Annotated in this window: 52 protein-coding genes and 1 tRNA gene (1 of these 53 running past the window's edge); 27 read left to right on the top strand and 26 right to left on the bottom strand. The window is 57.7% G+C overall.

Annotation, left to right across the window (positions count from 1 at the left end):
• Window positions 1-392 precede the first annotated feature (392 nt).
• From BP758_RS07270 to BP758_RS07290, 5 genes are all read right to left on the bottom strand, one after another.
• A complete protein-coding gene (locus BP758_RS07270) occupies window positions 393-932 on the bottom strand; it encodes a flavodoxin family protein (RefSeq protein WP_292370205.1) in 540 nt (179 codons plus the stop codon).
• A gap of 17 nt (window positions 933-949) precedes the next feature.
• A complete protein-coding gene (locus tag BP758_RS07275; protein ID WP_292370206.1) occupies window positions 950-1,348 on the bottom strand; it encodes a (R)-mandelonitrile lyase in 399 nt (132 codons plus the stop codon).
• A 66-nt stretch (window positions 1,349-1,414) separates the two neighbouring features.
• Entirely contained in the window at window positions 1,415-2,053 is a 639-nt protein-coding gene (locus BP758_RS07280; RefSeq protein ID WP_292370207.1) for a flavodoxin family protein, read from the bottom strand.
• A complete protein-coding gene (locus BP758_RS07285) occupies window positions 2,050-3,534 on the bottom strand; it encodes an MFS transporter (protein ID WP_292370208.1) in 1,485 nt (494 codons plus the stop codon). The genes BP758_RS07280 and BP758_RS07285 overlap by 4 nt, the downstream gene beginning before the upstream one ends.
• Window positions 3,531-4,730 (bottom strand): aldo/keto reductase, encoded by a 1,200-nt coding sequence (locus BP758_RS07290; protein WP_292370209.1) that lies wholly within the window; start codon window positions 4,728-4,730, stop codon window positions 3,531-3,533. The genes BP758_RS07285 and BP758_RS07290 overlap by 4 nt, the downstream gene beginning before the upstream one ends.
• A gap of 121 nt (window positions 4,731-4,851) precedes the next feature.
• On the opposite strand from BP758_RS07290, the gene BP758_RS07295 reads away from it, so the two are divergent.
• Both BP758_RS07295 and BP758_RS07300 read left to right on the top strand, forming a co-directional pair.
• A complete protein-coding gene (locus BP758_RS07295) occupies window positions 4,852-5,205 on the top strand; it encodes a winged helix-turn-helix transcriptional regulator (protein ID WP_292370210.1) in 354 nt (117 codons plus the stop codon).
• A 178-nt stretch (window positions 5,206-5,383) separates the two neighbouring features.
• The gene (locus BP758_RS07300; protein WP_292370211.1) at window positions 5,384-5,722 is read left to right on the top strand and encodes a hypothetical protein; all 339 of its coding nucleotides are present in this window, start codon (window positions 5,384-5,386) and stop codon (window positions 5,720-5,722) included.
• 14 nt (window positions 5,723-5,736) lie between these two features.
• Here BP758_RS07300 and BP758_RS07305 read toward each other — a convergent pair whose 3' ends face one another.
• Complete coding sequence (locus BP758_RS07305) at window positions 5,737-6,318, bottom strand: carbonic anhydrase (protein WP_292370212.1); 582 nt, start codon at window positions 6,316-6,318, stop codon at window positions 5,737-5,739.
• Window positions 6,319-6,660: 342 nt separating this feature from the next.
• Between BP758_RS07305 and BP758_RS07310 the strand changes: the two genes are divergently transcribed.
• The 8 genes from BP758_RS07310 to BP758_RS07345 all read left to right on the top strand — a co-directional run bounded on the left by BP758_RS07310 (window position 6,661) and on the right by BP758_RS07345 (window position 15,548).
• A complete protein-coding gene (locus BP758_RS07310) occupies window positions 6,661-7,395 on the top strand; it encodes a GNAT family N-acetyltransferase (protein WP_292370213.1) in 735 nt (244 codons plus the stop codon).
• A gap of 116 nt (window positions 7,396-7,511) precedes the next feature.
• On the top strand, window positions 7,512-9,461 hold the full coding sequence (locus tag BP758_RS07315) for a proton-conducting transporter membrane subunit (RefSeq protein WP_292370214.1): 1,950 nt from the start codon (window positions 7,512-7,514) through the stop codon (window positions 9,459-9,461).
• On the top strand, window positions 9,458-10,399 hold the full coding sequence (locus BP758_RS07320) for a respiratory chain complex I subunit 1 family protein (RefSeq protein WP_292370215.1): 942 nt from the start codon (window positions 9,458-9,460) through the stop codon (window positions 10,397-10,399). Before BP758_RS07315 ends, BP758_RS07320 begins: the two co-directional genes overlap by 4 nt.
• Entirely contained in the window at window positions 10,396-11,088 is a 693-nt protein-coding gene (locus BP758_RS07325) for a hydrogenase subunit (RefSeq protein ID WP_292370216.1), read from the top strand. Before BP758_RS07320 ends, BP758_RS07325 begins: the two co-directional genes overlap by 4 nt.
• Complete coding sequence (locus BP758_RS07330) at window positions 11,085-12,569, top strand: proton-conducting transporter membrane subunit (protein ID WP_292370217.1); 1,485 nt, start codon at window positions 11,085-11,087, stop codon at window positions 12,567-12,569. Before BP758_RS07325 ends, BP758_RS07330 begins: the two co-directional genes overlap by 4 nt.
• Window positions 12,566-14,152 (top strand): NADH-quinone oxidoreductase subunit C, encoded by a 1,587-nt coding sequence (locus BP758_RS07335; RefSeq protein ID WP_292370218.1) that lies wholly within the window; start codon window positions 12,566-12,568, stop codon window positions 14,150-14,152. Before BP758_RS07330 ends, BP758_RS07335 begins: the two co-directional genes overlap by 4 nt.
• 9 nt (window positions 14,153-14,161) lie before the next feature.
• Window positions 14,162-14,671, top strand: coding sequence for an NADH-quinone oxidoreductase subunit B family protein (locus tag BP758_RS07340; RefSeq protein ID WP_292370219.1), 510 nt, complete (start codon window positions 14,162-14,164; stop codon window positions 14,669-14,671).
• Between the two features lie 82 nt (window positions 14,672-14,753).
• Window positions 14,754-15,548: an alpha/beta fold hydrolase gene (locus BP758_RS07345; protein WP_292370220.1), complete on the top strand. Its 795-nt coding sequence runs from the start codon at window positions 14,754-14,756 to the stop codon at window positions 15,546-15,548.
• Between the two features lie 411 nt (window positions 15,549-15,959).
• Here BP758_RS07345 and BP758_RS07350 read toward each other — a convergent pair whose 3' ends face one another.
• From BP758_RS07350 to BP758_RS07365, 4 genes are all read right to left on the bottom strand, one after another.
• On the bottom strand, window positions 15,960-17,294 hold the full coding sequence (locus BP758_RS07350; RefSeq protein ID WP_292370221.1) for an AIR synthase-related protein: 1,335 nt from the start codon (window positions 17,292-17,294) through the stop codon (window positions 15,960-15,962).
• A gap of 57 nt (window positions 17,295-17,351) precedes the next feature.
• Window positions 17,352-18,299, bottom strand: coding sequence for a tetratricopeptide repeat protein (locus tag BP758_RS07355; protein WP_292370222.1), 948 nt, complete (start codon window positions 18,297-18,299; stop codon window positions 17,352-17,354).
• Between the two features lie 154 nt (window positions 18,300-18,453).
• Window positions 18,454-18,888: a hypothetical protein gene (locus BP758_RS07360; RefSeq protein WP_292370223.1), complete on the bottom strand. Its 435-nt coding sequence runs from the start codon at window positions 18,886-18,888 to the stop codon at window positions 18,454-18,456.
• Between the two features lie 145 nt (window positions 18,889-19,033).
• Window positions 19,034-19,663, bottom strand: a complete 630-nt coding sequence (locus tag BP758_RS07365; RefSeq protein WP_292370224.1) for a hypothetical protein — start codon at window positions 19,661-19,663, stop codon at window positions 19,034-19,036.
• A gap of 147 nt (window positions 19,664-19,810) precedes the next feature.
• Here BP758_RS07365 and BP758_RS07370 point away from each other — a divergent pair, with 147 nt between their 5' ends.
• The 4 genes from BP758_RS07370 to BP758_RS07385 all read left to right on the top strand — a co-directional run bounded on the left by BP758_RS07370 (window position 19,811) and on the right by BP758_RS07385 (window position 25,085).
• A complete protein-coding gene (locus tag BP758_RS07370) occupies window positions 19,811-20,260 on the top strand; it encodes a hypothetical protein (protein WP_292370225.1) in 450 nt (149 codons plus the stop codon).
• Between the two features lie 97 nt (window positions 20,261-20,357).
• Window positions 20,358-21,935, top strand: coding sequence for a zinc ribbon domain-containing protein (locus BP758_RS07375; protein WP_292370226.1), 1,578 nt, complete (start codon window positions 20,358-20,360; stop codon window positions 21,933-21,935).
• A gap of 226 nt (window positions 21,936-22,161) precedes the next feature.
• Window positions 22,162-22,764 carry a HEAT repeat domain-containing protein gene (locus tag BP758_RS07380; RefSeq protein ID WP_292370227.1) on the top strand — a complete coding sequence of 201 codons (603 nt, stop codon included), beginning with the start codon at window positions 22,162-22,164 and terminating at the stop codon, window positions 22,762-22,764.
• Between the two features lie 230 nt (window positions 22,765-22,994).
• A complete protein-coding gene (locus BP758_RS07385) occupies window positions 22,995-25,085 on the top strand; it encodes a PAS domain-containing protein (RefSeq protein WP_292370228.1) in 2,091 nt (696 codons plus the stop codon).
• Between the two features lie 24 nt (window positions 25,086-25,109).
• On the opposite strand, the gene metG is transcribed toward BP758_RS07385, so the two are convergent.
• Window positions 25,110-27,098 carry a methionine--tRNA ligase gene (gene metG, locus BP758_RS07390; protein WP_292370229.1) on the bottom strand — a complete coding sequence of 663 codons (1,989 nt, stop codon included), beginning with the start codon at window positions 27,096-27,098 and terminating at the stop codon, window positions 25,110-25,112.
• A gap of 43 nt (window positions 27,099-27,141) precedes the next feature.
• On the opposite strand from metG, the gene BP758_RS07395 reads away from it, so the two are divergent.
• On the top strand, window positions 27,142-27,942 hold the full coding sequence (locus tag BP758_RS07395) for a hypothetical protein (protein WP_292370230.1): 801 nt from the start codon (window positions 27,142-27,144) through the stop codon (window positions 27,940-27,942).
• Between the two features lie 163 nt (window positions 27,943-28,105).
• Window positions 28,106-29,695: a PKD domain-containing protein gene (locus BP758_RS07400; RefSeq protein WP_292370231.1), complete on the top strand. Its 1,590-nt coding sequence runs from the start codon at window positions 28,106-28,108 to the stop codon at window positions 29,693-29,695.
• A gap of 66 nt (window positions 29,696-29,761) precedes the next feature.
• On the opposite strand, the gene BP758_RS07405 is transcribed toward BP758_RS07400, so the two are convergent.
• The 3 genes from BP758_RS07405 to BP758_RS07415 all read right to left on the bottom strand — a co-directional run bounded on the left by BP758_RS07405 (window position 29,762) and on the right by BP758_RS07415 (window position 32,862).
• On the bottom strand, window positions 29,762-31,294 hold the full coding sequence (locus tag BP758_RS07405) for an RNB domain-containing ribonuclease (protein ID WP_292370232.1): 1,533 nt from the start codon (window positions 31,292-31,294) through the stop codon (window positions 29,762-29,764).
• Window positions 31,295-31,474: 180 nt separating this feature from the next.
• Window positions 31,475-32,143 (bottom strand): metal-dependent hydrolase, encoded by a 669-nt coding sequence (locus BP758_RS07410; protein ID WP_292370233.1) that lies wholly within the window; start codon window positions 32,141-32,143, stop codon window positions 31,475-31,477.
• Window positions 32,144-32,253: 110 nt separating this feature from the next.
• Window positions 32,254-32,862: a response regulator receiver protein gene (locus BP758_RS07415; protein ID WP_292370234.1), complete on the bottom strand. Its 609-nt coding sequence runs from the start codon at window positions 32,860-32,862 to the stop codon at window positions 32,254-32,256.
• A 294-nt stretch (window positions 32,863-33,156) separates the two neighbouring features.
• Between BP758_RS07415 and glyS the strand changes: the two genes are divergently transcribed.
• The 3 genes from glyS (at window position 33,157) to BP758_RS07430 (ending at window position 37,947) form a co-directional block, all read left to right on the top strand.
• Complete coding sequence (gene glyS, locus BP758_RS07420; protein ID WP_292370235.1) at window positions 33,157-34,878, top strand: glycine--tRNA ligase; 1,722 nt, start codon at window positions 33,157-33,159, stop codon at window positions 34,876-34,878.
• Between the two features lie 292 nt (window positions 34,879-35,170).
• The gene (locus tag BP758_RS07425) at window positions 35,171-37,408 is read left to right on the top strand and encodes a DEAD/DEAH box helicase (protein ID WP_292370236.1); all 2,238 of its coding nucleotides are present in this window, start codon (window positions 35,171-35,173) and stop codon (window positions 37,406-37,408) included.
• Between the two features lie 107 nt (window positions 37,409-37,515).
• Window positions 37,516-37,947: a hypothetical protein gene (locus BP758_RS07430; RefSeq protein WP_292370237.1), complete on the top strand. Its 432-nt coding sequence runs from the start codon at window positions 37,516-37,518 to the stop codon at window positions 37,945-37,947.
• 155 nt (window positions 37,948-38,102) lie between these two features.
• On the opposite strand, the gene BP758_RS07435 is transcribed toward BP758_RS07430, so the two are convergent.
• Window positions 38,103-38,606: a hypothetical protein gene (locus BP758_RS07435; protein ID WP_292370238.1), complete on the bottom strand. Its 504-nt coding sequence runs from the start codon at window positions 38,604-38,606 to the stop codon at window positions 38,103-38,105.
• A gap of 502 nt (window positions 38,607-39,108) precedes the next feature.
• Window positions 39,109-39,519 carry an autoantigen p27 domain-containing protein gene (locus tag BP758_RS07440; protein WP_292370239.1) on the bottom strand — a complete coding sequence of 137 codons (411 nt, stop codon included), beginning with the start codon at window positions 39,517-39,519 and terminating at the stop codon, window positions 39,109-39,111.
• A gap of 76 nt (window positions 39,520-39,595) precedes the next feature.
• On the opposite strand from BP758_RS07440, the gene BP758_RS07445 reads away from it, so the two are divergent.
• On the top strand, window positions 39,596-39,859 hold the full coding sequence (locus tag BP758_RS07445; protein WP_292370240.1) for a UPF0147 family protein: 264 nt from the start codon (window positions 39,596-39,598) through the stop codon (window positions 39,857-39,859).
• A gap of 160 nt (window positions 39,860-40,019) precedes the next feature.
• Here BP758_RS07445 and BP758_RS07450 read toward each other — a convergent pair whose 3' ends face one another.
• The 4 genes from BP758_RS07450 to BP758_RS07465 form a co-directional block, all read right to left on the bottom strand.
• Window positions 40,020-40,577 carry an HdeD family acid-resistance protein gene (locus BP758_RS07450; RefSeq protein WP_292370241.1) on the bottom strand — a complete coding sequence of 186 codons (558 nt, stop codon included), beginning with the start codon at window positions 40,575-40,577 and terminating at the stop codon, window positions 40,020-40,022.
• Between the two features lie 119 nt (window positions 40,578-40,696).
• Complete coding sequence (locus tag BP758_RS07455; protein WP_292370242.1) at window positions 40,697-41,194, bottom strand: hypothetical protein; 498 nt, start codon at window positions 41,192-41,194, stop codon at window positions 40,697-40,699.
• Between the two features lie 135 nt (window positions 41,195-41,329).
• Window positions 41,330-42,559 (bottom strand): hypothetical protein, encoded by a 1,230-nt coding sequence (locus tag BP758_RS07460; protein ID WP_292370243.1) that lies wholly within the window; start codon window positions 42,557-42,559, stop codon window positions 41,330-41,332.
• 88 nt (window positions 42,560-42,647) lie between these two features.
• On the bottom strand, window positions 42,648-43,613 hold the full coding sequence (locus tag BP758_RS07465) for a DHH family phosphoesterase (protein ID WP_292370244.1): 966 nt from the start codon (window positions 43,611-43,613) through the stop codon (window positions 42,648-42,650).
• A gap of 113 nt (window positions 43,614-43,726) precedes the next feature.
• Here BP758_RS07465 and BP758_RS07470 point away from each other — a divergent pair.
• The 3 genes from BP758_RS07470 to BP758_RS07480 all read left to right on the top strand — a co-directional run bounded on the left by BP758_RS07470 (window position 43,727) and on the right by BP758_RS07480 (window position 48,170).
• Window positions 43,727-43,800: transfer RNA gene (locus BP758_RS07470), tRNA-Phe, on the top strand.
• A 236-nt stretch (window positions 43,801-44,036) separates the two neighbouring features.
• Window positions 44,037-46,067: a cation:proton antiporter gene (locus tag BP758_RS07475; RefSeq protein WP_292370245.1), complete on the top strand. Its 2,031-nt coding sequence runs from the start codon at window positions 44,037-44,039 to the stop codon at window positions 46,065-46,067.
• A 114-nt stretch (window positions 46,068-46,181) separates the two neighbouring features.
• Window positions 46,182-48,170 carry a monovalent cation:proton antiporter family protein gene (locus BP758_RS07480; protein ID WP_292370246.1) on the top strand — a complete coding sequence of 663 codons (1,989 nt, stop codon included), beginning with the start codon at window positions 46,182-46,184 and terminating at the stop codon, window positions 48,168-48,170.
• Window positions 48,171-48,202: 32 nt separating this feature from the next.
• Here the strand turns inward: BP758_RS07480 and BP758_RS07485 are convergent, their stop codons facing one another.
• Window positions 48,203-49,999, bottom strand: a complete 1,797-nt coding sequence (locus BP758_RS07485; protein ID WP_292370247.1) for a sensor histidine kinase — start codon at window positions 49,997-49,999, stop codon at window positions 48,203-48,205.
• Between the two features lie 128 nt (window positions 50,000-50,127).
• Between BP758_RS07485 and BP758_RS07490 the strand changes: the two genes are divergently transcribed.
• The 3 genes from BP758_RS07490 to BP758_RS07500 all read left to right on the top strand — a co-directional run bounded on the left by BP758_RS07490 (window position 50,128) and on the right by BP758_RS07500 (window position 53,164).
• Window positions 50,128-50,808, top strand: a complete 681-nt coding sequence (locus BP758_RS07490; protein WP_292370277.1) for a 2,5-diamino-6-(ribosylamino)-4(3H)-pyrimidinone 5'-phosphate reductase — start codon at window positions 50,128-50,130, stop codon at window positions 50,806-50,808.
• Between the two features lie 113 nt (window positions 50,809-50,921).
• Window positions 50,922-52,115 carry an SLC13 family permease gene (locus BP758_RS07495; RefSeq protein WP_292370248.1) on the top strand — a complete coding sequence of 398 codons (1,194 nt, stop codon included), beginning with the start codon at window positions 50,922-50,924 and terminating at the stop codon, window positions 52,113-52,115.
• A gap of 695 nt (window positions 52,116-52,810) precedes the next feature.
• Entirely contained in the window at window positions 52,811-53,164 is a 354-nt protein-coding gene (locus tag BP758_RS07500; RefSeq protein WP_292370249.1) for a nucleotidyltransferase domain-containing protein, read from the top strand.
• A 176-nt stretch (window positions 53,165-53,340) separates the two neighbouring features.
• Here the strand turns inward: BP758_RS07500 and BP758_RS07505 are convergent, their stop codons facing one another.
• From BP758_RS07505 to BP758_RS07525, 5 genes are read right to left on the bottom strand one after another with little or no spacing between them, the layout of a single operon-like run.
• Complete coding sequence (locus BP758_RS07505; protein WP_292370250.1) at window positions 53,341-54,237, bottom strand: thiamine pyrophosphate-dependent enzyme; 897 nt, start codon at window positions 54,235-54,237, stop codon at window positions 53,341-53,343.
• Between the two features lies 1 nt (window position 54,238).
• Entirely contained in the window at window positions 54,239-55,393 is a 1,155-nt protein-coding gene (porA, locus tag BP758_RS07510; protein WP_292370251.1) for a pyruvate synthase subunit PorA, read from the bottom strand.
• Window positions 55,394-55,654 carry a 4Fe-4S binding protein gene (locus tag BP758_RS07515; RefSeq protein WP_292370252.1) on the bottom strand — a complete coding sequence of 87 codons (261 nt, stop codon included), beginning with the start codon at window positions 55,652-55,654 and terminating at the stop codon, window positions 55,394-55,396. It lies immediately after the preceding gene.
• Window positions 55,654-56,199 (bottom strand): pyruvate ferredoxin oxidoreductase subunit gamma, encoded by a 546-nt coding sequence (locus BP758_RS07520; RefSeq protein ID WP_292370253.1) that lies wholly within the window; start codon window positions 56,197-56,199, stop codon window positions 55,654-55,656. Before BP758_RS07520 ends, BP758_RS07515 begins: the two co-directional genes overlap by 1 nt.
• 45 nt (window positions 56,200-56,244) lie before the next feature.
• Window positions 56,245-57,123: a methanogenesis marker 12 protein gene (locus BP758_RS07525; RefSeq protein ID WP_292370254.1), complete on the bottom strand. Its 879-nt coding sequence runs from the start codon at window positions 57,121-57,123 to the stop codon at window positions 56,245-56,247.
• A 39-nt stretch (window positions 57,124-57,162) separates the two neighbouring features.
• Between BP758_RS07525 and BP758_RS07530 the strand changes: the two genes are divergently transcribed.
• Window positions 57,163-57,671, top strand: the 5' portion of a protein-coding gene (locus tag BP758_RS07530) for an NAD-dependent epimerase/dehydratase family protein (RefSeq protein ID WP_292370255.1). Its footprint extends 421 nt past the window's final position; only the first 509 of its 930 coding nucleotides appear in the window; its start codon is at window positions 57,163-57,165; its stop codon lies off the right edge, out of view.

The raw sequence follows: 57,671 nt of genomic DNA on the forward strand, positions 1-57,671 counted from the left end.
CCCCCCCACCTCTTTTTTTTCTACGTGGGGGGTACCCTCCCCCCCATGTGCCGGCCCAACAGGGGATCACCCCCCTCCCCCCTCCGGCCCGAAATAACCCCCCTCACCAAAAATGATGACCTCACCAGATCTGTTTTTTCAGTCGTGGTTCCATGCGAAACGAAGGTTTGTGTTCTGGAAAAATACCCGCGGTTTTGCGGACACGGGGGGAGGGGGGTGGCCCCCACCCCCCCACCTTCTTTTTTTCCACGTGGGGGGTACCCTCCCCCCATGTGCCGGCCGGACTGGGGGGTACCCCCTACCTCCCTGATGTGAAAGAGGCGTCCCCTCCGGGCCCGCGTTTTACAATAAAATGGTGCATCTGCTAAACTTCTGCATTGGATGTCCGGGCATCAGACACCCTTTCCCATCTCGTAGGCCTCATCCATGGCTTTGCTGCCCTTGATGTCCCCGATGTTCCATGCACCGGTCCCGTAGATGATCCCCTTTTCCGAGAGGCCGGAATAACAGGAAGTAAAGCCTCTGAACCCCTCGATGGTCCTCTCCAGCGATTCCCTATTCGTGTCTGCTGCCGTGACAATGAAATACATGTCCTTGTTGCTGATCTCGGAAAACTTTGCATAGGTCCTGTCGATCAGCGTCTTCATCTGCGCATCCATGGTGTAGAAATACACCGGCGTTGCCATGACAATCACATCGGCTGCAAGGAACTTTTCCAGGATTTCGGCCATGTCATCCTTCTGGACACATTTTCCCCCGTTCCTTTTACAACCGTCGCAGGCGAGGCAGAAGTTGATCTTTTTGTCCCTCAAAAAAATCTTCTCTGCCTCGTTTCCGGCATCTCTTGCTCCTTTTAAAAACCGGTCGCATAAGAGATCGGAATTTCCGTGCTTTCTCGGGCTCGCAGAAATAATCAGTACGTTTTTACTCATCGTTTTTCTCCCCATCGTCAGGATAACCTGGTGTATTCTTCATCCGTTACCGGCTCCAGCCATTCGGCGTCGCCCTTCTGTACGTTCGTGCTGATTGCGATATGGGTAAGCCCGCTGTCCGGTGCAGCACCATGCCAGTGTTTCACATCCGGCGGGATCCTGATGACATCTCCTTTCCGGATCACCTGCGCCTTCTTTTTTGCTTCCTGGTAATATCCCCTGCCGCCGGTCACAAGCAGGACCTGGCCGCCGGGGTGTTTGTGCCAGTTGTTCCGTGCGCCCGGTTCAAACGTTACATTGAACACGGGGCAGTAGAAGGTACTGTCCTCGGGGACCAGAACCTCCAGCCATGCGGTCCCGCTGAAATGCTCATTTGCGATCTTTTCCCCTTTCGGGAAGATTACCTGTTCTGTCATACCTTTTGCTTTAACCATCTGATATCCCTCGTAACGATGAATCTCCGGGGTCCCTGTGATACGGGATCATTCCCGGATAAAGTTCGTGAAAACCGGTTTTTCCCGCTCCGGGAGCTGCACACCCGCATGAAGGCCGGCTTCCTTGCATTTGAGGAAAAACGCCATGTTCCGTGCAAGAACCCGCATGGTCTGCAGGCCTTCATCATCCTTTTTTATGTCTTCCGGCCCGGCCCCGTGGACCATATTCCAGTACCGGGACGAGATCACGGGCATCTCCGAGATCGTGAAATATTTGTTGATCTGGTCAAAGGTGGCCGTAGTTCCCGCTCTCCGGGCGGAGACAACTGCCGCTGCCGGTTTTAAGTAAAATGTCTGCCTGCCGGCCTGCATGTCCGTATAGAACGCACGATCCATAAATGATGTCAAAGCACCGGATGCAGCGGCATAGTGTACCGGCGATCCGAAGACAAAGCCGTCCGCGCCTTTTGCGACATCAAGGAATTCGTTCACCGTATCGTCAAACATACAGCGCCCGGTCTTGGCACACGACTTGCAGGCAGTGCAGCCGGCAAGTGGTTTTATGCCAATCCAGAAAATTTCCGTTTCGATCCCCTCTTCGTTGAGAGTCTTTGCAACTTCCGTAAGGGCTGTCCATGTGCAGCCCTTCTTGTGGGGGCTGCCGTTTACCAGTAATACTTTCATCATTCACCCTCCTGATTTTTGGCGATCTCCGGCAGGGCCGGGCCTTTTTGTACAATTCCCGGCCGTACGATCCATACGATGACGATGACAAACGCGAGCCCGAGCATCACCGTCCCGGCTGTGAGCGAGGCCCCGACCCGGACCGCGAGGAGCTCTGCGGGTGCCATCGCGACCGTGCCGGCAGCGGCAAATACCGTGACGAGGATGCCAAGGCCAAGCGAACCGCCGAGCTGGTGGGCAACGTTCACAAGCCCGGAGGCAGCGCCGGCATCTTCCTTGGTGACACCGGCGATACCGGAGGCGGTGAGCGGGCCAAGCGTGGCACCTTGACCGGCGCCGATGAGGATCATCGGGAGTGCGATGCCGGTCACATAAGCGGTATCGGCAGAGAGCCGGCTCAGCCAGAACATGCCGATCAGTGTCACGAGAAGACCCCCGGCGAGCAGGGGTCCGTTGCCATACTTCCGTGTCAGCTGCGGGACAATGACCGCTACAACAAAGTTTGCCACCGTCATCGGGAAGAAGGCGAGGCCGGCTTCGAGCGGGCTGAAACCGTCCACAACCTGGAGAAACTGGGTGATGAAAAACCAGAAGCCCAGCATGGCGCCGAGGAAGAGGATGCGGGCTGCATAAGCCCCGGACCGCTCACGGCTTGCGAACAGGCGCAGCGGCATGATCGGCTGTTCTGTCCGCGACTCATTCAGGACAAAGAATACGAGCAGTAAGATACCTGCCAAGAGCGCCATGATCGTGACAGAGTCACCCCAGCCGGCCGTTGCGGAATTGACGATGCCGTACACAAGTGCAGTCATGCCCACGGTCGAGCTGATGGCACCGGCAAGGTCGAACCGGCCCGGGCGCCGGTCGCTTTCGGCGAGGTAATGCTGTGCAGCAAGCATCATGGCAATCCCGATGGGGACATTGATGAAGAACGCGAAGCGCCAGGAAATATACGTAGTGAGGACACCGCCGAGCACGAGGCCGAGGCTGGCCCCGACACCGGCCACGGCGCCATAGTAGGCGACCGCCCGTGTCCTTTCCCGTCCTTCGGGAAAGTAGGACGTGAGGAGGGCAAGGGTCGAAGGTGCGAGGATCGCGGCGCCGACGCCCTGCAATGCCCGGGCACCAACCAGCCATACGGCAGAAGGTGCCAGGCCGACAGCAAGCGATGCAACCGTGAAGACCCCGACACCGAGAACAAACATCCGTCGCCTGCCGAGAATGTCGCCGGACCGGGCACCGAGAAGGAGCAGGCCTCCGAAAGCAAGCGTATAGGCGTTCTGCACCCAGGAGAGCCCGGTGTCCGAGAAGCCAAGGCCGGTGTGGATCTCAGGGAGCGCAGTAATGGCAACAGCAATGTCAAGAACGATCATCAGGTAACTGGCGAGGATGATCACGAGTACGGCTGTAGGATGTGCATGATCATGGGCACAGGTTGCCGCTGACATGACTGTGCTGCCCGGGTCTTTTGTTTCCGGACTCATATCTGCTTGAAAACCTGCCGGGCCGTTGCAACACGCTCATCGAAACCAGGGCCTTCCAGCTCCTCTACAACGGATTCAAGAAACGCCGGGATCTCCAGGTGCTGGGGACATTTCTCAGCGCACTCCCCGCACTGCACGCACAATGACGCATACTCAGACTTCCCGAGCCCAACCGCACCACCGAGCCGTGCAGCATACATGAATTTTTCCCCATCGGTATTCCCGGTCAGGTACAGGTTGTTGTACTCTTCAAAGCAGAGCGGGATATTGACTCCCTGCGGGCATGGCATGCAGTACTGGCAGCCGGTACAGCCCACTTTTAAGAGTTCCCGGTACTTCTTCTCCACGCGTTGTACAAGAGCCAGCTCGTTCCCGGTCAGCGAACCGGGAGTTGCCGTATCTGCGATTGCGAGATTCTCTTTGATGTGGGACTCGTCGTTCATCCCTGACAGGACAACCGTAACCCCGGGATGGTTCCAGATCCAGCGCAGCGCCCATTCCGCGGGCGTCCTCTTTTTTGGCGCCTCGTTCCAGATCTCCTGTATCGTCGGGGGCACGGTCTTTGTCAGGTTACCGCCCCGGAGGGGCTCCATAATGACAACGCCAAGGCCCTTTGAAGCGGCATATTCGAGGCCCTTTTTACCAGCCTGGTTCTTCTCATCGAGGAAGTTATACTGGATCTGGCAGAAGTCCCATGGATATGCATCCACGATCCGGGCAAAATCCTCGCTCGCGCCGTGGAAGGAGAAGCCGGCATTCCTGATCCGGCCATCGGCCTTTGCCCGGGCAAGGAACTCCTTAACCCCCAGCCTTTCGACATTGTCCCAGAGGTCGCCGACAAGGGCGTGGACAAGGTAATAATCGATATGGTCAGTCTGGAGTTTTGCCAGCTGCGCGTCGAGGTACGTGTCCATGTCCTCCCGTTTTTTTATCAGCCATGAGGGGAGCTTTGTGGCAAGTTTCACTCTTTCGCGGTAGCCGCCAAGAAGGGCCCTGCCGACAAGCGGCTCGCTCTGCCCCATGTGGTAGGGCCATGCCGTGTCCACATAGTTGACCCCGTGATCAATGGCGTACCGTACCTGCCTGATGGCCCGGTCTTCATCGATCGAGCCGTCCCCTTTTTCAGGGAGGCGCATACACCCGAACCCGAGAACGGAAAGTTCGTCCCCGGTCTTTGGCATTTTCCTGTAGAGCATGATTTATTCACCTGGCTGTCCGGCGTCAACGTTCCCGGATCGAGTATACTATATATAAAAATCATATGACATTTATAGTGCGTACAAACAAAGATGTGACATACTTACAGGTTTGATACTAATGAAAAAAACACCGAAGAAATACAAGTACAGCTGGCCAATCGAGGCGACCCTGGATGTGATCGGGGGCAAGTGGAAGCCCCTGGTGATCTACCAGCTTAAGGAAGGAACGCTCCGGTTCAGCCAGATCGTAGAGAAGGTGCAGCCGAGGATCACACCAAGGATGCTGACAAAAGAACTCAGAGAACTGGAGACCTCCGGGCTTGTCATCCGGAAGGTATACGCACAGGTCCCGCCAAAAGTGGAGTACTCGCTTACGGAAACGGGGGCATCCCTCATCCCGATCCTCGACGATCTCTGCGACTGGGGATCTGAGCACATGGGAGACGATATCGAGTTCAAGTGCGACGAATAATTTTTTTTTATCGGTTCTCCTGAACCGACCAGTCAGGGGAGATTTTTTTATCCGATCATTGAATCACAGGGATTTGCCAATACTGTACCGATCCCCCCATCCCCCTTTCGTATCTTCCTTCCAAAGACATGGCCCCCATCCAAATACTAAAAATACCGTTTCCGCTAACCTGTTATGCATGAGCGATCCGGTTATTGTCGAAATTGTCGGCCTGAAATACTCGTCCTGCTCGCCGTTCCCCTGCGATGCCGACCGCACCTGCGGCCTCTCTGAATGCCACCCGTCGGGAAAGCTCACAAAAGCCTTCGATGCCCTCAAAGACGTGCTGCAGCAGACCTATGGCGACAAGGTTGCGCTCCGGCTCACCCTCATCGACGACGAAGTCCCGGCCCATATCCGGGCAATCCTTGAAAAAGACTACCCGCCCATCCCGATGGTCATCGTGAACGGCAAACTCACCCGGATCGGCAGGATCGCCCTTGACCGGATAAAAAACGAGATAGAACAGTGCCTCTAAAGGCACCGTCTTTTTTAGCAGATCCGGTTTAATACCCCGGTCTCGAGATCGTAATAAAGCCCGTGAACCTGGATCTTCCCTTCAGCAACCGCATTTTTCACCAGAGGATAGGTCAGCAGGTGTTCGAGCTGGAGTTTCACATTCTCCTGCTCGATCGCCGTAAACCGGGCCTTGATCTCGTCAGGAGTTTTTGGCGTTGGCATTTTTGCATCCACACGCTCCTTTGCCACCCGGGCATTGCTGAGCCAGAGCGGGATATACGCATCCGTGGTCTGCATGTCCATGGCCTTAATTGCCCCGCAGTCCGAGTGCCCGCAGATAACAATGTCCTCGACCCGGAGGTGTACGATGGCAAATTCGAGCACCGTTGCAAAGTTCCAGTCATGGTCGGGCACAATGTTCCCGATATTCCGCTGGACAAAGATCTCGCCGGCGCGGGCCTCGGTGATCCGTTCAGGGTTCACCCGGGAGTCGGAGCACCCCAGCCAGAGCACCTTCGGGTGCTGTGCCTCGACAAGATCCCGGTAGTGATCGATATTTTGCGTAAAGTCGGATTCGCGGAACTTGTCGTTTCCCAGGAGCAGGTTGTCGATCATGGATACTCTCCCATGCACATGATATGCGGCGTCTTTGTCTCCCTGTCCGCAGAGTGACTGCCTCCCCGGGGGTCATAAATTTTGCCCTGTCCTGACCGGGATCCTGCGGTAAAAACCGGGGATATGCCGGGCAGATTCTGCCGGTACGGTCCGCACTTCTGCTGCTACGGGAACGGCCGGGTCCGCACCGGCATGAACAAAACATCATAATTCCGGGATGGCAGCCGGATGCGGAACCCGCGATGGGGGCAACTTTTCGTTATTTTTGCCCGGCAATTGCGAAAAACAGGGTCCCTGTTACTAAAAAATCACCTCAACCTATATGCTGGATCAGGAAAAATAATGGAGGACTCAAAACAACCTCGCCACCTGCCGGGACACCGGGTTCCGGGACGATTACGAGGTTTAATCACTTACTACAGGGAGCAGTATAGTACGTCAGCATCGATCCCAGGACACCATTCACCCGAATCCGGCGAAGACACGACCCTACTCACACTCTACGCCCTGGCCGGGGAGGAGAGCGGGGGACTGGTTACCTTCCGGCCCCGGTTCATCTCCAGTATCCAGCGGCATCTCTTTACCCCGGTCCGTGCTGCCGCTCTCCCGGCTGCAGGACCGGTCACGGTCCGGGAGCTCTCGCCCCACGAACTCGTCAGGGCCGAAGACGAGCTCTGGATCCATTACCACCGGCAGAAGGCCGATGCCGCAACCGACCGGCTCTTTGCGGCTTTTGCCGGGACCCAGCTTGTCGGGGTCGCCCGCTGCTCGCGCCACCCGGACTGCCTCGAAGTGGACGGCGTGTACGTGCTCGAGGAGTACCGGCTCAAGGGATTTGCCCGGTCCATCATGAAGCAGCTGATCGAGGAATGCGGTAAAAACGAGATCCTGTACCTCCATTCCCGGGTCGAACTCGAAGAGTTCTACCGGAGCATGGGCTTTTACGCAATCCCGGAGCCCGGACTGCCAGAGACTATCCGGGACCGGTCCGGATTTATCAGGGGCAGCCTACAGGGAGCAGGGGTCTGCCCGATGAGACGCGACCCGTCTGCAGACAACGGGAAAAAGGACAACTAAACGGGGTGTGTGCAATGGTTCCGTACTGCAGAAACAGGATTGTTTTTTCGGGCACTACACCGGGTGCAGCCGGTTCATTCTCTACCACCGGCCATCAGCAGGCAGGGATCTAGGCAATGATCGAACTGCTCTTCTTCCTCATCCTCGTGCTTTTCGTTCTCGGAACAGCCGTGCCCCTCATCGGAGCCGGTAAGGACCGGCGCGATATCCGGGTCCTCTCCCTTGCCTGCACTGCCGCAGCCTCGGCACTTCTTGCTATCCTCGGCCTTACCCTCCTCCTTACCGGGACAATGCTTGCCGTAACTGTGTGGCAGGCATTCCCGGGCATAGAGATCTCGTTTTTCATCGACCGTCTCGCGGCATTCTTCCTCCTCCTGATCGGCACGGTTGCCGCATGCACGGCGGTTTATGCAACAGGATACGTGGAACACATGGAGGGCGGGAACCGGAGAAACCTCCTCTGCGGGGGCATGGGCCTCTTTGTGCTCGCCATGACTCTCGTGGTTGCTTCGCACACCACATTCTCCTTCCTGTTCTTCTGGGAGCTCATGGCCGCGGTCTCCTTTGTCCTCGTGATGTACGAGTATAAGGATGCCGGGACCACCAAGGCCGGGATCTACTATTTCGTGATGACCCAGCTCTCTACGCTCTTTGTGATGCTCGGGATTATCGCGCTCTTTGTGCTCACCGGCTCCTTTGCCATGGCCCCGCTGCACATTACCCCAGAAACAGCACCGCTTGCCACGGCCGCTTTTTTGGCCCTCTTCTTTGGCTTTGCCATAAAAGCCGGGATCATCCCGTTCCACAAGTGGCTCTTCTTTGCCCACCCGGCAAGCCCATCGCCGGTCTCGGCCCTCATGTCCGCGGTGATGCTCAAGGTGGCAGTGTACGGGCTCCTCCGGTTCCTTCTTGACATATTTTCTCCCGATCTCTGGTGGGGCGTGCTCATCCTGGTCTTTGGGATCGCTTCTGCGGTGCTCGGCGTGATCTATGCCTTCAAGGACCATGACATCAAGGGGCTCCTTGCCTATTCGAGTATCGAGAACATCGGGATCATCTTTACCGGCATCGGCCTCTACGTGATCTTCTCCTGCGAGGGCCTTGCGCTCCTTGCGACCATCAGCCTGCTTGCCGCGCTCTTCCACTCTCTCAACCACGCGCTCTTCAAGGCGCTCCTCTTTTTGACGGCCGGTTCGGTGGTGCATGCCACCGGCACCCGGGACATCGAGAAGATGGGCGGCCTTGCAAAGAAGATGCCCTCCACTTCAGTGCTCTTTTTCACCGGAGCCATTGCAATAGCCGCCCTTCCGCCGTTAAACGGGTTTGCCAGCGAACTTTTGCTCTATATTGCGTTCTTCCAGTCGGTCGCGGTCGTCGACCCGCTCTTAAAAATCCTCCTTTTTATCTGCCTGGCCCTCTTTGCGCTGACAAGCGCCCTCTCGGCGGCCTGCTTTGTCAAGGCGTTCTCCTCGGTATTCCTGGCCCAGCCGCGCTCGGATGCGGCACGGGACGCACACGAAGTATCCCTCCCGATGCTTGCCGGCCCGGCGGTCCTTGCCGCGGCATGTATCATCCTCGGGGTCTTTGCCTGCCAGATCTTCATTGCCGCCGGTTACGTCATCCCCTTCCCGGACCTGCTCCTCGTGAGCCTCCTGCTCCTGTTCATGGCAGGGCTCACGTACCTTGTCCTGTACTTCACCGCATCCCGTGAGACACGGGTAAGCGAGACCTGGGGGTGCGGGACAAAATCGCAGCCCGCAATCACGGAATACACCGGCCACGGCTTCTCCGAGCCGATCGTCACCATCTTCGCCTCGGTCTACCGCACCAAAAAGTCCAGTACAAAAACGTACTCCGATACATCCGACTGCCTCTTTGCCGGGGGAACGGCAGAGATCCGGCTCGTGGCGTTCTTCGAGGAGTACCTCTACCGGCCCCTGGGACGGGCTGCAATGAAGGGTGCATCGGTTGTCGCACGGATGCAGAACGGCTGCCTCGACACCTACCTGCTCTATGTCTTTATTGCGGTAATAGGGGTCATCGTCTTCCTGGGGGTAGCGGCATGATCCCCGACTTTGTCCTCTGCTGCATCCTCAATACGGCGGTTGTCGTCCTCATCTCCCCGCTCTTCGTGAGCCTGGTAAAAAAAGTCAAGGCATGGACTCAAGGAAGGCAGGGGCCGCCGGTCTTCCAGACCTATTACACGCTCGCAAAGCTCCTGAAAAAAGAGACAATCTACTCGTCCCAGGCCTCGTGGGTCTCGCGGGTGGCGCCGTTTGCCTGCATGGCGGCAATCCTCACTGCCTCGCTCTTTGTCCCGCTGGTCTATGTCACGGAACCGTACGGCGGGATTGGGAACATCATCCTGTTCCTGTACCTGCTCGTGGTGGCCCGGTTCTTCATGGCACTTCTGGGTCTCGATGCCGGGAGCGCCTTTGGAGGTATGGGCAGCTCCCGGGAGATGAGCGTATCGGCGGTGATAGAGCCAACCACGATCATCGTCTTTGCCGCACTCGCCTTTGTCTTTAAGACCCTGAACATCTTCGACATGGTGGGGGCCGCGGTCTCCGCAGGGACCCTCAAGACCCCGATCCTGATCCTCCTTGCCATATCGCTCTTTATTATTCTCATTGTCGAGACATCCAGGATCCCGGTCGACAACCCGGAGACCCATCTCGAACTGACCATGATCCACGAAGGCATGATCCTCGAACAGTCCGGGAAGAACCTTGCGCTCATGGAGCTCTCTGCAGCCATCAAGCAGACGCTCCTTATGGCGCTCCTCATCAACCTCATCGTGCCATGGGGGATTGCGACAACGCTGTCCGCCGCAGCCATTCTTGCCGCAGCCATTTTCTTTATCGTAAAGGGGAGCATCCTCGCACTTATCATCGGGCTTTTTGAGTCCTCGATGGCAAAGATGCGGTTCTTCCGGCTCCCGGGCCTCTTCATGATGGCGTTCTTCTTCTCGACCTTAATTATCATCATCGAGGTGTTCGCATGACCGATCCCGCATTCTTTGACGGTGTTATCAAGATCCTCTTTGTCTGCGTGCTCATCACGGCCGCGTACATCATCACGACAAAGAACCTCATCTCGCTCGTACGGGTCTACGCGCTCCAGTCGCTGGTGCTCGTTGCGATAGCAACCGCCCTCTTCTGGTACGAGGGGGCACTCGTCCTTGCCGGGATTGCGATCGTGACCCTTGTTACAAAAGTGATCGTTATCCCGTACTTCATCGCGGCCGTACAGGAGAAGATCCGGATAAAGCGGGATATCGAGTTCCATTTCTTAAGCCCGACAAGTTCGCTCCTAATCTCGATCGCGCTCATGCTCGCCATCTATATCGCGCTCTCGAACGTCCTTGCCGGGACCCCGGCGAAGGGGAGCCTCTTTTTCTTTGGGGCGGTAATCGGGCTCTCCCTTGTCCTCATGGGCATGATGGTCACATTCTCCCGGAAAAAGGCGGTAACAAAAGTCCTCGGCTACCTCTCGATGGAGAACGGGGTCCTGCTCTTTGGTCTCTTTGCCACCGAGCTCCCGTTCATCATCGAGTTTTTGATCGTGATCGACCTCATCATCCTCGTGATCTTAACGACTATCCTGACGATCGGGATCGATTCCACGCTTGAGGAGTACCACAACCGGCTCCACCGGTTCTACCTCTGGGAAGAGCAGGAGGAATCGCCATGATCCTGCTTGCCTACGTGCTCTGCACCGCACTCGCCATCGCCGGCATCGCGCTCTCGCACACCCACCGGCAGATGAACGCGGCAGCCATCGGCCTTGCCGCGGCCTTTGCGGCGATCACGGGATACATCCTCCTCTGCGTGCAGGTGCCGGTTGACACGTTCCTTATCGGGAACGGCTACTTCTTTATCGACCACCTCGGCCTTTTCGAGGTTGCCGTGGCTGCTGCCATCTTCCTTTTGGCCGCCGTCTATGCCCGGGGCTATGTGGAGAACCTGATCATAAGCCACGAGCTCGAAGCCGGGAGCCTGAAGCTCTTTTACGGGGCATGGTGCCTGCTCGAACTGGTCATCGTCCTTGCGTTCTATGCCGACAACCTCGCGCTTTTCTGGATCTTTGCCGAGATGACCACGATCATCTCTGCAATGCTGGTCGCCATCCTCTCGGCAAAGGAAAACATCGACGCCGCGCTCAAGTACATCTTCGTTGCCTCGGTCTCGATGCTGATCGCCTTTGCCGGGCTCATCTTCCTCTTCGAGATCGCCCGTTCGGCAACCGGCACCGGCACCCTCAACTGGACGGAGCTTATCCGGCAGGCTCCCCTGTTCCCGCCGGGCATGGTGATCGCTGCCTTTGCTCTCGTCTTTGTCGGGTTTGCCGCTAAATCGGGGATATTCCCGTTCCATACGTGGCTCCCCGAAGCACATGCAAAGGCCCCCTCTGCGGTGAGCGCAGTCCTCTCGGGCGTGCTCCTGAACGTGGGCATCTACGGGATCATCCGGGTCTTTGCCATCGTGCACCGGACTCCGGCCACCACAACCGCGGCAATGCTCGTCCTCTTCTTTGGGGTCTGCACGATTGGTATCGCAGCGATCTCGATGCTCCCCGAGAAGAACTTAAAAAAACTGATCGCGTTCTCGAGCATCGAGAACATGGGCATCCTGCTCGTCGGGATTGCGGTGGCAACGCCGCTTGCGATCTTCTGGGTGCTCTTCCACGTGATGGCCCATGCGTTCACGAAAGCCTCGCTCTTCTTCTCGGCCGGCATCCTGCACCGGCAGTACAGGAGCCACTTATCCGCAGATGCGCCCGACGAGATCCGGGACGTGTTCCGGTTCCAGCCGTTTGCCGCATGGGGGATCATCCTCGGGGGTCTCGCTATCATCGGCATGCCGCCGTTTGCGGTCTTCTTCTCCAAGTTCTTCATCCTCGTCTCGCTCGGGGCACTCTCGCTGTGGGTGCTCGTGCCTGTCCTTGCCCTGCTCTTTGTGGCCGCGGCGGCGCTCGGGTACTTCGTGATCCGGTCGTTCTCCCGGGTCACTCCCGAGGGTGAACCCATGGACCTCGAACAATACCATACGCCGCTTTCCATGAAGGCCCCCATCGCGATCCTGCTTGCCGTAATCCTGCTGCTCGCATTTCTCTTCCCGATGGGAGGCACCGCGTACCTGAACCAGATTGTAACGGAGCTGATGTTTGCATGACCCCGTCCTCCCATGAAGACACTGCATCCCGGGCTATCCGGGAGATCCTCGGCGATGAGGCTCCTGGCAGGGCAGCCCGGGGGCCGGGCGGCGAATGGTACGTACCGGTGGAAGAGAGCGGGTTTGACCGGGCGATCCGCGAGCTTGCCGCACGGAAGTTTGTCCTCATCAGCCTCTTTGGCACGGAAGGGTTCGCGCAGGAGAGCAGGTTTTCCCTCCTGTACGTTTTTGAGCGCAAAGAGGGCATCCTCGTCCTTGTCCGGGCAGTCGCGGACGGCAGGGCAACCTCGATAGCCACGATCTTTCCCTCGGCATCATGGCCCGAGCGGGAGTGCCGGGACGGGTTTGGGATCGAATTTGCAGGCGCCTTCGATACCCGGCGGCTCCTCCTCCACGAGCCCTATCAGAAGGATTTCCACCCGCTCAAAAAAGAGTTCGCGAACGCGCCCGTGGCAACCAATGACGATGTCCCGGCTGCCGAAGAATACCAGTTCCGGGCCATGACCGGGGAAGGGGTGTACCAGGTTGCCGTAGGCCCGGTCCATGCCGGGATCATCGAGCCCGGGCACTTCCGGTTCAGCGTGATCGGCGAGACGGTCTTCAACCTCGAGATCCGGATGTTCTATACCCACCGGGGGATCGAGAAGCTTGCCGAAGGAAAACTCCCCGGGGACTGCGTAAAGGTGGCCGAAGCCGTAAGCGGCGACGAATCGGTGGCAAACGCAGTGGCGTTCTGCATGGCGGTCGAACGCATTTCGGGAATCACGGTGCCCGACCGGGCATGGTTCATCCGGACCATCCTTGCCGAACTGGAACGGTGCTGCTCGCATCTCGGCGACCAGGCTGGAATGCTCACCGATGTTGCCTTTGCCCTTGGCGCGAGCCAGTTCTCGGTACTCCGCGAAGAGGTCTTCAGAAAGAACGCGGAACTGACCGGCTCCCGGTTCCTCCGGGGCATGACCTGCATCGGGGGCGTAACCCGGGATATCCCGAAAGACCGGCTGGCAGATCTCGCAGAGTTTGTCGGGCAGCTCAAAAAACGCTTCCGGGTCGGGCTCTCGATCGTCCTTTCCACGCCATCGGTGATCGACCGGTTCTCGACTACGGGGGTCGTGAAGCGCGAACTCCTCCGCCCCTTAAACATTACCGGGCCGGTTGCCCGGGCATCGGGAGGTCGGATAGATGTCCGTCTCGACCACCCGTACGGGGTGTATGACCGGTTCGTCCCTTCCCACACCCCCCTTGACGACGGCGACGTGCTGGCCCGGTTCACGGTAAAGGCCCAGGAGTTCCTCGATTCGCTCGACCTCATCGAACGGCTCATTGCAGCAATTCCTGAAGGAGCCGTCCTGAGCACGGAACCGGTCCGCGACGGGTATGCACTGGCGCTTGTCGAATCGGCCCGGGGCCAGAACCTCTGCTGGGTCAAAATAAAGGACGGGAAGATCGACCGGTACAAGGTCAGGACGGCATCGTACTGCAACTGGCTGGCCATCGAACACGCGGTGCCGGGGAACATCCTTGCCGATTTCCCGGTGATCAACAAGAGCATGAACCTGTCCTATGCCGGGACAGATATGTGAGGGTGGATCATGGTCAATGCATTTTCCTGTCTGGTTAAACGAAAGGTGACCGAAGAGCACCCGGTCCGGAGCGAAGAGATCGAACGTCTGGGCGCCGAGATAAAACGGGAGATAGACGCCCGGTTCGGGAAGAGCCTTGCGATCCGGGAACTCGATGCCGGCAGCGACAATGCCGCCGAGATCGAGGTAAACAACCTCTCCAATGCCATCTACGATGTCGAGCGTTTCGGTATCACGTTCGTTGCCTCCCCCCGGCACGCAGATCTCCTCCTTGTGACGGGAGCGGTCACGCACAACATGGAGATCGCGGTCAAAAAGACCTACGATGCCATGCCCTCCCCGAAATTTGTCGTGGCCGTGGGCGACGATGCCTGCGACGGCGGGATCTACAAGGGGACCTATGCGGTTATCGGAGGAGTGGACAAGGTGCTGCCGGTCGACCTTAAGATCCCGGGCAATCCCCCGGCACCGAAAGATATCCTTGCCGGCCTGCTCGCGCTTATGAGAAACGAAAAATAAAACCCGGTAAACGGTTTTTACCTGCCCTTCTGCTCCCCGACCGGGAATGATTTATACCGAGACGCCGTACACGGATATAACTATGAGTCCGGTGCGGAAATGGGGGGCAGGGCCGTACCCTGTCGCGGTTGTCCACGGAGGCCCGGGAGCCCCGGGCGAGATGGCCGCTGTTGCCCGCGAACTCTCTTCGGTGAAAGGGATCCTCGAACCGCTCCAGACCGCAACTACTCTCGACGGACAGGTCCGCGAACTCATGCAGGTGCTGGAAAAGGACGGCATGCCCCCGGTCACGCTGGTGGGATTTTCCTGGGGGGCGTTTCTTTCCTGGATGGTAGCTGCACGGTACCCCGCGCTCGTGAAAAAACTGATCCTTGTGGGGTGCCCGCCATTCGAGGACCAGTACGCACAGGCGATCACGAAGACCCGGCTCGACCGGCTCAAACCGGAAGAGTGCCGGCAGGCGCAGGACCTGATGAAGTCCCTGGAAAACCCGGGGAATGCGAACGATCCGACCGACCGGGATCTCCTGCTTGCCCGGCTGGGCGGCCTGCTCTCCCATGCGGATACCTGCGATGCGTTTGCCGCCGCGGACAACCCGTCGTTTTACTGCCAGTACGATGTCTTTAAAGGCGTCTGGGACGAGGCCTGCGAGCTCCGGAGGGCAAAGATCCTGCTTGCCATGGGCCAGAAGATTGCCTGCCCGGTGCTGGCAATCCACGGGGATTACGATCCCCACCCGGCAGAGGGTGTCGAGGTTCCCCTTGAAAAGAACGTAAAGGATTTCCGGTTTGTCCTGCTCCCCAGATGCGGCCACCGCCCGTGGATCGAGCGGAACGCGGCAGAGAATTTTTACCGGATCCTGGTAGAAGAGATTTGATTATTTTACTCTGTAGAAATCATTTTCTCTTCACCAAACGGCATTTGAGGGGATGACCCTCTCTCACCCCCAGAGGGGGATGAAACCCCCTTGACCTCCCCTTACCAAATGAAAATTTTTCATGTTGCTTCTCGTGCATGGCCTTGCTTCACGGGGCGAGCCCCGACGAGGCGGCGAGCACCCGTGGTTCCCTCACAATAAAATTTGAGGAGTTAAGGATATTTACAGAGCAGATTGATTAAAAAAAAGAGTACAGCCTGATGTGATATCCCGCTCTATCTGACAACGAAAGCGAGCACGCGCCCCCCGCCCCCCTCGCGCTCAACGGGTGGCACCGCTACACCCGTCTCGCTAGGGGGAGTGAGGATAAGGGAATTGTAGTCACTTTTTCTGGTAGTATGCCTGTACGAGTCAGGCTGCCCGCTCTTTTCTCTTCAGCTTCGCAAGCACCCGTTTCTTCTTTTCGATAGCCGCCTCCGATGCCTTCAGGACGCCTTTTTGCATCTCCTCAAAGGCCGGCACATCGGTATCGACCACCTTTTTTACCGGAGTATATGCCGATTCCCGGAACCGTGGCTGGAAGTCGGTCTCTTTCCCGCCGGATATGAGAACCGATTCCGGTTTTCCTTTCTCCACGTACCCGATCTCGCGGCAGCCGACCCCGGTAGCATTTATCGTCCGGATAATCTCCGGTGCATCGGCTTTTGGTGCGACAATGAGGAGTGCATCGAGCGAGACGCCGAGGAAGTCGATCTCCAGGGCATCGAGCATCTTCTGCACCCGGGGGTTAACGAGCGCCTTTGCGTCCTCTTCTTTTACCACCATCCGGCACTGTGCGGTCTCGGTCATCTCGAAGATGTCGCCTCGCAGGCCGCCATTGGTCACATCGGTCATCGCATGGATCTTATCAAAGACCGGGCTTTTTATCAACGCCTCGCAGGTAGTGAGGAAGTTGAGGTTGATTGTCTCTTCCACGACCTCGGGGAACCCGGAGTAGATGGCAGCAGTTGCAATCGTCCCGCCGCCCGCGCCTTCGGTCATCAGGATCGCATCGCCTGCCTGCGTGGACTTTCTCGCGGTCAGGTGCCGGGCCACGCCCACGCAGCCCACGCAGCCGGTGAGCCGGCTGCCAAGCACCATGTCGCCGCCGATGCGGAGGGTCGAACCGGTCACGAGCGGCACGTCCATTGCCTCCCCGACGGCCGTGATACCCGCGGTGTAATCGAAGATCTTTGCCACGTCCCCGTCGTCGGCAACGTGGATATCGGAGAAGAGCATCACCGGCTTTGCGCCCATCACGTAGAGGTCGCGGAGCGTTGCCCGGGTCACATGGAACCCGGCAAGGAACGGGTAATCGGAAAGCCGGGAGTGCATCCCGTCGACAGTACAGACGATATACTCCCCGCCGGCCTTTACCGCCCCGGCATCGTCCATCTCGTCCACGCCCACCGATGCAGAGGTTTTCCCGATAATCCGGGCGATCTGGCGGTGCGCAAAAAAGTCGCCTTTGCCCCGGGAACCGACCCCGAACTCCCCCATCTTTACTCCTGCCGGCGCGAAACTAAAAAAGTCGCCGGAGAGTCCCTGCGTGTTCTTAACCTCTGTGACGACCGCCCGGGCAAAGGCTTGTGTGTATCCGGCCCGGGAATGTTTTATCTCGGTTATCCGCCCGGCAAGGTTTTGTATGACGGTATTTTCATCTTCGCCGGCTGCGAGATGCACGCGGGCGTATTCCTCAACATCCATATGATCCGTATTCGTGCCGGGCCATAAATACCTCAGGGGTTTTTTAGGGCTGCCTGCCTACCTGCTCAGGATATCCAGCACTTCTGCAAACGTGCGATGGGCATCCTCAAACCGCCCCTCCTTTAACTGGGCAAAACCCCTCGCAACGCCGGCCCGCACGTCCTTTATATCGATATAATAGGCCTGGTCAAAGGCCTTCCCCGATTCGCGGAACTTTCGCAGTGCAAAACAGGAGTTGCTCAAGGCAACCCAGGCATCGGCGTTTACCGGATCAGTGCCCAGGGATTCCGTGAGGCATGCGATCGCTTCGTCGTGCCTGCCAAGCAGGGAGAGCGCGAGCCCCTTGCGGTAGAGTACCCGGGGGTTTTGCGGCTGGAGAGAAAGCGCATGGTCCAGCGGGATGAGCGCATCCTCGTACCGTTTCTGGTTGATCCGTGCAATTCCTTTGTTGAGGTGGGCGGAGAGGTAAAACGGGAAGATCTTTAGTGCCCGGTCATAACAGGCCACCTCTTCCTCGTACCGCTTAAGTTTCCCGAGAGCGTACCCCTTGTTCACCCATGCCGACAGGTACTTTCCCCGCAGGGAAAGGGCACGCTCGCAGCACTCCACCTCTTCTGCATATCTCCCCAGCATCCCCAGAGCCACGCCCCTGCTGTTCCAGGCAGCAGCATCTTCCGGATCGAGGGCCAGCGCCCGGTCGCAGCATGCAATCTTCTCCTCGAACCGCTTGAGTTTTCCCAGGGCAAATCCCTTCGTGGTCCAGGCCCCGGTACATGCGGGATCGAGTTCGAGGGCCTTGTCGCAGCAGGCTATCTCCTCCTCGTACCTTCCCAGTTTCCCGAGCGCAAATCCCATTCCCGTCAGGGCAGATGCGGAACGGGGGTTTATGGCAAGGGCTTGGGCATACGACGCGAGTGCGTCCTCGTGCCGTCCCTCCCTGCTGTCGATTTGGCCTTTCCTGCAGCACTCCTCCGCAGAGACCCCTGGTTGTTCCTGTTCTATCATGCCAGTAGGTTACGGACCCCTCGGGCACGGCCCCAGCAACGGATTGTAGCGCAGAGGAAGAGCCCGGAACTTTCTTACGTTCCAGTAATAGCGGTTCTCTTTTTTTATAGATACCTGACCGTGCGCCGGGTTCTCCTGCAGGACATCCTGGTTTTCAGGTGACCCGGTACCCGTGCCTTTCCAGGTACTCCGCACGGCGCTCCTCTGCATCCGGGCACGATTCGGGGATCTCTTTTTCCGCAGCCTCCCAGAGTGCCTTGAGGTCTGCGTCGTCCGAGTGCAGGTTCAGGGTCCCGGTGACCGTTCCCCGGGGATTCCCTTTCGTATCGGCGATCCGCATGACCACGCACCGGTAGAACTTGCACTGGGCAGGACTGTCGCGGTGGATGGTGCACCTCAAAAGGCTGCCATCGGGACGGAGGAACCGGCAGGCATGCGGGTGCGCGTCGGGAAACGTGTGATCCGAGAAGATCTCACGCTTGTCCTCATCGATGCACGCGGTAAACGGCGTCCCGGTCGAGACGGATTCGCAGGCAAACGTAAAAGGCCCGGTCTGGCGCTCGATGACGATATAATCCCCAAGATGCATGCAGCATGTTCCGCACTGCCGGCAGGTAAACACCATCTGATCCTCTGCGGGATACTATAAGCGAACGCCGGGTGTAACGGTAAACCGGCAAACGCCGTTCCCTTTTATGTATCCGGTTTTCTATCAGGGGTAAAAAAAGCGTCGGTTAATGGATCTTATCCGCCGCGGACCGGGCAAGTGCCTTGAGAGTCTCGTAATCCGTAGTCGTTCCCCCCATGGTCAGTTCCTCGTACACGTTCTTTTTGGTAAAGATGATCGTATACGTCGAGGAGAACGGATCGGCCGTGGGTTTCCGGAAGGCATAGGTGTGCTCGCCCAGATTCGGGCAGGGGAGCTCGTAGATCGTCTCCCCGGAACCGGTTCCCGCGACGACGGCATCCTTTTTTACGTTATACACCAGGTTCATGTTTTCCCGGGCATAAATGCCAATCACCTGCCGGAACCCGGTCAGGTCGTCCTTTGCCTTGTTCATCCGGTAATAGGTGACCTGGTACCCGTCCCGCCATCCCAGGTCGCGCAGTACCTGTTCTGTCTCGCGGTAGGTAAGGTCGGAGCGTTCCTTGAGGATATAGTCTGCCGGCATATCGGCGGGTTCGAGGGCCATATCAGAGGCCCTTACGGTCGCAACAGGGCTGTTTGTTGTGGGCACCGGGGAAGGTGCGGCGGTGATCTCCGGCGTCGGGGCGACCGGATCGGGAAAGATGGCCGAGAGACATCCTGCACTGGCAAGGGCTGCCGCAAGGACCACACAGAGAAGACCTGCTCCGGTATGCATATCCTACGGTTGATAAGTAGTACGGTAAATTGTTTCTCGCACGGGCAGGGAGATTAAAAAAACATCCGGGCCGGTTATGTCAGCGGGATCCGTGCAGAAACACTTTAACCGAGACAGCTCCATCTCCTCCTAAAGAAGGTCTGTTACATGCCGGCCGGCAGTATCGCAATGCTTGACGTGGATCACCATATTCACCTGATCCCCGTAGGAAGAGTACAGAAGCTGAGTATCGAACATTCTGCAATCAAAAAAGTGGAGAACGAGAAGTTCGAGGTTGCATGTATTCTCAGGCTTTTTGTTGAAGGGGACACCCACCCCCTTGAAGATGTGATCCGGCTTACGTTTGCCGCTGCACGCCTGCCCGGGCCGCAGATGATGACCGAACTGACATTTATCCAGAACCATATCATAAAGGAGATCTTCGACTGGGCGTTATCCGGCGAACTGTCCACGTGTTCTTCGGACGATCCGCTGGCAAAAGAGTGCGGGGTTGCCCTCTCGTCTACGATTATGAGGGAACTGCTTGCTTCAAAGACACTCAAAGACGTGCTCGATCGCCACGGCGCACTTTCGGAATCCATGGCGGTGACACGGTAAAACAATGCCACAAAGGTAATCTTCTTACTGGTGCAAATATCTATCACGGCAGATTTCCCGCGCTTAACCCGATACGAGGAAAAAGGAAGTCATAAGTATGGACGATCCAGCGTTACAAGGCGACGAGCAGATACTTATCCGGACTCAGGGAGTCCATGTAAAATCGATCTCCTTTGAGGGGATCCTGACCACCCGGCGCATCATCCTGGTGGACCGGATCAAGGGGGTCCTCCCCCCAAAGGAGATCCCGCTTTCCACCATCCAGTCCGTAGAACCCGGGGAGAATGCTATCCGGGACCAGGTGATCGCCCTCGGCGTGATCACAAGGACCGGCGGGGCCCGGCAGATGGTGCTCACCTTCTCCCGTGAAGGGGGAGGGAACCGGGCAAAGGAACGCGACGAATGGGTCCGCCAGATCGAGGCGCACCTCGGAGGGCCGTCGTTTGAACCGGTGGCGCAACCGGCACCGGTCAGGAGCATTCCCCCGCAGTACGGGGCCCCGGGCGCGTACGCCCCTTCCGGCTACCCCGCCCCCGCACAGCCCCGTGCCGAACCCCCGACGGCCATGCCCGCTCCCGAACCCGCACCTGCTCCCCAGGAGACTATCCTTGGAACCTATTGTACCAAATGCGGCACGAAGGTACCGGAGAATTCGGCCTTCTGCAACAAGTGCGGGACACGTATCATGAGGCCCGGGGAAACCGCACCTGCCGCGGCCCCGGCACCTGCGGCAGTACAGAAAGCGCGTCCGGTCGAGCGGGAGATGCAGTCCGTTGAACCGCTGATGGAGAGATCGACCGTCTCGGCACCGCGGGATCCCCTCCGCACCCCTCCGCAGGCACCGCCCGCCCGGCCATACACCGCCCCGACGCCGGTTGCTGCTCCCCCGGCCACGCCGGCGGCGCATGCTGCCCCGGCACCGGCAAAGAAGGAGAAGAGACGGTTTATGCCCAAACTCTTCTCCCCAAAAGACCTGCCGCCGACTCCGCTTGTCCAGACGTCCGCAAAACCGCCCGCTCCCAAAAAGCCGTCCAATAAGAAGAAGATCCTTCTTATTGCCGGCGTTGTTATCGTGCTCCTTGTCGTTGTCGTCGGGGCAGTAGTTGTCCTACCAAAGACGGGACTGCTCACCGGCCTCTTCCATGGATCGACGAGTAGCGGATCCAGCGGCGCCGCAGCAACGGCAACCGTTACCGCAAAAACCACGTCATCAGCAGGATCTGCGGCCGGTGTCGTTGCTGCAACGCTGACACCGGTTTCAGTCCCCCAGAGCGGCGTATTTGTCTATGTAAACTATATCGGCGGATGGAAGGGTACCTATGGAACGGCAAACGAGACGTTCAAGGCCACGAACTCCGGCGAACGCATCATGGAAGTGGTGAATGCAACCGGACCGGTCTCTGCATCGTTCGGGAAACAGGACGGCTCCAGCCACGGACTTACCGTCACGATCTACAAGAACGGCAAAGCACTGACAACCGGGACCTCCACTGCGGCAAACGGCCAGGTAACCCTCTCCGTGGATACCGTTACCGGCGTTGCACAGCAGCCGGTGGTCAGCGGGGGCAACAGTGCCGCCGTAACAACGACGGTTGCGGCTGCCACGAACACTACGGTAAAAACAACGACAAGCGCTACGGCAAACGTGACCGCAGCAAAAACAACTGCAAAATAGACCCCTCGTTAATCGCACGAGATACCGGGGAATCCCCCGGTACTTTTTTTATTTTGCCTTTTTTTAGATCCCCGGTCCCCCTAAATCATGGTAGAGCCATCATCGCGGGGCAGGCGGGATTGTCCGCATCCTCCCTAACGGGCAGTGTCCCTGGCCGGCGAGACCATGACCGGTTCAGCGGAGTTTATATGTCCGACGCCAGAACATAGGTTAAGAAGAGAATACCATGGCTGAAGGCAAACCTATCCCCCCGAAGGGTGCAGAGACCCTGGATCGCCAGGGTACCGATATGCTGGTACAGACGTTCCATTCAGACGCAGATCCGGCTATCCGGAGATATGCCGTCTATCTCCTCGGAAAATCCGGCGATCCCCTGGCCCTGCGGCCCCTGGTCGAAGCGCTTGCCGATCCGGAAAAAACCGTGCGGGAGCAGGCCATGCTCTCGCTCGTGGACTCCGGGAGATCCGCGATCACTCCCCTGACCGATGCCCTGGCAAAAGATCCCAAATGGGAGGCACGGTACCGTGCTGCCGAGGCCCTCGGAAAACTTGCCGACGAAGAGGTCCTTATGCCCCTTATCCGGGGGTTAAACGACAAACGCGACCATGTCCGTTACATGGCGGCAAAGGGGCTTATGATGCTCGGGGACTCCCGCGCCATCGAACCGTTAATCATTCTCCTTGCCGATGAAAACCGTGTGGTGCGGATGATGACCGCACGGGCCCTCTCCGCGATAGGGGGAGAACGGGGACACCGTGCGCTGGAGGCTGCGCTTTCTTCCGAGCAGGACGAAGAAGTAAAGAATGTTCTCCGCGAAGCACTGCAATAAGGTTACTGAAGGATAATACCGAAGGCTTTGCCGTTTTCGGCAATCAAATGAAAATAATTATAGGTCAGCCCGGTCAGATCCCTCAAAACAACTCGAGAGGGGATATATGCCCGGCGTAATCCTTTGCAGGATCTCGGGAAACACTACCTGAAAGAGAGGGATGACCGTTGGGGATAAGAGATTTTCATTTCAATAAAAGCCGTTCCTTCTCCTATACCCTCCTTATCTCCATGGTACTGCTGGTCATCTGCCTTGTCGGGCTCATGACGGTGTATAACTATATCACGCTCAAGAACAGTTTTGACCAGGAGTCCCTGAACCTGGAGATACAGTCGGAACAGAGTATCGGGGCTGCACTGCGGCAGACCGATACAACAACGAGTGTGATGGACGAGCAGCTTAACCAGCAGATGCTCAGGGGATTTACCACCTTTTTTGCAGAATATAACCGGTCCGGCCACGATCCGGCAGCAATGGATCTTTCCAGAGTAAAAGAGACCCTTGGCGAGGGATACGATGTCGATGTCATCAATGAGTCCGGGGTGATCGTCTATTCGAGTTACCCCTCGGAGATAGGACTGGATTTCAGGAACGTCCCCTATTTCTACGATTACCTGACGAAGATCCGCCAGTCCGAAGGATTCTTCCCGGATCGTGTCGTGCACGAGATGCTGGGCACCGGCAAGTACCGCAAGTACGCATACGAACCCACGCCCGATCACCGGTATGTACTGGAGATAGGGTATTCCACCCCCTCATTTAGTGAGGTTAATTCAAAGCTTGACGATGAGAAGAACATCGCAGATATCGTAGCGGTGAATCCGTATATCGACACGTTCCACGTTTACGATGTGACCGGACACCGGACAGACGATGCAAGCCTGCCGGACAACTGGACCGAGGATAACCTCCAGCGGGTGATCGCATCGCGACAGACCCTTGAGAGCATCGATCCGGCAGATCACACAAAGGTCAGGTACCTGTTTGTCGATCTCAAGAACCCCCGGTACGGGTCCGACCTGAGCAGGATCGTTGAGTTGCGGTATAACTCCGGGCGCATCCAGGAGGCGCTCAACAACCTTGTCTTCATTCACCTGGTGTTCGGGAGTTTTGCGATCTTTGTAGGATGTATTATCGCGTTTTTCCTCTCCCGGAGGATGACCCGCCCCATAGCCAAGATCGCACGCGATGTAGATAGTATTGCCGGCGGGGATTTCGACCACCGTATCGGTACGACCAGTGCCCGGGAGTTCCAGACCCTGGAAAAAGGGATCAACACGATGGTGGACTCCTTAAAAGCCGCGACAAAATCCCTCAAGGACGATGAGATCTTCCAGAACGACCTCATGACCCAGATACCGGTTGCGGTCTTTATAAAACGGACCGATACCGGCAGGTATTTTTTCTGGAACCGGGCAAGCGAGGAGATCTTTGAACGGCCGGCGGACGAGGTGATCGGGAAGACCGACGAGGAACTCTTCCCGGGCCCCATGGCGGACCGGATAAAAAAAGAAGACCGGGAAGCGCTTGGCACCCGGGTGGAACTCAGGTACTCAAAAGTAACGACAAAGACGAAAGGAGAACGCATCATCCACATGATCATCGTCCCGATCCCCGATTCCACAAAATCGGTGCGGTACCTCCTCGGTATTGCCGAGGACGTGACCGACGAGGCAACCAAGCTCAAGCGGGATCTCCTCTTCAGCATCACGCGGAGCGATATCCTCGAACAGCTTGCCGTGATTATGACCCACCTCGAACGGGCCCAGCTCAAGGCAACGCAGGACGAGATGGAGATCTTTTTTGCAAAGACCCTCGGGTCCGTGGAGGCCATCAAGAACCAGATCGCGTACGAACGGGGGAACCAGGATCCCCGGACCATGGTATCGCCGGTCTGGCAGCCGGTTGACCGGGCATTCGACAAGGCAGTCCGGATGCTGCCCGGGCAGACCACCGTTGATATCTCCTGCGGGACCGGCCCGGTGGAGATCCTTGCCGATCACCTCCTCCCCCGGATCTTCTTGAGTCTCCTTTCCCTCTCGTTCCGTCTCGGCGGGCCCGAATTTTCAAAGATACGCCTCGGTGCCCACCTCCAGGGAGATTCCCTTGCCCTTGTCTACGAAGACAACTGCATGGGCATCCCCGTTGAGGAAAAAGAACGGATATTCGAGTTTGGGTACAGCAGGGAAAATACCGCAAGCCTCTTTTTAGCCCGCGAGCTGCTCAGCTTTACCGGGATTACGATTACCGAGACCGGCGAACCGGGAAAAGGCCTGAGGTTCGTAATCCTTGTTCCAAAAGAGCATTTCCGGGGATTATAAAAAAGGAAAAAATGCCGGTAACCGTTACCGGATCTTTGTGCCCGGTTCGACCGGTTTTAACGGCGTGAGCAGCGAGGCTGCATCCCCGGCCGCAAGGATCATGCCGTTGCTTTCCACGCCAAAGATCTTTGCCGGGGCAAGGTTTGTCAGCACCACGACATCCTTTCCCACCAGCTCTTCAGGTTTGTAGAACTGTGCAATCCCGCTCACGATCTGCCGGGTCTCTCCCCCGACATCCACCTGGAGTTTTAAGAGCTTGCTCGATTTGGGGATATTCTCGGCTGCGAGCACTTTTCCGGTCTTCATCTCGACGTTACTGAAATCCTCGATTGATATCATCGGTGTCTTCTCCATCTTCTTATTGGCTTCGCGGACTCGCTGCTGGAGTAGTGCATCCAGCTCTGCGATCTGCTCCTCTTCCAGCTTTGCAAAGAGCGGGGCCGGGACGGGGATCTGCCTTTCGGGCAGGATCTCCGTTCCTTCATCGATACGGTGGGCTGAAACCTTGTCGGTATACCCGAGCTGCGCCCAGCACTCCTGTGCTTTCTGCGGCATTACCGGCTCGATCAAGAGCGCAAGTGCCTTTGCAACCTGGCAGCTGTTTTTGATCACCTGTGCCGCTGCAGCCCGGTCGGTCTTGATCAGTTTCCACGGTGCATTTGTCTGTATGTAGGTGTTCCCGAACGCAGCAAGCGCCATCACCGTGTCGACCGCTCCCTTGAACTCGTAGGCCTGCATCTGGTCGTCAACACTTTTCTGGCACTTCTCGATCTCGGCAAGGATCGCCGGATCAACGGTCCCGCCCGGGACACCGCCAAACTCCTTGTGCGCAAAGAAGAGCGTCCGGTACATGAAGTTCCCGAGGATGTTGACGACCTCGTTGTTGATCCGCTCGCCAAAGACCTTCCACGAGAAGTTGAGTTCCTTGGTGTGACTCGTATAGGCGAGCAAGTAGTACCGCAGGTAATCCGCGGGAAGGCCTTTGTCAAGATAATCGTCGTTGGTCCAGACCACGTAACCCCGGGACTTCGAGAACTTGTGGTCGTCGACTTTTACCATCCCGCTTGCGACGACTGCATACGGCTCACCATACCCGGCACCGTGGAGGATCCCCGGCCAGAAGATGCAGTGGTGATAGATGATGTCGCCGCCGATAAAATGCGTGACCCGGTTTTCCCCGCACCAATACTTCTTCCAGTCGTTCCCGGTCTTTTCTGCCCATTCTTCCGTGAACGCGATGTACCCGATCGGGGCATCGACCCAGACATAGACCACGAGATCGTCGCGGCCGGGGAACTTCACACCCCATTCGAGGGTCCGGGTGATGCACCAGTCGTGGAGCTCGTCCTTGATCCAGCCGATGGCATAGTTCTTTGCATTGCTCGTGCCTTTGAGCTGGTCGAGATAGGGGAGCAGGTAGTCCTTGAACGCGGACAGTCTGAAGAAATAATGCTCCTGATCGCGGAACTCCGCCTTTGTCCCGCAGACCTTGCAGACCGGGTCCTTGATCTCGCCGGGCTCAAGGTGCTTGCCGCAGCCCTGGTCGCACTCGTCCCCCCGGGCCTGCTTGCCGCAGTAGGGACAGGTGCCTTCCACATACCGGTCCGGGAGGAACCTCTTGCACTTCGGGCAGTACGCCTGGTGGACGACCTGCTTGTACACGTAGCCGTTTTTTACCAGCCGGTTCATGATCTCCTGGGTACGGTGGTGGTTTGCCGGGTCGTCGGTCATGCCGAAATAATCAAAGTTGACCCCGATCCGTTTGAAGGTTTCATCGAAGTGTTTGTGGTACCGCTCGGAAAGCGCCCGCGGGGAGATCCCCTGCTCTTCAGCCGAGACCACGATCGGCGTCCCGTGGTTGTCCGAGCCCGAGACAAACACGACCTCTTCACCCGTCCGCCGCATATAGCGGACGTAACAGTCGGCGGGGACGTACGTTCGCAGATGCCCGAGATGGCAGGGCCCGTTGGTGTACGGGAGCCCGCAGGTAACCAGCAGCGGTGGTTTTGTCATTCTAGGTACTTTTTAGCATCTGATACGTAATAATTCCTGTACCATGGCAAAGATCGTTCCGCTTCCGACACGGGCATTTGGTGCGGAACCCGATGTGCCGGATGTGGCCGCGCTCGCCGGCTGGATCGCAGAGCACCGGGGGACCGCTGCCGACCTTCACGCGTACCAGTTGGATGTATCGCTTGCTCCCCAGCTTGCGGCCGGCATTACAACTCCCTGTGCCGGCGGTCTTTTCTGCCGGGACCGGGTTCTCGGACAACTCACCGGGTTAAACAAAAAACAGGACACCGCAACCGGCGAGATTGATACGGAGGGTACTGCTCTCTCAGAGGATGCAGCCCTGCTTGCGGTCCGGAAAAAAAATATCTGGTGTGCCCTCCCCGCCCCGTCAGCGCTCGGGGTCACCGATGCGTACTATGGCGATGAAGAGGAATGGCAGGATGCTCTTGCCAGGGCTTACCAAAGAATGATGCGGAACATGCGGGACGCCGGAACGGGCGGGCATGTCCTCATCGGGGAAAAAGTCCCTGAAAGCGAAGTTGCCGCACTCGCCGGAAAAAATGTTTTTTTCTTTGTTGTGAATGCCTCCGCAGGGGATCTGGAAATAGTGATAGAGCACCAGCGTGAGGTAGCCGTCCCCCCCTCCCTGCTTGGCGAAATCATTTCTCTCACCGGGGAGTACGATATACGCCGTATTGTTATTGTCGATCCGGATGAGGGTGCCATAAAAACAGCCCTCTCCTCGTTTGATCCGGACCAGATCTCTACAGGGGGCTACTGCACTTCTTCCTGCGATACCTACTGGAAAAAACTCGCAGAGTCTGCCGTATACCGGAAAGAGTGACCACCGGGCAGATGAGGGGGTGTAGCTGATTTCGTGCCTGCTCCCGATATATCAGGCAAACATTAATAACAGCAGATAAAAGCAATGGTACTATAAAGAGTGATAGTATGCAGTCTTCCTGTTGTTTCGCATTCACGGGTAGAAAAACCGCAGGAGAGCCGGTATGAAGGACCGATCAGTTTTTCTGGGAGGCCTGATCCTCTGCCTGCTGGTCTTCCTGGCCGGGCCGGTCTCTGCCGATAAACCTGTTGCATCGTTCATTACCAACAGCACGTCGGGAGGGACGCCGTTTTCCGTCCAGTTCATGGACTCCTCGCTGAATTCTCCCACCGGGTGGACCTGGCTGTTTGGGGATGGCGGGACCGCTTATGTCCAGAACCCGGTTCATACGTATACCACCTCGGGTTCGTATACCGTAACCCTTATTGCGAAAAATACCGCCGGGTCGGACACGCTCACGAAAACCGGGTATATTACTGCGTTAAAACAGGCATCGGTCCCCACGGTCTCCTTTGCCACCAATGTAACCGGGGGAACAGCCCCGCTTTCGATCCAGTTCATCGATACTTCGACCAACTCACCTACCTCATGGGTGTGGTCGTTCGGGGACGGCAGTACCACAACCGGGCCGGATCCTGTTCACACCTATACCGCGGATGGGACATACACGGTCACCCTTACCGCCACCAACTCGGCCGGCAGCAACACGATATCGAAGACTGCCTATATCACCGTAAACAGGGCAACCGATCCTCCGACAGCGATCTTTAAGGCCACTAAAACCTCAGGAGGTTCGCCTCTCGATGTCCAGTTCATGGACGCTTCAACCAACTCACCGTCAGCGTGGACCTGGTCGTTTGGTGACGGAGGTACATCCACGCTTCCTAACCCGACCCATACCTACACGGTACCGGGGAGCTACACAGTCACCCTTACCGCTACGAATTCACAGGGAAGCAATACGGTCTCTCAGTCGGGCTACATCACCGTAACTGCCTCGGTTCCGATTGCTTCCTTTACCTCGAATGTAACCTCAGGGATAAAACCACTCACGGTCCAGTTCACCGATACCTCCAATAATACCCCAACCGGGTGGTACTGGACATTCGGTGACGGCGGCACCTCGACGCTCCAGAACCCGATATACACCTATACGACTCTCGGGACCTATGCAGTATCGCTCGGTGCCTCCAATTCTGCCGGCAGTAATACCACGACACAAAGCGGGTATATCACGGTCAGCAATGCGGTACCGGTACCGGCGGCCTCCTTTACCGCGGATGTCCGATCAGGAACCGCCCCGCTCACGGTCCGGTTCACCGACACCTCGACCAATGCACCCAGCGGCTGGCAGTGGGCATTCGGCGACGGAATCTTAAACACGGAAGAAAACCCCTCCCACACCTATACCTCGGCAGGCACCTACTCAGTATCCCTGACTGCCGTCAATTCGGGCGGGAGAAACGTGTCCGTGATGCCGGGCTATATCACGGTCTCAGCACCGGCAGCCACGGCAACCCCGACGCAAATCCCGACAACCCTGGCTGAAACCTCCGAAATGACAACATCGGTACAGTACACGACAACCCCGGTCGTGACAGCAACCGCAGCGGCAGCGGCAGGGACCGGGCCGTCGTGGATTTTACCCTTGATCGGCGGCGTTATCCTCGTCGTGGTCATCCTTGCGGTCCTTCTCCATGTCCGCGGCGGACGCGGTGGCGGCAGAGGACGGTACCGCGGCGGGGACCTCTGATCTTTTTTTTACAAAAACGCTGTTTTTAAAAAAAGCAGGATTCTTCCGGGACAAATCCCACGAGCCTTATCCCATCTTTTCCCTGCCAATGCACTCGAAGTCGATATAGCCGTTGTACGGATCGGTTGCAAGGAGCCGGACCCGGACCTTCTGGCCGACAAAAAGACCCCTCTCGCCCCGGGTCACGCGTCCCTCTGCAGGGGGATCGAGAAGCCGGACATAGGTCCCCTTATCTGCAGCACCGGTCACGAGCGCGTCGAAGTTCTTCCCGATACTATCTGCAAGGAGCACAGCGGCGACCGACTTTCTCATGAACCGTTTTACCTTTTTGGATGCCTTCTCCCGATCGGACAGCCAGAGTGCCCGGTCACGCAGCTCGGCGGGGCTGTACGGGCAGGGCTGGTTATGGAAGACCGCTTTTATCATCCGCTGGTTGATGATATCCACGTACCGGCGGTTCGGTGCCGTTGCGTGCGTGTAATCGACGACAGCAAGGGCAAAATGCCCCGTGGGAGTCTCCCCGGGTTCGAGCAGGACGTATTCGCCCGGCCCCATGAGCTTGACGACCGTGAGCGACAGGTCGGGGAAATGAAGGGGGTCTGCGGCCTTCTGTTTGGTGAGGAACTGCGCCAGCGCCCGGGCATCCGGAACCTCGGGGAGTGTCTCCCCAACCGTTGCTGCGACAAGCACCATCCCTGCCCAGTCCCGCGGGGTCTTTACCACCCGTTGTATCATGGGAAGACCGGCTTTACCCAGCTGGGCCACCATGGTCCCGTTCGCGGCGACCATGAACTCCTCAATGAGGCCCCGTGCCGGGTTATGCTTGTGGGTGACAAGGCCGCGAACTTCATCGTTTTCCATGACCACTTCAGCCTCAAGGGTGTCCAGTTCGAGCGCCCCCTGCGCCCTCCGGTACGTCCGCAGCAATCCTGCCGCCTCGTTCTGGAGCTGGAGCTGCGCTTCCAGTCCTTCAAGGGACCGGACACCCTCCGGCACCGGGGCAGTCCCGTCGAACCATGCCCCGATCACTTCGTACACCAGTTTTGCCCGGTTGCAGACAAGGGAGGGAAAGATCCGCTGTGGGACAAAACTCCCGTCAGGCCGCACGATAAACTCGATGACAACAGAAAGCCGGTCCCGGTCCGGCAGGAGCGAGGTGATGCCGTAAGAGAGTTTCTCCGGCAGCATCGGGAAGGTGAGGACACCGGTATAGATCGTTGTCCCGTTGTGGCCGGCGTACTCGTCTGCCGGGGTCTGGCGGCGGACCAGGGAATCGACGTCAGCGATGGCGACCTTGACGAGAATGCCCCCATCGGCACAGCGCTCGCAGTACTCCAGCTGGTCGAGGTCGCGGGAATCGTGGTTGTCGATGGAAGACCACAGGAGGCTGCGCAGATCCTCTGTGCCGGCAGGGACCTCGTAAAACTTCTGCTCCTGTATCGGGCCCACCTGGTCCATCACTGCGGGGGGAAACCGGGGCACAAAGCCGTATTTTTCCATTGCGTGCCAGGCAATGGTTTTTAAATTGACATCGTGGATATGGCGGGGAGAAGAGTTCTGGCGAGGATCCCGGCGGGACGGGGAGTGAGGTGGCTTCATGGTGACTGGAAGGGATCTTACCCTGAAACGTTAAATACTTCCTCAAACGGTTGCAGGGAAAGCCTGTCGGCGTCTTTTTTAGTTTGTCCGGGAAAAAGAGGAGACCAGATACCGTCATTCACATCCCGGAACGGGAGTTCGCAGCAAATCTTCCGTGGCCCGAATATCTGAAAAAAACAGTTACTGTACCGGCGAACATTCCATGCTTTCGCCGGGTTTCAGGATCCTGACCGAGATATCGGCGGTCCGTTCGAGGGCTTTTTTGAACGGGACATGATCGGCAGCTATCCGGTCCCAGGTATTGTAATGGATCGGGACAACCGTTTTTGCCCCGACAAACTGCGCTGCCATCATCGCCTCTGCCGGCCCCATGGTGTATCTCCCGCCAATGGGAAGGAGCGCGATAGCGGGGTGATACAGTTCCCCGATCAGTTTCATATCTGAGAAGAGCGCAGTGTCCCCGGCGTGGTAAACGCTGACGCCATCCATGGTGATGACAAAACCCGCGGCAGCACCCCCGTCATACGAACCGGAATCGTCCTCGATCCGTGACGAGTGGACGGCCGGTGTCATGGTAAAGGATACACTGTCAAGTTCAAGCGTTCCGCCGATGTTCATACTCTCGGCCTGCACTCCCTTTGCCTTGAGATAGTATGCAACCTCACTGACAGCCACCGTCTTCTTCTTCAACGCGACCGCTTCGCCGAGATGGTCCGCATGCCCGTGGGTAATGGCCACGATATCCGGGTCAGTTCCCTTCACACTGCCGTCGCGGATAAACGGGTCTACCAGCACTTTTTTTGAACCGGTAAGCAGGACACATGAATGCCCGAGCCAGGTAAGCTGCATGTATGCAGATAGTGGATGCGAAGGGATGTAATTTTTGCGGGAGGTTATCTGGCACTTGCCAATACGGAGGTTGAGTAAGGAATTAAAAAAGGACCAGCAGGCCGTCACCTTCAGGTGACGTCGATAAGCTCTGCTTCGGTAATATCGATGGACTCGCCCAGGTTGTCCGCGGTCGCGCTCCGGGTCATCTGCTCGGAGAGGTCGCGATCCTCCATCACGTCGCGGATACGGGCAATATAGGGGTCGATGGTCGGGTCTTCCTGTTCCTCGATCACATGCCGGTATTCACGGAGGGTTGACGGACTGACCCCGAGTTCATCGGAAACTTCCTTCATTGTTTTTCCGGACTCGACAAGTTCCTCCATCTTTGCCTTGTCAAAAGGCATCTTGAAGTCGAGCTCACGGAAGAGCTTGAGCCGTACCCGTGCACGGGCGACCGTCTTGCTCAGTTTCTCGTCACCGAGTTCGCGTGCGATCTCGGTGTCGTTCTTGCCGGCGTAGAATGAGGTAACGAGCTTTGCGAGCTGGATCGGCTTGAGCGAAGTCTTGAAGATCCCCTGTTCGATGATCTCACGCATCACCAGCGCGACCTCGCGTTCGATTGCATCGCTATCCCTGAGGGTGCCATGAATGTTTTTCATCGGCTCGACAATCTTTGTCTTGCCGGACATGGTGCTGAAGAGTTCCAGCAGCTGTGATTTCCGTTTCTCTTCCGTCATTGCAAACCCCGTTTTGGGATTAGGATATACAATACCCGGTGTACTATTTAATCCTATCTTTACGCTTCTTTTGACCAGAAACCTTTTATTTGGTTCTGGATTGCCATTCCTTAACCCAGTATTTCCCGCAGGAATCCTGCATAACCCGGTACCATCAGATCCACTTAACTTTCAAGAAATCGCGCAAGAACGGGACTCTTCACGGGCAGCATGCTCCTGTACCGGACACGAGCCTTTTTGTCGGGAGTCGTACAAACGTGTAATACGAGATTATCCTAATTTCCCGTGATTACCATGAGCGATGTTTTTGAGAATGTCATGGACCTTGCCAAGCGACGGGGTTTCATCTGGCCGACGTCCGAATGCTACGGAGCGGTGGCCGGTTTTATCGATTACGGCCCGCTCGGCGCCATGATGAAGCGGCGGATCGAGAATATCTGGCGGCATTTCTATGTGGTCCAGGAAGGGTACTACGAGATCGAGTGCCCGACGATTGCACAGGAGGCAGTTTTTATCGCCTCCGGGCATGTGAAGGGCTTCTCAGACAAGATGTGCCAGTGCCCGCACTGCAATGAATACCTGCGGGCCGACCATGTGGCCGACGGCGGCGGTGTCGCAAATGCCGCAACCATGGACAATGCAACCCTCTCTGCCGCGATAGCCTCGTGCAAGTGCCCGGCCTGCGGAGAGATACTCGGGAACGTCGAGGTGTACAACTTCAACCTCATGTTCCAGACAACGATCGGCCCCGGTTCCCAGCGGGTCGGGTACCTCCGCCCCGAGACGGCGCAGGGGATGTTCGTGGACTTTACCCGGCTCCTGCGGTTCTACCGCGACAAGCTGCCCTTTGGCGCCGTTCAGATCGGGAAGTCCTACCGGAACGAGATCTCGCCCAGGCAGGGCATGATCCGGCTCAGAGAGTTCACCCAGGCCGAGGCCGAGATATTCGTCCACCCGAATGAGAAGAACCACCACCCGTCATTCAAACGGTATGCAGAGTACCGGATGCCCCTTCTCACCTATGTCCACCAGCAGAAGTGCGAGTCGGCGGTTGAGATGTCGATGCGGGAAGCGGTGGACAAGGGCATCATCGCAAACGAGTACGTTGCCTACTACGTGGCCCTTACCCACGAACTGCTGGTCACGGTCGGTATCAAGCCGGACCGGCTCCGGTTCCGCCAGCATCTCCCCGACGAGCGGGCGCACTATGCAACCGACTGCTGGGACGCGGAGGTCCACTCCGAGCGTTTCGGCTGGGTCGAGACAGTAGGGATTGCCGACCGGACCAACTACGACCTCAATGCGCACGGGAAGCAGAGCGGCACGTCGATGACGGTCTTCATCCAGTACGATCAGCCCAAAAAAGTCGAACGCCGGCGGATCATCCCGAACATGGGGGTGCTTGGCAAGCAGTACCGGCAGAAGGCAAAAGCGATCTTTACCGCCCTTGAAACTGCAAACCCGACTCCCGAAGGCGCCGATGTAACCGTTGACGGCGAGACGATCCACATCCCCGCAGATCTCTTCGAGGTCAGGGACGAGGTTGTGGATGTCCGTGGCGAGGAGATCATGCCCCATGTGATCGAGCCCTCGTACGGTATCGACCGGATGTGCTATGCCGTGCTCGAACAGGCGTACGACGAGGACACCGCGGATGGCGAGAAGCGCACGGTGCTCCGGTTCTCCCCGCAGGTTGCCCCGGTCCAGGTCGCGGTCTTCCCGCTCATGGCCAGGGACGACCTCGACACCATCGCAGAGGAGATCACGACCTCGCTCCAGAAGCGCGGCATCCTTGCCGAATACGACGATTCCGGTGCCATCGGCCGCCGGTACCGCAGGCAGGACGAGATCGGGACGCCTTTTGCGATCACGGTCGATTACGATTCAAAGGAGCAGCACACTGTTACCCTCAGGGACCGGGACAGCATGAAGCAGGTCCGGATCGCTATCGATACGATCCCGGAGACGCTCGGTGCGCTTGTACGGGGCGAGAAGAAGTTCGCGGAACTGGGATAATTTTTAATCTTTTTTCATATTGCAATTCTTCAATTGATTCTTGTTTTCTAAAAATTACGATGCCAGCCGCCGCCCCCGACGGGGCGCCCCCGCGGCGGCCTCAATTACCTTCAATATCCAAAAAAGGTAATCTGCCCGAGCAGAGGGCCCGACGAGGCGCCCGAGCGACCCCCGAAGGGGGTGGGAAGACTCGCATTTTCAAATCCGTGAACTGAATTAGGGGGATTTCAGAAATCCCCTTTTCCGCACAATTCCCTATATTACCCGGCGAAACAAAATCTCATCAACCACTATGTCCAGCATCAGCCATCCCCTCATCCGGCCCGACAGCATCGAGTCGCGGGAGTACCAGCTCGCGGTTGCCATGAAGGCGCTGGATGCAAACACGATGGTGATCCTCCCCACCGGCCTCGGGAAGACCGCAGTTGCCCTCATTGTCGCGGCCTCCCGGCTCTACAATGAGAAAGGCCGGATCCTGATGCTTGCCCCGACAAAACCCCTCGTGGAACAGCACCTCCGGTTCTTCGAGAAATACCTTCTCGCAACAAGCCCGGCCGGGTCCGATGCCCCGCCGTTTGCGATGTTTACCGGCGAAGCCCCGCCGGCCGAGCGGACGGCGGACTGGGAGCGCTCGCAAGTGATCTTTGCCACCCCGCAGGTGGTAAAAAACGACCTGATCGCGGGACGGTACACCTTAAAGGACGTCACGCTCATGATCGTGGACGAGTGCCACCGGGCGGTTGGGAACTATGCCTATGTGTTCCTTGCCCAGCGCTACCTTGCAACCGCTGACAAGCCCCTCATCCTTGCCATGACCGCATCGCCCGGCGGTGCGCAGGCAAAGGTGCAGGAGGTCTGTGCCAACCTCGGCATCGTGCAGGTCGAGAACCGGACCGAGAACGACCACGATGTCCGGCCCTATGTCCACGAGCGTGATGTGGAGATCGTTACGCTCTCCCTCCCGAACGATCTTAAGGCCGCCATCCATGCAATCAACTCTCTCATTGAGAACCGGCTCGCACTCCTTGCCTCGGTCGGGTTTGCCGTCCCGAAACGTGAGAAACTTTCCATGCGGGAACTCGCCGGCATCAACGCCCAGATCCAGCAAAGGATCCAGAACCGGGACCAGGCCGGCTATGCCGCGGCCTCGGTCTATGCCGAGCTCATGAAGCTCCGCCATGCCATAACCCTTGCCGAATCACAAGGGAGCGAGGTGCTCAAGGGCTATGTGGCAAAGCTCGTTGCCGAAGGCTCGGGCGCCGGGGGGAGCAAGGCGAGCCAGCGGCTGAGCCGGGACCCGGTCTTCCGCGAGCTTTTTGAGCTGTCCCAGACGTGGAAGGCCGAGCTGCACCCCAAGCAGGCAATTGTTCTCGATCTCGCCCGCGAACAACTGGAAAACCATCCCGAGAGCCGGATCATTGTCTTTGCCACGTTCCGGGATACCGTGCAGCTCCTGGTCGATTACCTGAACGCAAACGGGATCGCCTGCGAGCGGTTCGTAGGCCAGGCAACAAAGGATGCGGAAAAAGGGCTCTCGCAGAAGAAGCAGATCGCTGCTCTTACCCGGTTCCGGGCCGGGGAGTTCAAGGTGCTGGTCGCAACATCGGTCGGTGAAGAGGGCCTTGATGTCCCCTCAACCGATCTCGTGATCTTCTACGAGGCGGTCCCTTCAGAGATCCGCTCCATCCAGCGGAAAGGACGGACCGGCCGGTCCGCCGCGGGAAGGGTCGTTGTCCTTGTCACGAAAGGAACCTCCGACGAGGTCTTCCGGTACGTGAGCCAGTCAAAGGAGCGCATGATGCAGAAGAGCATGCGGGAGCTTGCCGGCCACTCATCCGAACCCGCAAAACCGGTGGCCGTCGACCAGGCCCTCATCGATGAGTTCACCCCGCAGGGGCCGGCGATCCATATCGACGACCGCGAGACCTCCTCGAAAGTGGTCGAGATTCTCTCCGGCATGGGCGCCGCGATCCGGCTCGAACGCCTGCCGGTGGGAGATTATGTCATCGGCGACAGGATCGCGGTCGAGCGAAAGACTGCCCGTGACTTTGTCGATACCCTCATCAACCGGGACCTGCTCGGGCAGGCAAAGGCGCTCTCCGAGGCGGTCCCCCGGCCGGTCATGATCATCGAGGGCGGCGATATCTACACGCAACGGGACATGAACCCGAATGCCCTGCGGGGAGTTCTCGCGGCGCTCACGGTCGACATGGGAATCACGCTTCTCTTCACCCGGGACGAGCAGGACACGGCCCAGATGCTCTTTGTGATCGCAAAGCGCGAGGAGGGCGAGCGGGGCGAGCGCAAGTTCCATCCCCACAAGTCGTTTGCATCTGCAAAGGAAGAGCAGGAATACATTGTCTCGGCGTTCCCCGAGATCGGGATGAAGAACGCCCGGCTGCTGCTCGCACATTTCGGCACGATACAGGGAATTGCGAATGCTTCCTTGGAAGAACTCGTTGCGGTAAAGGGAATAGGGGAGAAGACCGGGGGGAAGATCTTCGAGTTGTGCCGGAGGAAGTACGGGTAAACGTATTGTTAAAGTGAAGATTATACTTGAAAGTCAAATATAGACAAAATATTAGACGATCCTTAACGGAAAGATAGAATAAATGTAAACTGTGGAAGGATTTGCTTGTGTCATATGAAGAAATAATCATTTCAATATTAGGTCTGCTCGGGATTAGTGGGATAATTGGTACTTACTTAACTTACGTTTGGGAAAAAAGAAAAGAACGCGAGAGTAAAGAAAATGAATTGAAAGTGGTTCGGTACAAATGCATAATTTTATTGATGTATGCTTTCCTGAATCCTGACGAACTCGATTCAATTAAGAAAAATCAACAGAATATTCAAAACATAGTCGATTTAAAAAGAGAACTGCAAACTGAATGGGTTAATTCATGGATTTTTGCAGGCGATTCTACCGTTCGATCCCTTAAACGATTTTTAGATAACCCTAATGAAATGACATTTGCCAATACAGTTTTGTCAATGAGAAAAGAATTGTGGAATAAAAAAACAACATTATTGGAAGCCGAATTCTCAATTAAAGATTTCACCCACTAAACTTTGTCTTTTCTCGCCCACTTCCGCACTTCATTGAGCAGATTATTTTTTCTGGTTGTGGAAAACGGGTAATTAAGGCCGCCGCGGGGCGCCCTTCGGGGCGGCGGCAGGGCATCGCAATTTTCCCTATAGTCGACCATAACCTTAACAGATGTTTACCCCAGCTCCGGCACCGTATCCACCCACGCCGCCACCTTCTTTAGGATCGCATCGTCCGTATACGAAGAGACTGTGATCCGGTTCCGGGCAAGACTCAGGGCGTACACCTCGCCGCCGGGATCACAGCACCGGATCGTGACCGAGAAGAGATCGTCATCCGGCAGGTGCTGTACCGTGCCCCGGTGGGAGAGGTTGTTTGCCACGTTCGAGATGACCGCCGCGATCCCGGTCTGGTATCCCCCGACCGAATCGTACTGGTCGAGGGCAGCACCGATCCGCTTCTTCTTGTCGTTCAGGTACACGAACTTTGCCGTATACATCTCCCGGACCTTTTCTGTCGGGGGATGGTTCTTTCGTGCCGAGCGGTACGAGGTGCAGCCAAGGGGATTGCCCAGGATCAGGGTCTGGATAATCCGGTCGAATGTCCCGATATCCGCGATCGGATGTTTCAGCCGGTGATACGCGCTCTTGCATCCCGGCCGGGGTATGAAGTGAGCCATGATTGTTCCTTCCCTTTTTTTCCTGAATGCCCGGCCGGTCTTGTCCGGCATCTCCTGTCGGGACCCGGCCGTTCCATATATCAGTAAGGGGGAATTGACCGGATCGGATAAATCCTTGCCGGTGATGCAGGGGGTCGGGCACAAAAATAGCAGCCCACGGACCGGATGGCCTGTTACCCGGGCGGCATATCTGTCTCCGGATTTCTTCGGGGTAAACATGCACTCCCATTTCCCGGATCCGTGGCAGGATTGTGATAGTGGCTGCCGGTTTTTTGCACTAATTATCTGTCCAACCCCCTGCATACATTGGCAGAATATTTGCCCGGTTCAATCGATCTTCCCGCATTTTTATGACGATGAAATATGCATTCATCCACAGGGAACCGTTGCAGGCAGGTGCAGGGGGTCGGATGCGAAATTAGTGTACGACAGCCAGAAACGGCATCCGCACCGGAACCACAGGTAGCGAAAAACAAGTGAAAAAAGCATGACCCGTACCGGCTTACAGCCGGCACAGGATCTCAAGCGCTTCCGACCCGGTCTTCACCGCAGTCATCAGCGTAAGAATATGGTTGGGATCTTTCTCGTTATTGATCCGCTCGCAGAGCGCATGGATCGTCATTGCGATCTCCTCGGCAAGCATGTTCCCTTCCCCGTCCTCGCACGTACAGGACCCGTCATCGTGGTCCCCGCCGCAGGTGCAGCCTGCGTCATGTTCGTGGGAATGCGCTGCCGGGGCTGCTTGCGCCGCGGGAGCCTTTGCCGCGCTCTTCTCGGCGCAGACCACGCAGAAGGTCTTCTTCTTGTACTCGAACATCGGGCACCCGCACACCGGACAGACCTTCTCAAGCATCTTACCGCCCTTGAGGAGGTACTCGGCCATGATCTCGTCGTCTTTTCTCTCGGCCATCATCTCACCGTCTGATCCTATATCCAACTTATATATGCGAGTTCTACGTATTAACTACAGGTACACGGCAGGTGATACCATGTCAAATCCTGAAAAAACCATGGAAAACTGTATCCTGATGTTGCAGCACATCCAGGAGGACAGCACAATCCCAAGAAATATCCGGCGCGTTGCTGACGAGACCCGGACGCTGCTTACCAACAACACCAAGGCAATGGGCCTTCGCGCCGCCGAGGCAATTTCTAAAATCGATGAAATCTCCAACGATCCCAACATGCCCATCCATGCACGGACCCGGATCTGGGAACTGGTATCCCAGCTTGAAACGATCCCGCTCGACTAGGGCACGGGGAATTTTTTAATCACTTTCTCTTCTTTACCGGTCATTTGCTGCTGCCTGAACGGAATTTCCGGATCATCCAGCACGCAGGTGACGTGAAGGCAGGCGCGAACGGCAAACACCGGCCGGGCAACGACTCCTGAAAATAAAACAAAAAAGGGGGTTATGCCGCATCCAGCGAGCGGACGCAGTACCCGAGCGCAATGCCGATGATACCGTATACCACGAGGATCACGCCGACCCAGAGCACCATCAGGGCAATGCCAAGGAGCGGGAGGATGCAGATCATCAGCCCGAGGATAATAGCAAGGATACCCTGGAGGGCAAAGAGGCCCCGGTGGATCATGGTCTTCTCGCTGATCGCAAGCACAAGGCCTATGAGTCCACCCAAAAAGAGGGCAATACCGGCGATAACGGCGATTGCCTGTCCCATCACATAGGGGTGGACGATCGTTGCGATCCCGACAAAGAACCCGATCACGGCAAGGACCGCAAGGAGGGCTGAAGACTTCCAGCCGCCCGGCGAGAGCGCGGAAATAACGAGGGCAGAGAACGAGAGCAGGATGATCAGGATCCCGATCAGTTCGATCAGCACCGTAGCCGAAACGGTCGGGAAGAGTACCACAAGGAGTCCGAATATCACGGCAAGTGCGCCGAGGAGGACAAGCGATCCCCACTTGACGCTGGTGACGTTTTCAACAGTGACAACATCTGCAGCCATAGGCAACATTAGAACCCTTCGCGGGATTCCAGATAAAAGTTCTTATATGCAGGCGCTGCCGGCCGGCGAAATGAAATTACCGGGAGAGGGGACCGGTAAAAAAGGATTATTCTCGGGTATTATGCGATCCGGTGGGTGACCGACGGGATACTGATCTGGCTTGAATACGTGGACTGGTACCCGTCGGGGAAGGTGATGGTCGTGGTCTGCGGTGCAAAGTCGGCCGAGACGAGCGGGGCGTACCACTGGTTCTTTACTGCTTTCTGTGCGGCGGCAAAGGAGAACGAAGGGGTCGTCATGGTGGTTGCCCCGGCATCTGTGCTGACCGCTGCAAACGAGCCGATACTCACATCAGCCGAAGACAGGTCCGCCTTCTGGACCGTCACCGGGCGGTTGAGGTTCTCCTGGAGGGCATTCTGGAGGAGTTTTGCCGGGTCTGCCGCATGGAAGAAGATAGCGGCCTGTTCGGTAAGGGAGAGGTCGTACTGCATGTCCGCCTGTGCATTGCCGTTCTGGTCGAGGGTTATGGAAAGCGTCTTTGCCGTAAATGCCTGCGCCGGCATCACGGCCAGGCATACGACGCAGAGAAACCCGATTACAAGGTAACTGAATTTCATATGGTGTCACGTTTACGTTACTTTTTTTGCTATAAAGGCTTGCTCGTTTCCGGTTCACGAAAAAAACGACGGGCATTCCGCCGGATAAAAGAAGAATTGGGGCAGCCAAAAAAGGGGCTGCCATGCCGGAAGGGATTACCTGCGGTTCCGGCCGGTATACAGGATCATTCCTGCCCCGAACAGGCCGAGAAGCACCACGGTCACCGGCAGCGGGGAGGGCTTTGTTGTCGGGACGGTGGTTGCAGCGGTTGTGGTGGATTTTACCAGGTTGACATGCATGGAGACAATCTCGCCTGCCGCCGGGTACTGGACGATCGAGCCCGAGGCCGTCACGTATCCGTCCTTTTCCACCCGGTAGGTCTTAAAAGGCGTACCGGTAACCGAGACCGTGTCGTACAGCACGCCATTCGAGACAGTGCCCTGCAGAGCGTCGTCGAAGTACACGTTCGCGCCGTCAACATTGCAGTAAATGGCATAGGTGCCCATCCCGGAGCCCGCGGGCGGGGCGGTCGGGGTTTCCGTTACCGGGGACGATGATGCGGAGAGGGTGACATAGACGTCCTGTGTCTGGCCTTTTGCCGGGGTTGATGGCAGGGTGCCGGAGGCGGTGGTGTAGCCGTTTGCGCTCACCGCATAGGTCTTGTAGGGGGTGCCGGTGGTATAGACGGCCACGGTCAGGACGCCGTTTGTAATGGTGCCCTTGTTTGTCCCGTCAAGGGAGACGGTGGCCCCGTTCACATTGCAGTGGAACCGGTAATACCCGGTGTCGCCGCCAATGAGCGTGGTCGTAACCGCGGTCGTGGGTGCCGTTACCGGTATGGGAGAGAGGGTCGGGTAGAGGTAAACAGTCTGGCCGTCGGAGGGCATGGTGACCCCGCCCGTGTAGGTGTAATACCCGGACTTCGAGACCGAGTAGGTGGTGTAGGGCGTGCCGGTCGTGGAGACTTCGAGCGTGAAGCTGCCGCCCGAGATGGTGCCCTTTGTTACGCCGTTAAAGGCAACCGAGGCCCCGTCCACATCGGAGTATACGGTGATCCAGCCCGTGCCGCTGCCGGCCGGTTTTGGTTCGAGGGCGACCGTGATCTCCAGGTTTGCGCTGCCGCCCGGCACATAGTTGACGCTGCCGGTTGCATCGTAATAGCCGTCCTTTGTCACTTTGTAGGTGGATGCGTCCACGCCGTTTGCGATATCGAGGGATCCGCCGGAGATCGTCCCCTTGTAGGTGTTGTCAAGGTACACTGCTGCGCCATCGACATTACAGTTGATGGTCAGATACCCGGTCCCACCTGCCGGCGCGGACGCAAGGGCCGGCACCGCAAGCAGGCCAAGGGCGATCAGAACCAGACAGAACAGGGAGTATTTCATTCGCATAATTCTGGGTTTCCCCGGCGTGCATATAAGGCTTGGGCTTTTGGAAGAAAGGTCAGGAAAAAACGGGTGCGGGAGGAACAGATCAGTACTGCTCTGCGATCCGGACAAACTCATCGAAATGTTTGCTCTTCTTAAAGAGCCACCAGGTGAACCGTTCGATCACGGTAAAGGAGAAGGATCCGCCCGCGGCATTCGGGTGCCCGCCGCCCCCGAACTCCCGCGCGATCAGGTGGCTGATAGGGGGGACCGACCGGAGGGAGAACTTGCCGTCCTTTCCAATGATCACCTCGATATCGGTCTTCTTCTTCTCCCGGATATAGTGCGCCGTCTCGCTCGGGTAGCCGTAGAGCGGGGCAAAGACTACCCGGTACTTCTTCCCGGCAAAGGTTGCATGGCCCAGGCTGTCTGCCATGGCCTTGTCCATCTCGGCCTTGATCTCCTTGTATTCGGCCTCGATCACGGGATCGGTAAAGGCGCCCCCGATCAGGCAGTCCCGGACATGGTCCCGGTTCTTCTTTCTCTGGAGCACCTGCCCGAGCACGGCGGACCGGGGATCGGCATGTTTCCAGAGGTCGTAATCGCAGACTATGCGTGCCACCTCTGCGGCCGTCGCGTTCCCGGGCATGAGATCACGTGCCACAATCCCCGTTGCACAGACCTCGGTATCAACGCAGAGGAGCGCAACCGTGGTCCGGATTGCGGCCATCTCCTCCTCGCGCCAGCGGTGATGATCCCGCCACTCGATTACCCAGCCGTTCTTCTGCGCTTTCTGCGCCAGGGTGTCTGCCCCTTTCTGGTACCCGATATCCGAGATCGAGAGCGTGTCACCCTTCCCGGGGCTTGCCGCCACGAGGGAAAAGAGCGTGATAAATTTCCCTACCGAACTCCAGATCGTAAACACGCCGTCTTTCCCGTACTTCATCCGGTGGATCGCATCGGCCCCGACCGCGTCGAGGTCGTTATGCGTCAGGTGGACGATATGTACGGTACGCGAGGAAAGGGCACTGGTGAGGCCTTTGTCGTCTTCGGTCCGGGAGGGCTGCGGCATTTTACGTGTACTACTTGGCCGGGCAGGGGATAAAAAGAAGGTACCGGGAGTGTCCGAAAGCGGCCCGGAAAGCACATTATTTATTAATGTCCAGTGACAACCATTATAGTCCTGCCCTAGTAGCTCAGACTGGGAGAGCGCCAGACTGAAGATCTGGTTGTCCCCGGTTCAAATCCGGGCTGGGGCACTCATTCTTTTACCATTCCTCACCCTGAAAAGCAGACGCTGTTTCCGGGCTCCGGGACGATTGTACGAAATATTTCCCGGGGAGAGGGTCTTTTTTTTTAGGATTATGTGAACCGCCCGGTTCAATTATCGGACATTTTGCCGGACTATTTTCTCTTGCGGATACGGGCATTATTTAACTGATGGCAGAAGTTCTTCTGGTAAGAACTTACCCGGCAACACCGGGGTGTACCTGCCATGGATGTCATTCTCGCCGTTGTCTGCCTGGGCATTCTCACCATCGCACTCCTCTTTCTCGGGCAGCGGTTTAAGATCCCCAGCATTGTCTGTTTTCTTGTCATCGGGATGCTCGCCGGCCCATATGCACTTTCGATCGTAAGCGACCAGTCCACCATCGAGACCATCGGCGAGATCGGCGTCATCCTCCTGCTCTTTACCATCGGCCTCGAATTTTCGTTTGAACGGCTGCTCAAGGCATGGCGTGTAGTTGTGATCGGCGGGGCGTTCCAGGTCTGCACAACCATTCTCGTTGCAGCCCTGATCCTGCACTTCCTCAATGGGGTCAGGTTCACGGAATCCATCTTTTTCGGGTTTTTAGTCTCGCTCTCCAGCACCGCTATCGTAATGAAGATCCTCCAGGACCGGGGAGAGGTCGAGACCGTCCCGGGAAGGACACTTTTAGGGATCCTCATCTTCCAGGACCTTGCCGTCATCCCCATGATCCTCCTCACCCCGATCATGATGGGCAGCACCATCACCACGGCCTCGATCCCCTTTGAGATCGGGAAAGTCGTTGCCATCCTTGCGGTCCTGATCGTCTCCGCACACTGGGTGGTGCCCTGGGTCATGTACCGCGTGGCGAAGCAGAAGAACCGGGAACTCTTCGTCTTTACTATCGCCGGGATCTGTTTTGCGGTCGCCTGGCTCACCAACGCCGCCGGGCTCTCCTACTCCCTTGGCGCATTCATGGCGGGCCTGATCATCGGGGAATCCGAGTTCAGCATCGATGCGGTCAGCAACATCATCCCGTTCCGCGATGTCTTTGCCGCCATCTTCTTTATCTCGATCGGGATGCTCCTTGACACGAGTGCCATCCTCGCGCAGCCTTCGATCGTCATCTCCCTCCTCGCGATCATCCTTGTCGCAAAAGTGCTCACCGGCTCGGTTGCCTCGGCAATCCTCGGGATGCCGATACGGGTCTCGATCTTTGTCGGCCTTGCCCTTGCCCAGATCGGGGAATTCTCCTTTGTACTTGCGAAAAGCGGCTCGGAATCCAACCTGATGGGGACCGGGCCCTACCAGTTCTTCCTTGCCGCAGCGATCATCACGATGGCGCTGACGCCGTTTACCATGAACGCGGCCCAGCCCATAACAAACCTGATGTACCGGCTCTTCCCGGACCGGATCAAGCGGCCGGATCCCACCAGGGAGGTAACGGGACCTGTTCAGGAAGAGCTCTCCGACCATATCGTGATCGTAGGGTACGGGATGACCGGCAAAAGCGTGGCCCGGGCCGCAGAGATCCTCGGCATCCCCTACAATGCCATCGACATGGACCCGGACGTGGTTGCACGGGAACGTCAGGCCGACAGACACCACGAGGTCATCTTCGGTGACGCCACCCACCGGGAGGTATTAGCGTACGCCGGTATAGAACGGGCGCGGGCCCTTGTGGTCGTCATCTCGGAACAGAACGTGGTCCCGGGAATCATCCACCTTGCCCGGGAGATGGCCCCGGATATCTATATCGTTGTCCGCACCCGCCATGTCAACGATGTACAGCAGCTCCTGGATCTCGGGGCCGACGAAGTGATACCGGAAGAGTTCGAGACCTCGGTCCGGATCTTCTCCCGGGTCCTTGCCAAGTATTCCCTGCCGGACAGCGATATCGATACCTTAAGAAAAGTTGTCAGGAATAACGGCTACCGGCTCTTTTCCAAAGGGCAGGCACCGGAGTCCGGACGGGTAACGAACCCGGAAAACCTGTTTGCCGGCCTCCATATACGGACACTCCTGCTCGCCGAAGGATCATGGGTACAGGGAAAGACCCTGCGGGAGCTCGACGCATGGAACACATATAGCGTGGGAATCCTTGCGATCCGGCGCGGCACCTCGGCAATCACTGCCCCGAACCCGGACCTCCAGCTGCAGCCGGACGATCTCCTCATCCTGTACGGTTCCGAGGAGAACATACAGAAATTCCTTCCGCAGGCAGCCGGCGAATCAGCCGTTCCCGGGAACGGTCACACCCCGGCCCCGGGGGAATAACACTCCCCGGGGGCCGGACCCCTACGGCGGCCGGTCCCGCCGGAACCTATAATATCCATCCATGGGTATACTACTTCGTATTCGCCTGAAAGGACGTGTCTTTTTATGGAGCTCATGATCGCTGTCGTCTGTGTCATTGTCCTGTCCGTTGCTCTTCTCTATCTCGGCCAGCGCTTCAAGATGCCGAGCATCGTCAGTTTCCTTGTCATCGGGATGCTTGTCGGCCCCTTCGGGTTTGCGCTCATCACCGACCAGTCCGTTATCGACATGATAGGCGAGATCGGCATCATCCTTTTGCTCTTTACCATCGGCCTCGAATTCTCGTTCCAGACCCTGCTGCGTTCGTGGCGTGCGGTGATCATCGGGGGTATCGTCCAGGTCTGTACCACGATTGTCGCGATCACCGGCCTTACGCTTGCCTTTGGCATGCCGTTTAACGAGTCGCTGATCTTCGGCTTTATCGTCTCCCTTTCGAGCACGGCAATCGTGATGAAGATCCTCCAGGAGAAAGGCGAGGTCGATACGATCCAGGGAAGGACGCTTCTCGGGATTCTGATCTTCCAGGACCTCGCCATCATCCCCATGATGCTCGTTCTCCCGCTCCTTTCGGGCAGCGGGAGCGGCATCGATCTCTCTTCGGCTCCCTACCAGATCACCAAGGTCGCTGCGATCATCCTTGCGATCATCGTCCTTGGGTACTGGGTCATCCCCCGGGTACTCTTCAAGGTGGCAAAGGAGCGGAGCCGCGAGCTCTTCCTCTTTACCATCGCCGGGATCTGCATTCTCATTGCCTGGCTGACAAACGAGGCCGGGCTGTCGTACACCCTCGGCGCATTCATCGGCGGCCTGATTGTAGGAGAATCCGATTACAATATCGATGCGCTCGGCCATATCATCCCGTTCCGCGACGTCTTTGCCGCCATCTTCTTCCTCTCGATAGGAATGCTCTTAAACACCGTAACAGTGCTCGGGAACTTCGGGTACGTAGCCCTGATCATCGCCATTATCTTTGTTGTCAAGATCGTCACCGGTGCGTTCTCTGCCCGCGTGCTCGGGATGCCGGCCCGGGTCTGCGTCTTCTGCGGCCTTGCGCTCGCCCAGATCGGGGAATTCTCGTTCGTGCTTGCCAAAAGCGGGCTCGATGCAGGGGTTATCCAGACGGGAGCCTACCAGATCTTCATTGCCGGGGCCATCGTCACCATGGCGTGTACCCCGTTTGCCATGAAGGCATCCCCGTGGGTTGTCGAGACGCTCTACCACCTCTTCCCAAAAAGGATAGCTCGGGAGAAGACCCTCCTGACGGACGAACTTTCCCCGGCAGAAGCGCTATCAAACCACATTATCATCGCCGGGTACGGGATTACCGGAAAAAGCGTTGCCCGGGCCGCGACCCTGGCCGGCATCCCCTACCTGGTCATCGAGCTCAACCCGGAGATCATCCGGCAGGAGCGTTCCGCGTACCGCCCGAACTTTATCTTTGGCGATGCGGTAAACGAGGAGGTGCTCGAACATGCCGGCATCAGGACCGCCCGGACCCTCATTGTCGCTGTTTCTGAAGAGGAGGCGATCCCGCGGATCATCCATACCGCCCGGCAGCTCTCCCAAAACGTCCATATCCTTGCCCGGACCCGCCATGTGCGGAATGCCCAGAACCTGCTCGATCTCGGGGCCGACGAGGTGATCTCGGAAGAGTTCGAGTCTGCGCTCGAGATCTTCACCCGCGCCCTCAAACGCTACCAGATCCCGGAGGAGGAGGTAGTACGGATCATCGAACGGTCAAAGCGCCTGGGTAACGCCCTCTTTACCCGGTGTGCCGACACCGACCAGCACAAGAAGATCCAGAACTTCGAGACCCTCTTTAAGGCCACCCATGTCCACACGGTCCGGGTAGAACCGGGCTCCGAAGTGGAAGGAAAGACCATTGCCGATCTCCGGCTCAAAGAGCAGTATGGCATCCGCGAGTTCGGGTTCCGCCGGGGTTCCATGAAGTTTACCGAGCCGGATTCGACGGTCGAGCTCCGGGCCGGGGACACGCTCGTCTTCTTTATCACGGACGAGAAAGCGGGAAAGATCATCCCGCTCTTTTCGGCAAAGAACGCATAATAAAAAAACGGGGATCCTTCCCCGGATCGTTTTTATGGGCGCCCGGGCTCCGGGGGATTTTTCGGGATATGCAGGGTAAACGTACTGCCCGTACCCACCGTACTTTCTACCGTGATCTCCCCGCCGTGGGCATCGATGATCTTCTTTGCAATGGCAAGCGAGAGGCCGATCCGGTCGAACTTGCGGGAGAGCTGGCCGGCATCGGGCAGCTGGAAGGGTTCGAAGATCGATTCCTGCGCATCGGCCGGGATCCCTTCGCCGTTATCGCTGACAGAAATGTGCCAGAAGGTATCTGTGCTGTCCGTGCGCCAGGAGATGCCGATCTGGCGGGGCGGAACCGAGTACCGGATGGCATTCGAGATCACCGAATCGAGCACGATAAAGAGCCGCGGTGCATCCGCCCGGACAACCACATCGTCCGGCACGCTCACGTCGATTGCGGCCTGTGCGGCATACCCGCTCGTCTCGATAACCGATCGGACGAGGCCGGCAAGCGGGACCGGGGCAAAGGTGAGCTGGATCTTTCCCGAATCGAGGACGGAGAGGTCGAGCATCCGGTTGATGATCTGGCGCTCCCGGTCGGCGCTCGTCAGGCACCGTTCGAGGACCTTCCGGGCCTCGTCCGAGATCCCCCAGTCCTTGGGATCGGCAAGGAGGAGGTCGAGGTACCCGATGATGGGCTGGAGGGGGGTCCTGAGTTCGTGGGCAACGGTGGCGAGGATCCCCCGGCGGCGTTCGTTGTCCAGTTCGATCTTTGCTTCGAGGCGCTGCTTCTCGGAGGTGTCCAGCACATTGATGAGGGTTGCCGGCTGGCCGAGATGCGTTATCGGGGTGGTGGTGATCTCTGTCCGGCACGCTTCCCCGGAGGCGGTCTGGAACGAGAGCACGCTCACCACCGACCCCGCGTGCTGCTTCTCCCAGGCATCCAGGTGTTCCCGGCAGGTCAGGCGCTCGTGCCCGGCAACGAACCCGCAGAACTCCTTTCCCTGGATCTCCCGCTGGGGAACGCCCACGAACCGGCCAAATGCCGGGTTCACGTACCGGATCAGCCCTTTCTGGACGATCAGGATCCCCACCGGCGAGTTCTCGGTGAGCTGGCGGTACCGGGTCATGCTCTCGTTGACCGATTTTTCCGCAAGTTTTCTCGAATTGATGTTGACTGCCGTGCAGCTCGTCGTGGTTTTATCGAGCGGGCTCCAGGAGAGGCTCACCCAGCAGGGGGCCCCGCTGCGGGTCTTGAGCCGGGTCTCGAAGTCGCTGCTCACCGGTTCCTTTGCGATCCTATCCTGAAACCGTTCCACTTCCCCGGGGGAAAAGAGGATATCGGAGAATGTCATGGACAGGAGTTCCTCGTCGGAGAACTGGAGCATGCCGGCAAATTTCGGGTTGTACCGCCGGATCGTGCCGCCCGCGCCGTCGAACATGACGATCCCGAGCTGGGAGTATTCAAAGACCGTGCGGTACTGCTCTTTTTCCCGGTTGATCCGCCCGAGCTGGATCGCGATGATGACCGTTATCCCGACAAAGATCACCGCCTGGACGGTGACTTCGAGCAGCTTTGCCACATCCGGGAAATAATAAAAGTAACCGGCTATCTCGTAGGCACAGGCGCAGATCCCCGAGACTACCATTCCCCGGCGGGGATAGGCATAGACCGCGTAGATGAGGGGGATATAGTAGAGCTGGGCGACCAGGTTGTCGAGACCCAGCGGGAACGCTGCTATGGCCGAGCAGGTGACAAGAACAACGAAAAGGGCGATCAGGCTCCCGCGCACCAGGTTATCCCGGTCCGGAGTACCCGTCCTCTGGCGGGGAGTATGATCGGCCATTGACAGTCCTGCTTTTGCACCTGTTCTTATATATTGGTTCCCAAATATCACGGCCGGGCCGGGATGCCGGACCCCCCGGCCCTTACGGCGGGATATAATACTAAAAAAGGAATACAAAGATGATCTGTATGCGTCCGGTTGTGATCGTGAACGTGGCAATGAGCGCAGACGGCAAACTCTCGACCCGGGAACGCCGGCAGGTTAAGATCTCCGGGAAAGACGATTTTTCCCGCGTGGACCGGCTCAAGGCGGGCTGCGATGCCGTGATGGTCGGGATCGGCACGGTGCTTGCCGACGACCCCTCGCTCACCATAAAAAGCCCGGACCTCAAAAAGGAACGCCTGGACAGCGGCCGCCCGGAGCACCCGGTCCGGGTGGTGATCGACAGCAGGGCACGGACCCCTCCCGGGGCTTCGATCTTACATAAGGGCGACGGGCAGCGGGTGATCGCGGTCTCTGCCCGGGCAGACCCGGGGCGTGTCGAGGCCCTCAGGACAACGGCAACGGTCATTGTTGCCGGGGAAGACGAGGTGGACCTCTGCCGGGTCATGGACGAGCTCGGGAAGATGGGGATCCGGCGCCTGGTAGCGGAGGGCGGCGGAACGCTGATCGCCGGCCTGGTCCGGGCGGGCCTCGTCGACGAGCTCTATACCTACGTGGGAAGCATCGTGATCGGCGGGAAAGATGCCCCGACCCCGGCAGACGGCCCGGGCTGGACAAAAGAGACCGAGTTTGCCCGGCTCGCCCTTGCCGAAGTTACCCGGATCGACGACGGCGTTCTCCTCCACTGGACAATAAAAACGGCATAAACCGGTTTACTCCCCCGTTTTTCCCGGTGCCAAGCCTCATCACGGTCTAATGAAAACTCTCTTTTACGTATATTGCGATCATTGTCCTTGCCGCCGTTTTTCTCCTGATTGCCGTGCGGCAGGTCGGACGGTTCACCGTTAAGATCTGGCAGGTCATGCTCGGGGGAGCAGTAGCGGTCCTCCTCCTTGGCCAGATCGCCCCCGCCGATGCCCTTGCGGCGATAAACATCGGCGTGATGATCTTCTTGTTCGGGATGTTTATCGTGGGAGAAGCTCTCTGTAAGAGCGGGTACCTCGACGCACTCTCCCGCCGGTTCTTCCGACACGCCCGCACCCCCGACGGGCTCCTCTTTCTCGTGATCTTCGGGTTCGGGGTACTCTCGGCACTCCTCATGAACGATACGCTCGCGATAATCGGGACGCCGCTCGTGCTCGGGCTTGCGGCACGCTCCCGGCTCCCGGCAAAGATGCTGCTCTTTGCGCTTGCCTTTGCCATCACGACCGGGAGCGTGGCAAGCCCGATCGGGAACCCCCAGAACCTGCTCGTTGCAACGGAGAGCGGGATGACCGCACCGTTTGTCACCTTTGCGTACTGGCTGCTCCTCCCGACCCTGGCAAGCCTTGCCGCCGCGTGGCTGGTGCTCCGCTGGTATTACCATAAGGAAGTTTCCCGGGCAGTTCCTGCCGCCGGCGACCCGGCACCGGTCGCCGTTCCCGACCCGGCGCTCACCCGGATCGTGAAATGCTCGCTTGCGATCATCCTCGTCCTTGCCGGGGCAAACATAGCAGCATCGCTTTTGACCGGCGGCATCGTGGTCCCGCTGCCCCTGATCGGGCTTGCCGCCGCACTCCCGATCCTCATCTTCTCGTGCGAGCGGGTATCTGTCCTCAAGGCCATCGACTGGTGCACGCTCGTCTTCTTTGCGGCAATGTTTGTCTTAATGGCCGCCGTCTGGCAGACCGGCTTTTTCCAGTCGGTTACCGGTGCCGGGGCGGTCGCCTCGGTCCCTGCGATCCTCGGAATGAGCGTTATTATCAGCCAGTTCATCTCGAACGTGCCCTTTGTCGCACTCTTCCAGCCGCTCATCCTTGCGGCCGGCGGAACGACCGCACAGCTCATGGCCCTTGCCGCCGGGAGCACGATCGCGGGGAACCTTACGATCCTCGGCGCGGCAAGCAACGTGATCATCATCCAACAGGCCGAGGCCCGGGGGGAGACCCTGACATTCTGGGAGTTTGCGAAGATCGGCGTGCCGCTGACCATAATCCAGGTCGGGATCTATGCGGTGTGGTTGTGGGTGATCTGATGAGCGTGTTTTTCTGTGCGTTGCAACAAAGACGAATCGTTCCGGCGGGATCAGCGCTACAAGGTTAGTAGAGATTTGCGATGAGTATTCGTGAGGTATTTTAAGAGAGATGACACGGTAATTTTATTACCAATAATCGGGTTGAATCTCAACTGTTTGTGCAGGCCATTTGATAAGTTCTAGAGCCGAAAAATTCGGCCGGAAGGAGAAATATTTCTCACAATTCTCAACCGTTGCGGTCGTGACAGTGATCTTGTCGAAAGCATTATCATAGACTATGAGATCTCCCATATGGCGAACATTGAAAAACGACGGAAAGTAAAACAGAAACTTGCACTTTTCCATACATATATCAAAACGGTAAGGACAGTTTCCGCAGAACCATAATCATTTGAAGGGAAAACCCGATGCACTGGCTCATAGAGGTGTCAATCGATGAAAAGAATCCGTGAATACAAAAAACACATTAATGTGTTCACAAAGACATTAGGCCCGGTTGACATAGCCCGTTTTATCCAAGGCTATGAAACCGACAGCGAAGAATATACCAAAAAGCGTTATGAATAACTGCCCGATAATATCAATAATGTGAAAAGGAGCCTGATCGAACGGCAGAAAAAACGCAACACAACGACGCAGATCTGATGAAGCGACCCCTCATTAGGAGGGGGCTGAAACTATTGAACTGCACTTAAGTGCGCTCGAGCAGAGTTGATGCAAAAGTCCTTGAAACGGTAAATTTCTTTGGCGCACAGCTCCGGAAGAACGGAGTCCGCATCAACAATCTTATTCTGTTTGGTTCATCGGGCACGGGCACTGCAACAATCGGAAGCGATATCGATATCGCCATAATCTCCGATGATTTCAACAATCGGGATATTTTTGACCGGGCACTTCTCACAAAAGATGATGAGATGCATACCGTAAAAAAATTCAAAGTGCCCCTTGATGTAATCACGTTAACCCCGGAAGAATACCGGGATCAAAAATCCCTGATTGCAGGCACGATCCGGAAGGGGATTGCCCTCCCAACGCTATCTTTGGCATGAAAACCATTCACGAAAGTCATACAGAAGATATGCAGGAAATACAATCCCTTATGATACTCTCCGAAACGTCCCTGCGCCAGTTTCTGGATGAAGAACCGGATCTCTATTCCATCAGCGATGCAAAGGTAGTCCTGCTGAAATAAACCTGCAAAATAAAAAAAAAAAGAAAACGGATTTTATTCCTTCTTGAGCTTGATATCGATGCCGTACTTCGCGGCGTTCTTATCCGCAATCGCCTGGATTGCTGCGATCTCGGCGTCCTGCCTCTTGGGCTTGAAGAGGTGGCGGAAGCGCTTCTGGGTCTTTAGGTATTCCTCGACCGGCTTTCTTACAACCTTCTTTGCCTTCGTGACCTCGCCGTCAACCATCTCGTAGTTGACCCAGAGGCCGGTCTCGATGGCGAGCTTTGCAATCGCCATCGTCTGTTCGCCCTCGAATCCCCAGCCGGTGCAGCAGGGCACGTGGATCTGGACGTAGGTGGGGCCGACGGTGTTGATCGCTTTTTCCACCTTCTGGATAAGGTCGTTCGGGTAGGCAATCGACGCGGTCGCCACATACGGGGCGCCGTGGGCCGCAAGGATCGCCGGCATGTCCTTTTTCGGGCGCTTGTTCCCGAAGGACTGCGAGCCGGCCGGGCTTGTCGTGGTGCTCGCATCGTAGGGCGTTGCACCGGACCGCTGGATACCCGTGTTCATGTAGGCCTCGTTATCGTAGCAGATGTAGGTGAGGTCGTGGCCGCGCTCGAACGCGCCGCTGATGCAGAGCATCCCGATATCGAAGGTCGCGCCGTCGCCGGCCATCACGATGACCTTCTCTTTCCTTCCCTGCTTCTTGAGCGATGCCTCGATACCCGATGCAACCGCCGAAGCGTTCTCGAAGAGCGAGTGGATCCACGGAACCTTCCACGCGGTCTCGGGGTAGGGCGTGGAGAAGACCTCCATGCATCCCGTCGATGAGACAACAATGGAATTCGTACCCGCTGCCTTGAGCATCAGCCGGGCCGCAAGTGCTGCCCCGCACCCGCCGCAGGCCCGGTGGCCGCAGTCGAAGAGTTCGCAGGAGTTGTCTGCCATGTTACAGCACCTCCTTACGCAGCCCGATATACTGGCCGCCCTTGCCCTGCTCGGCGAGCGCAACCGCATCGCGGATGTCCTTTTTGCGGACGTCTCTCCCGCCAAGGCCGATAACGTAATCGTACACCGGGATGGTGGAGCCGTAGAGGGCATCCTTTACTTCGAGCGCGGTGGCACCCTTTGCACCCAGCGAGATGTTCTTGTCGAGAACGGCGACGCGCTTTGCGCCTTTCAGGGCCTTTGCCACGTCTTCAGTCGGGAATGGCCGGAAGACCCGGATCTTGAGGAGCCCGACTTTCTTTCCTTCTTTGCGCATCTCGTCGATGGTGTCCTTGACCGTGCCGCAGATGGAGCCCAGTGCAACGATCACGGTCTCTGCGTCCTCAATGTGGTAGCCTTCGACCATTGCGCTGTAGTCCCGGCCAAACATCTTCCCGAACTCGGCGCCGGCGGCCTTAATCACGGACTTCGCATCCTTGAGCGCCTTGTCGGTTTCGTACCGGAATTCAAGGTAATACTCGGGAGTTGCGTACATCCCGAAGCTCATGGGGTCGGCCGCATCGAGGCGCTCCGTTGGCGTAAACTTCGGGAGGTACTTGTCGGCGTCTTCCTGCGTGAGCATATCGACCGGCTCGTAGGTGTGCGAGAGGATGAACCCGTCGAAACAGACCATCGCGGGTAAGAGAACCTTAGCGTTCTCCGCAACCTTGTAGGCGATGTAGTGGAGATCGGTTGCTTCCTGGTTGTCCTCGGCGTAGAACTGGAGCCAGCCGGAGTCGCGCAGGGAGATCGAGTCCTGCTGGTCGTTCCAGATCGAGAGCGGGGCTCCCATTGCACGGTTCGCAATGGTCATGACAATCGGCAGGCGCATCCCGGCAACGTTGAAGCAGACCTCGTACATCAGGGCAAGGCCCTGCGAGGTGGTTGCCGAGTAGGTCCGCGATCCTGCGGCGCTGGCGCCAAGGCAGGCGGAGAGCGCGGAGAACTCGCTCTCGACGGTGATATAGTCTGCGTCGAGCTTCCCGTTTGCCACCATCTCGGCGAGCGCCTCGACGATGTGGGTCTGGGGGGTGATCGGGTACGCGGAGACCACCTGCGGCCGGCAGAGCCGGACCGCTTCGGCGACCGCCATCGAACCTTCGGTAATGCCAAGCATCTATTTCTCCTCCTGTTTCATTGCGATCGCTTTTTTCGGGCACTCCTCCGCGCACATCCCGCAGCCTTTGCAGTACGCATAGTCGGGATCGAAGAAGCCCTCCTTGTCCTCGGTGATGCAGCCCTCGGGGCAGATCACCTGGCAGGTCCCGCACTTGGAGCAGAGGTTGTGGTCGAAGATCGGCTTGAACACCCTCCACGACCCGGTCCTGTTGTCCCGGCCCTTGCCCGGCCGGGCACGGCAGCCGACAGCGAGCGCCATTATGCCGCCGCCCCCTTCACGTGCTCGAACGCCTGGCGGGCTGCCTCGATATTCTTCTCGGCGAGTTCTTTGGGGAACCGGTGCAGGAGCGCATTCTTGAGCGCATCGAACTTGATCTCGCCGGTTGCCGCGGCAAACGCTCCCATCAGGGAAGTATTGGTGATGGGAAGGCCGATGACCTTAAGGGCGATGGAGGTCGCGTCGATGGTGATGAGTTTTACGCCGTCGGGAACCTTATAATCCGGTGCCTTCTCGGTATTGACAATCACGATGCCGCCCTTCTTGACACCGGAAAAAACATTGACGTCCTTGATGAGTGTGCTGTCCTGCACGATGATGTAGTCAGGCTCGTACACCTGGCTGCGAAGCCGGATCTTGCGGTCGTCGAACCGCACGAATGCCTGGACCGGGGCGCCGCGCCGCTCGACCCCAAAGGCCGGGAACGCCTGCGAAAAAACACCGCCTTCAAACGCAGCAACAGCAATAAGTTCCGCAGCGGTGACCGAGCCCTGGCCGCCCCTGCCGTGGATACGAAGTTCTCTCAAAGGAAAAATCCCCTCAGTAATCTTACATGATAAATCGATATAAATCTAGAGATCTACATCGATGCCGAGGATAGTATCCGCCCCGGAAAAGACATCGCGGGCAATGGCCGCAAGTCCGCGGGATGCGCACCATTCGTCATAAACGGCCACATCCTGCCCCAGAAGCGATTCGACTTCGGGTGCAATGGTGGGCGCGAGCGAGCCGGCAAGTGCGACCCGGGCGCGCGGATTGAGCAACCGGAGCGAGGCGCATTCCATGGCCGCGAACATGGCGACGGTCCTTACGCGCAGGTCGCCGTCTTCGGGGAGCGAGTAATTTACTCCTGCCTGCTGGAAGGCATCGTTTGCGGAGCACTCGCCCGCGTCCACCCGGCGGATGGCATCGACATCGAGCGCGCCGTGCCGGGTGCCGGGCGCAAAGATGCAGGCATCGAATGCCCCGACGAGGCGGCCTGCGGTAACCAGCAGGGTCACGGTATTGGAACTTGCATCGGAGACCACGAGATCGTCCCCCAGATCGGTGCTGACCGCAAAGGCGATCCCGATCTTCTCGGGGCTGGACTGGTGGGAGTAGGCCTTGAACCGGGGATCGGTGGGGGAGCCCCGGTGCAGGCCGGGGATCGCGACCGCGGGAAGGCCGCTCTTTTTAATCTCGTCGAAGACTTTTGTCCCCCCGCCGATGTGTTTGCCCGCGCCGTCGCGGCTGACCACGCCCCGGTTGGTAAGCCGGCCGACGGGGGTGATCTTCGAGAAGTTGTCGCCCATCGAGTAGCAGAGCGCGATCCCTTCGATCTTGTCGAGGGGGCAGATCCGTTCGAGGTCTGCAACGCAGAAGTGTGTTGCCTCCTCGCGCGTCATCTTGAACTGGCAGTCTTCGGATGCAAACCGCATCGCGGTCGTGCCGTGGTCAATCCCGATGAACATAGCAGTAATCCTATAGCATGGGTTACATAATAGGTATTGATGTTTGCAGTAGTGACCGGCGGGGCCGGGTTTATCGGCTCCCATCTGGTTGACACGCTCGTTGCACAGGGTAACGAAGTGCTGGTGATCGATTCGCTCTGCGCAGGACGACGGGAATGCATTGCCCGGCACATCGACACGGGCGTGGCCCGGCTGGTACAGGCGGATCTGCTGGACGATGGCTGGCAGGAACATATCAGGGGAGCGGACCGGGTCTTCCACCTTGCCGCCGACCCGGACGTCCGGCAGAGCGCGATCGACCCCGAACCGACGATGCAGAACAATATCATGGCCACGTACCGCGTGCTCGAAGCAATGCGCAAATACGAGGTCCCGGAGATCGTGTTTACCTCGACCTCCACGGTCTACGGCGAGGCAACGGTCATCCCTACTCCTGAAGACTATGCCCCCCTCCTGCCGGTCTCGGTGTACGGGGCGAGCAAGCTTGCCTGCGAAGCGCTGATCTCCTCGTACTGCTATTCGTTTGGCATGAAGGCATGGATCTACCG

Origin of the sequence: Methanoregula sp. UBA64 (genome assembly GCF_002502735.1) — an archaeon.
GTDB lineage: Archaea > Halobacteriota > Methanomicrobia > Methanomicrobiales > Methanospirillaceae > Methanoregula.

Bases quoted from the DNA above. Each gene is read 5' to 3' on its own strand.
- BP758_RS07460 (WP_292370243.1), bottom strand. From the start codon at position 42,559: ATGAAATACTCCCTGTTCTGTCTGGTTCTGATCGCCCTTGGCCTGCTT.
- BP758_RS07340 (WP_292370219.1), top strand. From the start codon at position 14,162: ATGGTCAATGCATTTTCCTGTCTGGTTAAACGAAAGGTGACCGAAGAG.
- BP758_RS07445 (WP_292370240.1), top strand. From the start codon at position 39,596: ATGTCAAATCCTGAAAAAACCATGGAAAACTGTATCCTGATGTTGCAG.
- BP758_RS07325 (WP_292370216.1), top strand. From the start codon at position 10,396: ATGACCGATCCCGCATTCTTTGACGGTGTTATCAAGATCCTCTTTGTC.
- BP758_RS07285 (WP_292370208.1), bottom strand. From the start codon at position 3,534: ATGAGTCCGGAAACAAAAGACCCGGGCAGCACAGTCATGTCAGCGGCA.
- BP758_RS07345 (WP_292370220.1), top strand. From the start codon at position 14,754: ATGAGTCCGGTGCGGAAATGGGGGGCAGGGCCGTACCCTGTCGCGGTT.
- porA (WP_292370251.1), bottom strand. From the start codon at position 55,393: ATGCTTGGCATTACCGAAGGTTCGATGGCGGTCGCCGAAGCGGTCCGG.
- BP758_RS07450 (WP_292370241.1), bottom strand. From the start codon at position 40,577: ATGGCTGCAGATGTTGTCACTGTTGAAAACGTCACCAGCGTCAAGTGG.
- BP758_RS07315 (WP_292370214.1), top strand. From the start codon at position 7,512: ATGATCGAACTGCTCTTCTTCCTCATCCTCGTGCTTTTCGTTCTCGGA.
- BP758_RS07475 (WP_292370245.1), top strand. From the start codon at position 44,037: ATGGATGTCATTCTCGCCGTTGTCTGCCTGGGCATTCTCACCATCGCA.
- BP758_RS07440 (WP_292370239.1), bottom strand. From the start codon at position 39,519: ATGATGGCCGAGAGAAAAGACGACGAGATCATGGCCGAGTACCTCCTC.
- BP758_RS07515 (WP_292370252.1), bottom strand. From the start codon at position 55,654: ATGGCGCTCGCTGTCGGCTGCCGTGCCCGGCCGGGCAAGGGCCGGGAC.
- BP758_RS07485 (WP_292370247.1), bottom strand. From the start codon at position 49,999: ATGGCCGATCATACTCCCCGCCAGAGGACGGGTACTCCGGACCGGGAT.
- BP758_RS07375 (WP_292370226.1), top strand. From the start codon at position 20,358: ATGGACGATCCAGCGTTACAAGGCGACGAGCAGATACTTATCCGGACT.
- BP758_RS07395 (WP_292370230.1), top strand. From the start codon at position 27,142: ATGGCAAAGATCGTTCCGCTTCCGACACGGGCATTTGGTGCGGAACCC.
- BP758_RS07380 (WP_292370227.1), top strand. From the start codon at position 22,162: ATGGCTGAAGGCAAACCTATCCCCCCGAAGGGTGCAGAGACCCTGGAT.
- BP758_RS07370 (WP_292370225.1), top strand. From the start codon at position 19,811: ATGCCGGCCGGCAGTATCGCAATGCTTGACGTGGATCACCATATTCAC.
- glyS (WP_292370235.1), top strand. From the start codon at position 33,157: ATGAGCGATGTTTTTGAGAATGTCATGGACCTTGCCAAGCGACGGGGT.
- BP758_RS07505 (WP_292370250.1), bottom strand. From the start codon at position 54,237: ATGGCAGACAACTCCTGCGAACTCTTCGACTGCGGCCACCGGGCCTGC.
- BP758_RS07385 (WP_292370228.1), top strand. From the start codon at position 22,995: ATGGTACTGCTGGTCATCTGCCTTGTCGGGCTCATGACGGTGTATAAC.
- BP758_RS07415 (WP_292370234.1), bottom strand. From the start codon at position 32,862: ATGACGGAAGAGAAACGGAAATCACAGCTGCTGGAACTCTTCAGCACC.
- BP758_RS07525 (WP_292370254.1), bottom strand. From the start codon at position 57,123: ATGTTCATCGGGATTGACCACGGCACGACCGCGATGCGGTTTGCATCC.
- BP758_RS07480 (WP_292370246.1), top strand. From the start codon at position 46,182: ATGATCGCTGTCGTCTGTGTCATTGTCCTGTCCGTTGCTCTTCTCTAT.
- BP758_RS07405 (WP_292370232.1), bottom strand. From the start codon at position 31,294: ATGAAGCCACCTCACTCCCCGTCCCGCCGGGATCCTCGCCAGAACTCT.
- metG (WP_292370229.1), bottom strand. From the start codon at position 27,098: ATGACAAAACCACCGCTGCTGGTTACCTGCGGGCTCCCGTACACCAAC.
- BP758_RS07280 (WP_292370207.1), bottom strand. From the start codon at position 2,053: ATGATGAAAGTATTACTGGTAAACGGCAGCCCCCACAAGAAGGGCTGC.
- BP758_RS07490 (WP_292370277.1), top strand. From the start codon at position 50,128: ATGCGTCCGGTTGTGATCGTGAACGTGGCAATGAGCGCAGACGGCAAA.
- BP758_RS07270 (WP_292370205.1), bottom strand. From the start codon at position 932: ATGAGTAAAAACGTACTGATTATTTCTGCGAGCCCGAGAAAGCACGGA.
- BP758_RS07350 (WP_292370221.1), bottom strand. From the start codon at position 17,294: ATGGATGTTGAGGAATACGCCCGCGTGCATCTCGCAGCCGGCGAAGAT.
- BP758_RS07425 (WP_292370236.1), top strand. From the start codon at position 35,171: ATGTCCAGCATCAGCCATCCCCTCATCCGGCCCGACAGCATCGAGTCG.
- BP758_RS07320 (WP_292370215.1), top strand. From the start codon at position 9,458: ATGATCCCCGACTTTGTCCTCTGCTGCATCCTCAATACGGCGGTTGTC.
- BP758_RS07295 (WP_292370210.1), top strand. From the start codon at position 4,852: ATGAAAAAAACACCGAAGAAATACAAGTACAGCTGGCCAATCGAGGCG.
- BP758_RS07330 (WP_292370217.1), top strand. From the start codon at position 11,085: ATGATCCTGCTTGCCTACGTGCTCTGCACCGCACTCGCCATCGCCGGC.
- BP758_RS07355 (WP_292370222.1), bottom strand. From the start codon at position 18,299: ATGATAGAACAGGAACAACCAGGGGTCTCTGCGGAGGAGTGCTGCAGG.
- BP758_RS07435 (WP_292370238.1), bottom strand. From the start codon at position 38,606: ATGGCTCACTTCATACCCCGGCCGGGATGCAAGAGCGCGTATCACCGG.
- BP758_RS07300 (WP_292370211.1), top strand. From the start codon at position 5,384: ATGAGCGATCCGGTTATTGTCGAAATTGTCGGCCTGAAATACTCGTCC.
- BP758_RS07335 (WP_292370218.1), top strand. From the start codon at position 12,566: ATGACCCCGTCCTCCCATGAAGACACTGCATCCCGGGCTATCCGGGAG.
- BP758_RS07400 (WP_292370231.1), top strand. From the start codon at position 28,106: ATGAAGGACCGATCAGTTTTTCTGGGAGGCCTGATCCTCTGCCTGCTG.
- BP758_RS07410 (WP_292370233.1), bottom strand. From the start codon at position 32,143: ATGCAGCTTACCTGGCTCGGGCATTCATGTGTCCTGCTTACCGGTTCA.
- BP758_RS07455 (WP_292370242.1), bottom strand. From the start codon at position 41,194: ATGAAATTCAGTTACCTTGTAATCGGGTTTCTCTGCGTCGTATGCCTG.
- BP758_RS07305 (WP_292370212.1), bottom strand. From the start codon at position 6,318: ATGATCGACAACCTGCTCCTGGGAAACGACAAGTTCCGCGAATCCGAC.
- BP758_RS07360 (WP_292370223.1), bottom strand. From the start codon at position 18,888: ATGCATCTTGGGGATTATATCGTCATCGAGCGCCAGACCGGGCCTTTT.
- BP758_RS07310 (WP_292370213.1), top strand. From the start codon at position 6,661: ATGGAGGACTCAAAACAACCTCGCCACCTGCCGGGACACCGGGTTCCG.
- BP758_RS07465 (WP_292370244.1), bottom strand. From the start codon at position 43,613: ATGCCGCAGCCCTCCCGGACCGAAGACGACAAAGGCCTCACCAGTGCC.
- BP758_RS07275 (WP_292370206.1), bottom strand. From the start codon at position 1,348: ATGACAGAACAGGTAATCTTCCCGAAAGGGGAAAAGATCGCAAATGAG.
- BP758_RS07290 (WP_292370209.1), bottom strand. From the start codon at position 4,730: ATGCTCTACAGGAAAATGCCAAAGACCGGGGACGAACTTTCCGTTCTC.
- BP758_RS07365 (WP_292370224.1), bottom strand. From the start codon at position 19,663: ATGCATACCGGAGCAGGTCTTCTCTGTGTGGTCCTTGCGGCAGCCCTT.